Annotated in this window: 51 protein-coding genes and 1 pseudogene (1 of these 52 running past the window's edge); 33 read left to right on the forward strand and 19 right to left on the reverse strand. The window is 63.6% G+C overall.

Going from position 1 to position 55,406, the window contains the following annotated elements; genetic code table 11:
* A partial coding sequence (locus tag B9N72_RS21050; protein WP_159453011.1) for a hypothetical protein occupies positions 1–227 on the reverse strand: 227 nt, incomplete at its 3' end.
* Positions 228–374: 147 nt separating this feature from the next.
* Here B9N72_RS21050 and mutY point away from each other — a divergent pair.
* The 10 genes from mutY to B9N72_RS01895 all read left to right on the forward strand — a co-directional run bounded on the left by mutY (position 375) and on the right by B9N72_RS01895 (position 9,733).
* The gene (gene mutY / locus B9N72_RS01850) at positions 375–1,415 is read left to right on the forward strand and encodes an A/G-specific adenine glycosylase (protein ID WP_085274749.1); all 1,041 of its coding nucleotides are present in this window, start codon (positions 375–377) and stop codon (positions 1,413–1,415) included.
* 62 nt (positions 1,416–1,477) lie between these two features.
* A complete protein-coding gene (locus tag B9N72_RS01855) occupies positions 1,478–3,679 on the forward strand; it encodes a RelA/SpoT family protein (RefSeq protein ID WP_085274750.1) in 2,202 nt (733 codons plus the stop codon).
* Positions 3,680–4,033: 354 nt separating this feature from the next.
* Positions 4,034–4,462 carry a 50S ribosomal protein L13 gene (rplM, locus tag B9N72_RS01860; RefSeq protein WP_008953419.1) on the forward strand — a complete coding sequence of 143 codons (429 nt, stop codon included), beginning with the start codon at positions 4,034–4,036 and terminating at the stop codon, positions 4,460–4,462.
* Positions 4,463–4,476: 14 nt separating this feature from the next.
* The gene (gene rpsI / locus B9N72_RS01865) at positions 4,477–4,869 is read left to right on the forward strand and encodes a 30S ribosomal protein S9 (protein ID WP_014085984.1); all 393 of its coding nucleotides are present in this window, start codon (positions 4,477–4,479) and stop codon (positions 4,867–4,869) included.
* 124 nt (positions 4,870–4,993) lie between these two features.
* A complete protein-coding gene (gene argC / locus B9N72_RS01870; protein ID WP_085274751.1) occupies positions 4,994–6,037 on the forward strand; it encodes an N-acetyl-gamma-glutamyl-phosphate reductase in 1,044 nt (347 codons plus the stop codon).
* A gap of 212 nt (positions 6,038–6,249) precedes the next feature.
* Positions 6,250–6,600 (forward strand): iron-sulfur cluster insertion protein ErpA, encoded by a 351-nt coding sequence (gene erpA, locus B9N72_RS01875; RefSeq protein WP_085274752.1) that lies wholly within the window; start codon positions 6,250–6,252, stop codon positions 6,598–6,600.
* Positions 6,601–6,657: 57 nt separating this feature from the next.
* On the forward strand, positions 6,658–7,524 hold the full coding sequence (locus B9N72_RS01880) for a CheR family methyltransferase (RefSeq protein WP_085274753.1): 867 nt from the start codon (positions 6,658–6,660) through the stop codon (positions 7,522–7,524).
* Positions 7,525–7,606: 82 nt separating this feature from the next.
* Positions 7,607–8,866, forward strand: a complete 1,260-nt coding sequence (locus B9N72_RS01885) for a D-amino acid dehydrogenase (RefSeq protein WP_085274754.1) — start codon at positions 7,607–7,609, stop codon at positions 8,864–8,866.
* 73 nt (positions 8,867–8,939) lie between these two features.
* Positions 8,940–9,326, forward strand: coding sequence for a group II truncated hemoglobin (locus B9N72_RS01890; RefSeq protein ID WP_085274755.1), 387 nt, complete (start codon positions 8,940–8,942; stop codon positions 9,324–9,326).
* A gap of 98 nt (positions 9,327–9,424) precedes the next feature.
* On the forward strand, positions 9,425–9,733 hold the full coding sequence (locus B9N72_RS01895; RefSeq protein ID WP_085274756.1) for a hypothetical protein: 309 nt from the start codon (positions 9,425–9,427) through the stop codon (positions 9,731–9,733).
* 69 nt (positions 9,734–9,802) lie between these two features.
* Here the strand turns inward: B9N72_RS01895 and folB are convergent, their stop codons facing one another.
* Complete coding sequence (folB, locus tag B9N72_RS01900; protein ID WP_008953411.1) at positions 9,803–10,162, reverse strand: dihydroneopterin aldolase; 360 nt, start codon at positions 10,160–10,162, stop codon at positions 9,803–9,805.
* 71 nt (positions 10,163–10,233) lie between these two features.
* Between folB and plsY the strand changes: the two genes are divergently transcribed.
* Positions 10,234–10,878 (forward strand): glycerol-3-phosphate 1-O-acyltransferase PlsY, encoded by a 645-nt coding sequence (plsY, locus tag B9N72_RS01905; RefSeq protein ID WP_085274757.1) that lies wholly within the window; start codon positions 10,234–10,236, stop codon positions 10,876–10,878.
* A gap of 74 nt (positions 10,879–10,952) precedes the next feature.
* On the opposite strand, the gene B9N72_RS01910 is transcribed toward plsY, so the two are convergent.
* Positions 10,953–11,912: a histone deacetylase family protein gene (locus B9N72_RS01910; RefSeq protein WP_085274758.1), complete on the reverse strand. Its 960-nt coding sequence runs from the start codon at positions 11,910–11,912 to the stop codon at positions 10,953–10,955.
* A 74-nt stretch (positions 11,913–11,986) separates the two neighbouring features.
* Between B9N72_RS01910 and B9N72_RS01915 the strand changes: the two genes are divergently transcribed.
* The 3 genes from B9N72_RS01915 to B9N72_RS01925 are packed head-to-tail and all read left to right on the forward strand — an operon-like array spanning position 11,987 to position 15,781.
* Positions 11,987–12,901, forward strand: coding sequence for an AAA family ATPase (locus B9N72_RS01915; RefSeq protein ID WP_085274759.1), 915 nt, complete (start codon positions 11,987–11,989; stop codon positions 12,899–12,901).
* Positions 12,861–13,835: a DUF58 domain-containing protein gene (locus B9N72_RS01920; protein WP_085274760.1), complete on the forward strand. Its 975-nt coding sequence runs from the start codon at positions 12,861–12,863 to the stop codon at positions 13,833–13,835. The genes B9N72_RS01915 and B9N72_RS01920 overlap by 41 nt, the downstream gene beginning before the upstream one ends.
* The gene (locus tag B9N72_RS01925; RefSeq protein ID WP_085274761.1) at positions 13,832–15,781 is read left to right on the forward strand and encodes a transglutaminase TgpA family protein; all 1,950 of its coding nucleotides are present in this window, start codon (positions 13,832–13,834) and stop codon (positions 15,779–15,781) included. Before B9N72_RS01920 ends, B9N72_RS01925 begins: the two co-directional genes overlap by 4 nt.
* 53 nt (positions 15,782–15,834) lie before the next feature.
* On the opposite strand, the gene rpoS is transcribed toward B9N72_RS01925, so the two are convergent.
* The 5 genes from rpoS to nadA all read right to left on the reverse strand — a co-directional run bounded on the left by rpoS (position 15,835) and on the right by nadA (position 20,426).
* Positions 15,835–16,785, reverse strand: a complete 951-nt coding sequence (gene rpoS / locus B9N72_RS01930; RefSeq protein ID WP_085274762.1) for an RNA polymerase sigma factor RpoS — start codon at positions 16,783–16,785, stop codon at positions 15,835–15,837.
* Positions 16,786–16,826: 41 nt separating this feature from the next.
* The gene (locus tag B9N72_RS01935; protein WP_085274763.1) at positions 16,827–17,924 is read right to left on the reverse strand and encodes a peptidoglycan DD-metalloendopeptidase family protein; all 1,098 of its coding nucleotides are present in this window, start codon (positions 17,922–17,924) and stop codon (positions 16,827–16,829) included.
* A gap of 74 nt (positions 17,925–17,998) precedes the next feature.
* The gene (locus B9N72_RS01940; protein WP_085274764.1) at positions 17,999–18,667 is read right to left on the reverse strand and encodes a protein-L-isoaspartate(D-aspartate) O-methyltransferase; all 669 of its coding nucleotides are present in this window, start codon (positions 18,665–18,667) and stop codon (positions 17,999–18,001) included.
* Positions 18,652–19,395, reverse strand: a complete 744-nt coding sequence (surE, locus tag B9N72_RS01945) for a 5'/3'-nucleotidase SurE (RefSeq protein WP_085274765.1) — start codon at positions 19,393–19,395, stop codon at positions 18,652–18,654. Before surE ends, B9N72_RS01940 begins: the two co-directional genes overlap by 16 nt.
* A gap of 113 nt (positions 19,396–19,508) precedes the next feature.
* Positions 19,509–20,426 (reverse strand): quinolinate synthase NadA, encoded by a 918-nt coding sequence (gene nadA / locus B9N72_RS01950; RefSeq protein ID WP_085274766.1) that lies wholly within the window; start codon positions 20,424–20,426, stop codon positions 19,509–19,511.
* Between the two features lie 609 nt (positions 20,427–21,035).
* Here nadA and B9N72_RS01955 point away from each other — a divergent pair.
* From B9N72_RS01955 to xerD, 7 genes are all read left to right on the forward strand, one after another.
* Positions 21,036–23,717, forward strand: a complete 2,682-nt coding sequence (locus B9N72_RS01955; RefSeq protein WP_085274767.1) for a bifunctional acetate--CoA ligase family protein/GNAT family N-acetyltransferase — start codon at positions 21,036–21,038, stop codon at positions 23,715–23,717.
* Positions 23,718–23,822: 105 nt separating this feature from the next.
* Positions 23,823–24,071, forward strand: a complete 249-nt coding sequence (gene rpsP, locus B9N72_RS01960; RefSeq protein ID WP_085274768.1) for a 30S ribosomal protein S16 — start codon at positions 23,823–23,825, stop codon at positions 24,069–24,071.
* Between the two features lie 35 nt (positions 24,072–24,106).
* Positions 24,107–24,613: a ribosome maturation factor RimM gene (gene rimM, locus B9N72_RS01965; RefSeq protein WP_085274769.1), complete on the forward strand. Its 507-nt coding sequence runs from the start codon at positions 24,107–24,109 to the stop codon at positions 24,611–24,613.
* On the forward strand, positions 24,613–25,383 hold the full coding sequence (gene trmD / locus B9N72_RS01970) for a tRNA (guanosine(37)-N1)-methyltransferase TrmD (protein WP_085274770.1): 771 nt from the start codon (positions 24,613–24,615) through the stop codon (positions 25,381–25,383). The genes rimM and trmD overlap by 1 nt, the downstream gene beginning before the upstream one ends.
* Before the next feature lies 1 nt (position 25,384).
* Positions 25,385–25,753: a 50S ribosomal protein L19 gene (gene rplS / locus B9N72_RS01975; RefSeq protein ID WP_008953396.1), complete on the forward strand. Its 369-nt coding sequence runs from the start codon at positions 25,385–25,387 to the stop codon at positions 25,751–25,753.
* Positions 25,754–25,821: 68 nt separating this feature from the next.
* Positions 25,822–26,289, forward strand: a complete 468-nt coding sequence (locus B9N72_RS01980) for a methylated-DNA--[protein]-cysteine S-methyltransferase (RefSeq protein WP_085274771.1) — start codon at positions 25,822–25,824, stop codon at positions 26,287–26,289.
* On the forward strand, positions 26,273–27,163 hold the full coding sequence (gene xerD / locus B9N72_RS01985) for a site-specific tyrosine recombinase XerD (RefSeq protein WP_085274772.1): 891 nt from the start codon (positions 26,273–26,275) through the stop codon (positions 27,161–27,163). Before B9N72_RS01980 ends, xerD begins: the two co-directional genes overlap by 17 nt.
* A gap of 204 nt (positions 27,164–27,367) precedes the next feature.
* On the opposite strand, the gene clpA is transcribed toward xerD, so the two are convergent.
* Together clpA and clpS are read right to left on the reverse strand one after the other, a co-directional pair.
* Positions 27,368–29,647, reverse strand: coding sequence for an ATP-dependent Clp protease ATP-binding subunit ClpA (gene clpA / locus B9N72_RS01990; RefSeq protein WP_085274773.1), 2,280 nt, complete (start codon positions 29,645–29,647; stop codon positions 27,368–27,370).
* Entirely contained in the window at positions 29,647–29,955 is a 309-nt protein-coding gene (clpS, locus tag B9N72_RS01995; protein WP_008953392.1) for an ATP-dependent Clp protease adapter ClpS, read from the reverse strand. Before clpS ends, clpA begins: the two co-directional genes overlap by 1 nt.
* A 231-nt stretch (positions 29,956–30,186) precedes the next feature.
* Here clpS and B9N72_RS02000 point away from each other — a divergent pair, with 231 nt between their 5' ends.
* On the forward strand, positions 30,187–30,390 hold the full coding sequence (locus tag B9N72_RS02000) for a cold-shock protein (protein ID WP_008953391.1): 204 nt from the start codon (positions 30,187–30,189) through the stop codon (positions 30,388–30,390).
* Positions 30,391–30,610: 220 nt separating this feature from the next.
* Here B9N72_RS02000 and icd read toward each other — a convergent pair whose 3' ends face one another.
* Both icd and B9N72_RS02010 read right to left on the reverse strand, forming a co-directional pair.
* Complete coding sequence (gene icd, locus B9N72_RS02005; RefSeq protein ID WP_085274774.1) at positions 30,611–31,855, reverse strand: NADP-dependent isocitrate dehydrogenase; 1,245 nt, start codon at positions 31,853–31,855, stop codon at positions 30,611–30,613.
* Positions 31,856–32,139: 284 nt separating this feature from the next.
* Complete coding sequence (locus tag B9N72_RS02010; protein WP_085274775.1) at positions 32,140–34,377, reverse strand: NADP-dependent isocitrate dehydrogenase; 2,238 nt, start codon at positions 34,375–34,377, stop codon at positions 32,140–32,142.
* 522 nt (positions 34,378–34,899) lie between these two features.
* Between B9N72_RS02010 and B9N72_RS02015 the strand changes: the two are divergent.
* Positions 34,900–35,424, forward strand: a pseudogene (locus tag B9N72_RS02015) (pseudouridine synthase); the annotation flags it as partial.
* Between the two features lie 266 nt (positions 35,425–35,690).
* Complete coding sequence (aceK, locus tag B9N72_RS02020) at positions 35,691–37,493, forward strand: bifunctional isocitrate dehydrogenase kinase/phosphatase (protein WP_085274777.1); 1,803 nt, start codon at positions 35,691–35,693, stop codon at positions 37,491–37,493.
* 72 nt (positions 37,494–37,565) lie between these two features.
* Here aceK and B9N72_RS02025 read toward each other — a convergent pair whose 3' ends face one another.
* A complete protein-coding gene (locus tag B9N72_RS02025; RefSeq protein WP_008953386.1) occupies positions 37,566–38,000 on the reverse strand; it encodes a hypothetical protein in 435 nt (144 codons plus the stop codon).
* A 68-nt stretch (positions 38,001–38,068) separates the two neighbouring features.
* Positions 38,069–40,615: a DNA mismatch repair protein MutS gene (gene mutS, locus B9N72_RS02030; RefSeq protein ID WP_085274778.1), complete on the reverse strand. Its 2,547-nt coding sequence runs from the start codon at positions 40,613–40,615 to the stop codon at positions 38,069–38,071.
* Positions 40,616–40,827: 212 nt separating this feature from the next.
* Between mutS and B9N72_RS02035 the strand changes: the two genes are divergently transcribed.
* From B9N72_RS02035 to B9N72_RS02060, 6 genes are all read left to right on the forward strand, one after another.
* Positions 40,828–41,397, forward strand: coding sequence for a GbsR/MarR family transcriptional regulator (locus B9N72_RS02035; RefSeq protein ID WP_085274779.1), 570 nt, complete (start codon positions 40,828–40,830; stop codon positions 41,395–41,397).
* A gap of 3 nt (positions 41,398–41,400) precedes the next feature.
* Entirely contained in the window at positions 41,401–42,744 is a 1,344-nt protein-coding gene (locus B9N72_RS02040; RefSeq protein WP_085274780.1) for a cytochrome ubiquinol oxidase subunit I, read from the forward strand.
* Positions 42,741–43,751, forward strand: a complete 1,011-nt coding sequence (locus tag B9N72_RS02045; protein ID WP_085274781.1) for a cytochrome d ubiquinol oxidase subunit II — start codon at positions 42,741–42,743, stop codon at positions 43,749–43,751. The genes B9N72_RS02040 and B9N72_RS02045 overlap by 4 nt, the downstream gene beginning before the upstream one ends.
* A gap of 404 nt (positions 43,752–44,155) precedes the next feature.
* Positions 44,156–45,499, forward strand: a complete 1,344-nt coding sequence (locus B9N72_RS02050; RefSeq protein WP_085274782.1) for an omega-aminotransferase AptA — start codon at positions 44,156–44,158, stop codon at positions 45,497–45,499.
* 1 nt (position 45,500) lies between these two features.
* A complete protein-coding gene (locus tag B9N72_RS02055) occupies positions 45,501–45,794 on the forward strand; it encodes a cupin domain-containing protein (RefSeq protein ID WP_085274783.1) in 294 nt (97 codons plus the stop codon).
* Positions 45,795–45,918: 124 nt separating this feature from the next.
* Entirely contained in the window at positions 45,919–47,412 is a 1,494-nt protein-coding gene (locus B9N72_RS02060) for a CoA-acylating methylmalonate-semialdehyde dehydrogenase (RefSeq protein WP_085274784.1), read from the forward strand.
* Positions 47,413–47,709: 297 nt separating this feature from the next.
* Here the strand turns inward: B9N72_RS02060 and B9N72_RS21350 are convergent, their stop codons facing one another.
* Together B9N72_RS21350 and B9N72_RS02070 are read right to left on the reverse strand one after the other, a co-directional pair.
* Positions 47,710–47,868, reverse strand: a complete 159-nt coding sequence (locus B9N72_RS21350) for a hypothetical protein (RefSeq protein ID WP_234985858.1) — start codon at positions 47,866–47,868, stop codon at positions 47,710–47,712.
* Between the two features lie 611 nt (positions 47,869–48,479).
* Entirely contained in the window at positions 48,480–49,268 is a 789-nt protein-coding gene (locus B9N72_RS02070; protein WP_085274785.1) for an inositol monophosphatase family protein, read from the reverse strand.
* A gap of 140 nt (positions 49,269–49,408) precedes the next feature.
* On the opposite strand from B9N72_RS02070, the gene B9N72_RS02075 reads away from it, so the two are divergent.
* The gene (locus tag B9N72_RS02075) at positions 49,409–50,173 is read left to right on the forward strand and encodes an RNA methyltransferase (protein ID WP_085274786.1); all 765 of its coding nucleotides are present in this window, start codon (positions 49,409–49,411) and stop codon (positions 50,171–50,173) included.
* Entirely contained in the window at positions 50,151–51,101 is a 951-nt protein-coding gene (locus B9N72_RS02080; protein ID WP_085274787.1) for a DUF1853 family protein, read from the forward strand. The genes B9N72_RS02075 and B9N72_RS02080 overlap by 23 nt, the downstream gene beginning before the upstream one ends.
* A 68-nt stretch (positions 51,102–51,169) precedes the next feature.
* Here the strand turns inward: B9N72_RS02080 and fnr are convergent, their stop codons facing one another.
* Complete coding sequence (gene fnr, locus B9N72_RS02085) at positions 51,170–51,925, reverse strand: fumarate/nitrate reduction transcriptional regulator Fnr (RefSeq protein WP_085274788.1); 756 nt, start codon at positions 51,923–51,925, stop codon at positions 51,170–51,172.
* 133 nt (positions 51,926–52,058) lie between these two features.
* Between fnr and hemN the strand changes: the two genes are divergently transcribed.
* Complete coding sequence (hemN, locus tag B9N72_RS02090) at positions 52,059–53,468, forward strand: oxygen-independent coproporphyrinogen III oxidase (protein WP_085274789.1); 1,410 nt, start codon at positions 52,059–52,061, stop codon at positions 53,466–53,468.
* An 87-nt stretch (positions 53,469–53,555) separates the two neighbouring features.
* Here hemN and B9N72_RS02095 read toward each other — a convergent pair whose 3' ends face one another.
* On the reverse strand, positions 53,556–54,539 hold the full coding sequence (locus tag B9N72_RS02095; protein ID WP_085274790.1) for a patatin-like phospholipase family protein: 984 nt from the start codon (positions 54,537–54,539) through the stop codon (positions 53,556–53,558).
* A 683-nt stretch (positions 54,540–55,222) separates the two neighbouring features.
* Positions 55,223–55,406 carry the 3' portion of an RrF2 family transcriptional regulator gene (locus B9N72_RS02100; protein ID WP_008953364.1) on the reverse strand. 278 nt of this gene lie beyond the right edge of the window, so 184 of the gene's 462 nt are visible here — the last part of the coding sequence; its start codon lies beyond the right edge, outside the window; the stop codon is at positions 55,223–55,225.

Genomic DNA, 55,406 nt, shown 5'->3' on the forward strand with positions numbered 1-55,406 from the left:
TGGCGGCGCTCCTGCTGGCCGAAGCCTTCGCCCTCGCGGCGCGGCGGCTTGCCCTGGCCATGCGGCCGGCTATCCGGCTTCCGGTCGAAGTGCCGGCGCTCTTCCTGGCGCGGCGGCTTGCCGGCCGGGGCGTCATGGCCGGTGGTGGGAGCGGCTTGAGCCTGGCGGTCGCGGTGGGTCTGGTCGCGGCGCAGGTTGGCGCGCTGGCGGGAGCGGAAGCTGGACATGGAACATCTCGTGAAAATCAATCCCCTATTTTAAGCCAGATCGCCCTGCAGCGCTTGGAATTCCCATGCCCAATGCCGCGCTGCGTCTTGGTCGCGTCGGGGCTTTGCAGTACCATGTCCGGTTCGTTTCTCAGCAGGAAAAGCAGCATGGAAAGCGCCTTCGCCGAGCGCCTGATCGCCTGGCAGCAAACCCACGGACGGCACGGCCTGCCGTGGCAGGTGAGCGATCCCTACCGGGTTTGGCTGTCGGAAATCATGCTGCAGCAGACCCAGGTGAGCACGGTGCTGGGGTATTACGCACGTTTTCTCGAGCGTTTTCCCGACGTCGCCAGCTTGGCGGCGGCCCCGCTCGACGACGTGCTGGCGCTGTGGAGCGGGCTGGGGTACTACACGCGGGCACGGAATCTGCATAAGGCTGCGGGCATGGTGATGAGCGAGTTCGGCGGGCAATTCCCGCAGGAGCGCAGCCAGATCGAGCGTCTGCCCGGTATCGGCCGCTCCACCGCGGCGGCGATCGCCGCCTTCGCCTTCGGCCAGCGCGAGGCCATCCTCGACGGCAACGTCAAGCGCGTGCTGACGCGCTGCTTCGGCGTCGAGGGCTTTCCCGGGGAGAAGAAGGTCGAGCAGCAGTTGTGGGTACTGGCCGAATCGCTGCTGCCAAATCAAGGCATGACCGCCTATACCCAAGGCATGATGGATCTGGGCGCCACCGTCTGTACCCGCAGCAAGCCGGCCTGTACCGTGTGCCCGATGGTCGATCGCTGCATCGCCGCGCGCGACGGGCGCTGCGCCGAACTGCCGGCGCGCCGGCCGAAGAAAGTGGTGCCGACGCGGCGTACCGTGATGCTGCTGGCTGTGCACCAGAACCGCGTCTGGCTGGAGCGGCGTCCGCCCAGCGGCATCTGGGGCGGATTGCTGTCGCTGCCGGAGTTCGAGACTTCCGAGGCCGTCGACGTATGGCGGCGCGAGCGTGGCTCGGGCGACTTGTTGCCGGCCTGGCCCGAGCTGGAACACGTATTTTCGCATTTCCGGCTGATCATCACCCCGCAGCCGCTGCGTCTGGATATCTTGGACGGGCGCGTGGTGAAGGAAGAAAACGGCAACTGGCTGTCGCTGGCCGAGGCTCCCGACGCCGGGGTGCCGGCCCCGGTGCGCCGGCTGTTGCACAGGTTGGCCGAAGAGCGCTGAACCTTCAGCGTGCGATGTTGACGAAGAGGACGGCCAAGCGGCCGTCACGAGAATAGAGAATCATGGTTTCCGTAGTCCGTTCCGTAGCCGATACCCTGGCTGGCGCCGCCGATCCGCAGCGCTGGCTCGAGCACCTTTCCGCCTCGCAAAACGAGGCCGACCGCAGTGCGCTGGCCCGCGCCTTCAACAGCGCGCGCGAGCTGTACGCTGGCAAGCGTCTGACCCAGACCGGCGAGGACGTGTTCAGCCACGCCGTATCGGCAGCTGCCATCGTTGCCGACCTCGACCTGCTTACCGACGCCGTGGTCGCCACGCTGTTGTTCGCCGTGCCGGATTTCCGCGAAGACTGGCACGAATGGATGACGAACGAGTTCAACGCCACCGTCGCGGTGCTGGTGGATGGCGTCAACCGCGTGCGCCGGCTCACCGAGATCGCCCGCATCGACAAGCTCGATACCCCGGAGGAGCGTGCGCGCCAAGCCGAGACCATGCGCAAGATGCTGCTCGCCATGGTGGCCGATATCCGCGTGGTGCTGATCAAGCTCGCCTGGCGCACCCAGACCATGCACTACCTGACCGAGTGCCCCGAACCGGTGCGCCGCGCCATCGCCCAGGAAACCATGGACGTGTTCGCCCCGCTGGCCAACCGTCTCGGCGTGTGGCAGATCAAGTGGGAACTGGAAGATCTGGCATTCCGCCATATCGAACCGGAAAATTACAAGAAAATCGCCAAACTGCTCGATGAGCGCCGCCTCGGTCGCATCGACTACATCGCGCGCGTGCTCGACACCTTGCGCGGCGAATTGCGCGCCGCCGGCGTCAACGGCGAGGTGGCCGGCCGACCCAAGCACATCTATTCCATCTGGAAAAAGATGCGCAAGAAAAACCTCGACTTCTCCGAGCTGTACGACATCCGCGCCGTGCGCGTGCTGGTCGAATCGGTCAAGGACTGCTACACCGTGCTGGGCCTGATCCACAGCATGTGGCAACCGGTGCCGGGCGAGTTCGACGACTACATCTCTCATCCCAAGGCCAACGACTACCGCAGCCTGCACACCGCCGTCATCGGCCCGGAAGACCGCGTCATCGAAGTGCAAATCCGCACTTTCGATATGCACGAACACGCCGAATTCGGCGTGGCGGCGCACTGGCGCTACAAGGAGGGCGGCAAGGGCGATGCCGCCTACGAGGAAAAGATCTCCTGGCTCAGGCAACTGCTCGACTGGCGCGAGGAGGTCTCCGACCGCTCAGGCCTGACCGACGCCTTCAAGACCGAGCTGTTCTCCGACACCATCTACGTGCTGACCCCCAACGGCCGGGTGCTGGCGCTGCCCAGCGGCGCCACCGCGATCGACTTCGCCTACGCCATCCATACCGACCTCGGCCATCGCTGCCGCGGCGCCAAGGTGGAAGGGCAGATCGTGCCGCTGTCCACGCCGCTGCAGAACGGCCAGCGTGTCGAGATCCTGGTGGCCAAGGAAGGCGGCCCCAGCGTCAACTGGCTGCACGAAGGCTGGGTCAAGAGCCATCGCGCCATCGCCAAGATCCGCCAGCACATCCGGCTGCAGAACGCCGACGCGGTGCGCGAGAGTGGACGGCAGCTGTTCGAGAAGGAACTGGCGCGCCACCCCAACCTGCAGCCCAACCTGACCGCGCTCGCTGATAAGCTCGGCTTTGCGCGCATGGACGACCTCTACGGCGCGCTCGGCCACGGCGAGTTGTCCATCCGCTCCGTCGCCCAGGCGATCGAGAGCTTCGCCCCGCCGCCGCCGCCGGACATCGCCCCGGAAGACCTAGTCAAGCGCAGCAAGGGCGGGCACAACGCTGGCGGCATCCTGATCGAAGGCATCGACAACCTGATGACGCAGCTCGCGCGTTGCTGCAAGCCGGCACCGCCCGACGCCGTGGTCGGCTTCGTCACCAAGGGGCGCGGCATCTCCATCCACCGCGCCAATTGCCTCACGCTCAAGCGGCTGTCGGCGGATGCCCCCGAGCGTCTGATCGCGGCCGACTGGGGCGAGCAGAAGACCAGTGTGTTCCCGATCGACATCGAAGTGATCGCGCATGACCGCAACGGCCTGTTGCGCGATATTTCCGACGTCTTGTCGCGGGAAAAACTCAACGTCATTGCCGTGAACACGCTCTCCAAGGATCTCAAGGCGCGGATGCGTTTCACCGTCGAAGTGAGACAGGTCAACGACATCAATCGGGTGTTGTCGCATGTTCTTGATTTGCAAGGAATTCTCGAGGCAAGGCGCGTCTGATTCAAGCGTCTGTTGCAAATTTATACTGCACTGCACAAAAAATACTTGCGTAATCGATCACATATGCCGATAATCGGTACTGCATCAGGACGTTACATGCAACGTGTGCGTTTTGGTGTTGTCTCCTCCATCCTCCTTCTTAGGTGGAACTTGGCGCAATCTAACGGTTGCGCTTTTTTTTTGCCTGTCGCCAGGGCCCGGGAAAGGCGCTTCCCCCGTGCTTTGAGACCCCGCTTACCACACTTTCGCAAGCCCGCCCCACCTCGGCTTTTCTGTTGCCACACAAGGGTTTGACAGTCCCCAGGCACTGTAATAGAATCCGGAACTTTCAAGAATTTACGATGGAAGAGCTCCATGAAGACCTTTTCTGCCAAGCCGCATGAAGTAAAGCGCGAGTGGTACGTGGTCGATGCCTCGGACAAGGTGCTGGGTCGCCTCGCGGCCGAAGTTGCCCGCCGTCTGCGTGGCAAGCACAAGCCGGAATTCACCCCGCACGTTGATACCGGCGACTACATCGTAGTCGTTAACGTCGACAAGCTGCGCGTTACCGGTGCCAAGGCACTCGACAAGAAATACTACCGTCACACCGGCTATCCGGGCGGTATCAAAGAGCGTTCCTTCACCGAACTGCAGAACCAGTTCCCGGAACGTGTTCTGGAAAAAGCCGTCAAGGGTATGCTGCCGAAGGGTCCGCTGGGTTACGCCATGATCAAGAAGCTCAAGGTATACGCCGGTAGCGAACATCCGCACACTGCTCAGCAGCCGAAAGTGCTGGAATTCTGATTTAGAGGCAAAAGATGAACGGTAAATATTACTACGGTACCGGCCGTCGCAAGAGCTCGGTAGCGCGTGTATTCATGCAAAAGGGTTCCGGCCAGATCATCGTCAACGGCAAGCCGGTTGACGAGTACTTCGCCCGCGAAACCGGCCGCATGGTGATCCGCCAGCCGCTGGCTCTGACCGAGCACCTCGAGTCGTTCGACATCAAGGTGAACGTGGTTGGTGGCGGCGAAACCGGCCAGGCCGGCGCCATCCGTCACGGCATCACCCGTGCCCTGATCGACTTCAGCGCCGAGCTGAAGCCCGCTCTGTCCCACGCTGGCTTCGTTACCCGCGATGCCCGTGAAGTCGAGCGTAAGAAAGTCGGTCTGCGCAAAGCACGCCGCGCCAAGCAGTTCTCCAAGCGTTAATCCGCTGCTGGACTGGATCGAAAAAGCCACCGCGAGGTGGCTTTTTTGTTTTGTTGCGTTGGCTGGTTACTCTACTTAGACTGTCGTCTTTGCGACATTGTTTTACAGCTATGAGGAGTTGGGCATGATCAAGGTGGGTATTGTCGGTGGCACTGGGTACACCGGGGTGGAACTGCTGCGTCTGCTGGCCGGGCATCCGGCGGCACACGTCACCGCGGTAACCTCGCGCAAGGAAGCCGGCATGCCGGTGGCCGAGATGTTCCCCAGCCTGCGCGGTCGTGTCGACGTTGCCTTCTCCACTCCCGAGGAGGCCAAGCTGACCGAGTGCGACGTGGTGTTTTTCGCCACCCCGCACGGTGTCGCCATGGCGCAGGCGCGCGAGCTGCTGGAGGCGGGCGTCAAGGTGATCGATCTGGCCGCCGACTTCCGTCTGAAGGACCCCGCCGTATTCCAGCAGTGGTACGCCATGGAGCACAGCTGCACCGACCTCCTGGCCGAAGCCGTCTACGGCCTGCCAGAAGTCAACCGCGAGGCCATCAAAAAGGCACGCCTCATCGGCATGGCCGGCTGCTACCCGACCTCGGTACAGCTCGGCCTGCTGCCGCTCCTGGAAGGCGGCAAGCAGCTGATCGACGTCGACACCCTCATCGCTGACTGCAAGTCCGGTGTTTCCGGCGCCGGACGCAAGGCAGAGGTTGGCACACTGCTGGCCGAGGCCGGCGACAACTTCAAGGCCTACGCCGTCAAGGGGCACCGCCACTCGCCCGAGATCATGCAGGGCCTGTCGGCGATCCATGGCGCACCGGTCAAGCTGACCTTCGTGCCGCATCTGACTCCGATGATCCGCGGCATCCATTCCACCATCTACGCGCGCATCCGCCCCGAGGCCAGTACGACCGACTTCCAGGCCTTGTTCGAGCAGCGTTTCGCCGCTGAGCCGTTTGTCGACGTGCTGCCGGCCGGCAGCCATCCCGAGACGCGCTCGGTACGCGGCTCCAACACCGCGCGCATCGCACTGCATCGTCCGGGTAACGGCGACCTGCTGATCGTATTGGTGGTCGAGGACAACCTGGTCAAGGGCGCTTCCGGCCAGGCGGTGCAGGTGATGAACCTGATGTTTGGCCAGCCGGAAAACGCCGGTCTCGACATCGTCCCCTTGCTGCCGTAAGTACGGCGGACAGGGCAGAGCGGGCGCGTCAGCGGTCGGTTCCTGCGGTGCGCTGCAACGGGCTGTGGCGCGCTTTTTCGCCGCCGGGGATGTGGTGTGCGGCTTTTGCGCCCACCCGCCGTATTGAAAACTGGCCAGCCGGCCTAATATCCGACTAAAATAGTAGGATGAAAGCCGTGCTGACGGCATTTGTTTGTTTTGTGAGGTAAAAAATGACTGCTACGACCGAAATGCCGAGCCCGATCGTGTTCACCGACAGCGCCTGCTCCAAGGTGCGCGACCTGGTGGCGGAAGAAGGCAATCCGGACCTGAAACTGCGTGTCTTCGTGACCGGCGGCGGCTGTTCCGGTTTCCAGTACGGCTTCACTTTCGATGAAATCGTCAACGAAGACGATACCGCCATCGAGCGCGAAGGCGTCACCTTTCTGGTCGACCCGATGAGCTACCAGTACCTGGTCGGCGCCGAGATCGACTACCAGGAAAGCCTGGAAGGTTCGCAGTTCGTGATTCGCAATCCGAACGCCCAGACCACCTGCGGCTGTGGCTCGTCCTTCTCGGTATAAGCAATCCACGATAAGATAAGACCCGGGCTCCCGCCCGGGTTTTTTTATGTGGACTTCATGATCAAGCTGCCATCGATTGCCCTGCCCAAGGTCGAGTACACGCGTGAATTCGCCTTTCACGATGCCGATTTCGAACGCATCCGCAAACTGATCTACCGCGAAGCCGGCATTGCGCTGAATCCTTCCAAGAAGGACATGGTGTACGGGCGCCTGGTGCGGCGTATCCGCGAACTGAAGCTGCCCAGCTTTGCCGCCTACCTGGATCATCTGGAGTCGGTCACCGGGCAGCGCGAGTTCGAGCAGTTCGTCAACGCGCTGACCACCAACCTGACGTTCTTCTTCCGCGAAGAACACCATTTCCCCATCCTCTCCGAGCACCTGAAAAAGAAGGCGCAACAGGGAGGCGAGCTCGCCATCTGGTGCGCCGCCGCCTCGACCGGCGAGGAACCGTACTCGATCGCGATGACCGCGCTGGAGAGCGTGCCGGGCGCGCGCGTGTCGATCGCCGCCACCGATCTCGATACCACGGTGCTGGAAACCGGCCGCAAGGGTATCTACCCCGCTGACAAAATTGCACGTCTGCCGGCCGGCCATGCCGCGCGTTTTTTCGACAAGCAGGGCGACGGCAGCTACCAGGCCAAGGCCGCGTTGCGCAGCATGATCAGCTTCTCCCGCCTCAACCTGATCGACAGCAACTGGCCCTTGCGCAAGCAATACGACGCCATTTTCTGCCGCAACGTGATGATCTATTTCGATCGCGATACCCAACTGGCCGTACTGAAAAAGTTCGCGCCGTTGCTGAAGCCGGACGGCCTGCTGTTCGTCGGCCATTCCGAAAATTTTTATTTTGCCGCCGACCTGTTCAAGCTGCGCGGCAAGACCGTGTACGAGCTGGCTGCCAATGGCGCCGGCCGTTCGGTTTGAACATGCACCCGCGCCAGCCTTGCCCTCGAACCGTGCGCGGCGGGCATGACCCCCTCTTCGCTACCGTGAACGGAGCCGCACCATGAAGGTCGTGGTGTTGGGAGCGGGCATCATCGGCGTCTCGACAGCTTGGTTCCTGGCGCGTGACGGGCACGAGGTGGTGGTGCTGGAGCGGGCGCCGGGGCCTGCACGCGAGACCAGTTTCGCCAATGGCGGACAGATCTCGGTAAGCCACTCCGAGCCGTGGGCGCAGCCGTCCACTCCATGGAAAGTATTCAAGTGGTTGTTGCGGGAAGATGCTCCGCTGCTGTACCGGCCGCGCTTCGACAGTGCGCAGTGGGCCTTTGCGCTGCGCTTTCTGCGCGAGTGCCTGCCGCAGCGTGCGCACCGCAACATGCTGTGCATGCTGGCTCTGGGGCGCTTCAGCCGCGACACCTTCACGCTGATCCGCGAGGAAACCGGTATCGCCTTCGATCACTTGACGCGCGGTATCGTGACGCTGTTCGAGTCCCGCCGGGATCTGGAACAAGCCTTGCGCGCGGCCGAAACCATGCGTGAGTTCGGCGTCGACAAACGGGAGGTCTCGCGTACCGAGCTGCTGCGGATCGAGCCTGCCCTGGCCGCCAGCGCCGACCGCATTGCTGCGGCCTGCTACTGCGACAGCGATCAGTCCGGCGATATCCACAAATTCACGTCGGGGCTGGCTGCGGCCGCGGTGGCGCTGGGGGTTGAGTTCCGCTATTCCACCCGCATCAACGCCTTGTTGGCCGAAGGCGGCGACGTCACCGGGGTGTCGGTGACTCGGCCAGACGGTTACTTCGAGACGGTGAGCGCCGATGCCTACGTGCTGGCGCTGGGCAGTCACAGCACCCCGATTGCGCGCAGCGTCGGTCTCACCCTGCCGGTGTATCCCGCCAAGGGCTATTCGGTCACGCTGCCCATCCGCGAACCGGCGATGGCGCCCACGGTGGCTCTCACCGAAGAAAGCTACAAGGTCTTCATGTCGAGACTGGGGAACCGCCTGCGCGTGGCCGGCACCGCCGAACTCGCGGGGTACTCCTCGACGCTCAACCCGGTGCGCTGTGGCCTACTGGTGAAACGCGCGCGGGCGTTGTTTCCGGACGCTTGCGACTGGGAAGGGGAGGTCCAGTACTGGACCGGTCTGCGGCCCGCCTCGCCGGGCAATGTGCCGCTGATCGGGCGTACCCGCTACCCCAGTCTTTATCTCAACACCGGCCATGGCACGCTGGGCTGGACCGAAGGTCCAGGCTCGGGGCGGGCGCTGGCCGACATCATCGGTGGGCGCCGCCCGCCACTGGATTTTCCTTTTACCGGCTGCTGATGAAGCTCTGGCCTGGCTTGTGGCGCACAGGCGAGGTCGATTGCCAGGCAGCGCAACTTGGCAGGATAGAACGATGCAGGACATGACCCCCTTCCAACTGCTGGGCGGTGCCGGCGTGGTACGCTGGCTGACCGACCGCTTCTACGACATCATGGACAGCGACCCATCCGTGAAAGCGCTGCGCGATATGCACCCGGCCGACCTGACCGAGTCGCGCGACAAACTCTACATGTTCCTGTCGGGCTGGCTCGGCGGCCCCTCGCTGTATATCGAAAAGTATGGCCATCCGCGTCTGCGCGCCCGGCACATGCCATTTCCGGTCGACAGTGTCGCCCGTGATCAGTGGATGTCCTGCATGAGCCGTGCCATCGCCGAACTGGTGGTGGAGGAAGCACTGAAAGAGAAGCTGCTGGAAGCCTTTTTCAATACCGCCGACTTCATGCGCAATCAGCAAGAATAAACGAATAATTTAAGATGAAATAACTGCTTGAATGAATTTAGGGATGATCCATGCTGATATGAGTAGCGGCTTTCTGTCGACCTTGCTGGACGATCGCCATGAAATACTCGTTGTGCTGGATCATTGTGCTGTGCGGCTGTTTTTCCACGCCGGTACTGGCGAAATGTCCCGAGGGAGCGTGGATGTGCGCAACGCCGGGAGCGGCCTATGCCGGCAAGAGCGAAAGTCGGGTCGCTGCCGCAGAGACAGTGGTGTTGCGCTCGGGAGCGTTCGCCCTGGAGCGGATCGATTCTCCCGGAGGGCAAAGTCTCGATCTGCGGCCTAGCTGGCGTCTCGACGAGGACACCCGCCTGTCGCTCAAGGTCTCCAAGCATCAGACTGAGCTGCGTTTGAAGTGGCAGTGGTAAAGCACATTCGGCACAACACCGTGTGCCAACAAAAAACGGCCCGTGTGCGGGCCGTTGCCTTTGCCGAAATCAGTGCGGGCGGTGGCCGCGCTCTATCATGACCCCGACCTGTTTGACTCCCGGCAAAATGCCGAGCTTGGTTACCGAGACCTTGACCCACGGCGCGCCGAAATCCTCGCGGATGACCTTGGCGATGTATTCGGCCAGCGCCTCGATCAGCAGGAAATGCTGCTCGGCCAGCGCCTTGCGCAGGCGCTCGACCACCACGCCATAATGAATGGTATCGCCGATATCGTCGCTGTGGCACGGCACTTCGCTGGGAATGCCGATTTCCAGGTCGATCTCGATGACTTGCGGGGCTTGCCGCTCCCATTCGTAGACGCCGATGACGGTGTCGGCGCGCACCTCGCGCAAGAAGATGATGTCCATTGGAGCGCGGCAGTTGGGGATTGCCGCCTGATACCGTAAAATTCGAAGTCTTGCATTTTAGTGGATATACGATGACCACGACAGCTTTTGCTTTTCTCGTGGCGGCCTACCTTATCGGTTCGCTGTCTTTCGCCGTGATCGTCAGCCGCCTGATGGGCATGGCCGACCCGCGCTCCTACGGCTCCGGCAATCCGGGGGCCACCAACGTGTTGCGCAGCGGCAAGAAGCTGGCCGCCGTGCTGACCCTGCTGGGCGACGGCATCAAGGGCTGGGTGGCGGTGGCGCTGACGCAGTGGCTCGGCCCGCGTTATGGTCTGGGCGAGCAGGCGGTGGGCATGGCCGCCATCGCGGTATTGGTTGGTCACATGTGGCCGGTATTCTTCGGCTTCAAAGGCGGCAAGGGAGTTGCCACTGCGGTGGGCGTACTGTTCGGCTTTAACCTGTGGCTGGCGCTGGCCGCCGTGGCCACCTGGCTGTTCATGGCCGTCGTGGTGAAGATTTCCTCGCTGTCGGCGCTGACGGCAGCGGTATTGGCGCCGGTCTACGCTTTCTTCATCGTCGGGCCGCACAGCGTCTACTTCGGCAGTTCCATCATCATCGCCATTCTGGTGGTGCATCGTCACAAGTCCAACCTGATCAAGCTGCTGACCGGGCAGGAGGGCAAGATCGGCGAGAAGGCCGATGGCTCAGCCCGCAACGGATCCGGCGGGCAGTAATCGTCACGAATGAAAAAGCCGACGTAAGGTCGGCTTTTTCATGTCTGCAACGCGTAGAGGGGCCGGTCCGGTGCCTAGCCCTCCGACATTACCCGTAGGTGCGCCACCACGCTGCGCGCCAGTGCCGACAGGTCGTAGCCGCCTTCCAGCACCGAGACGATGCGGCCTTCGGCATGCTGCGCGGCCACTGCCATCAACTGCCGCGTCACCCACTCGTAATCCGCCTCCACCAGTCCCAGCGACCCCATGTCATCCTCGCGGTGCGCATCGAAGCCGGCCGAGATGAACAGCATCTGCGGCTGGAACTGGTGCAGCGCCGGCAGCCAGACGTTTTCCACCGCCTCGCGGAATTCGCGCCCGCCGCTCCCTGCCTTGAGCGGCACGTTGTGCATGTTGGGGCCGAGCGGCTGGTCGCCACAGTAGGGGTAGAACGGATGCTGGAACGTCGACACCATCATTACCCGCGGATCGTCGCGGAAGATCTGCTCGGTGCCGTTGCCGTGGTGTACGTCGAAGTCGATGATGGCGACCCGCTCCAGCTTGTAGTAAGACAAAGCATGGGCCACGCCGACGGCCAGGTTGTTGAAGAAGCAGAAGCCCATGGAGCGGTCGCTCTCGGCATGGTGGCCGGGCGGGCGCACGGCGCAGAAGGCGTTGGGCGCCTTGCCCTCGCATAGCAGGTCCACCGCTTTGACCACGGCGCCGGCAGCACGGAGCGCCGCCGGCAGTGTGCCCGCCGACATCGCGGTGTCGGGGTCGATGCGGAAGGTGCCGACCGCGGGCGCGCAGGATTCGATGTATTCGACGTAGCGGGGCGGATGGATGCGCGCCAGCTGCTGGTCGGTGACCAGCGGCGCCTCCACCTCCTGCAGGAAGTCGAACAGTTGCGACGCCATCAGTTGGTCGCGAATGGCGGTGAGCCTCTCCGGGCATTCCGGATGGCCGACCCCCATATTGTGCAGCAGACAGTCGGAATGGGTGATGTAGGCGGTCAGTCCGTTGTGCGGCAGGCGGTTTTTCAGCCAGTTGAACACGAGCGTTTCCTTGTTGCGTAGAATGGGACGCAATCTATGACTTTTTGATAAATAGTGCTCGGAACCTCCCGGAAATGCAATCTCTCGCCTTTGCTTATCGTCAACTAAATGCGTTGTTGCTCGGCAAGAGCGATGCCATCAAGCTGGCGCTGGCCTGCCTGGTCGCCCGCGGCCACCTGCTGATCGAGGATGTGCCGGGGGTTGGCAAGACCACGCTGGCACAGGGGCTGGCGCGTGTGCTCGGGCTCGACTACCGGCGCGTGCAGTTCACCAGCGACCTGTTGCCGGCCGATATCGTCGGCGTCAACATCTTCGAGCGCGAGGCCAGCTCCTTCCGCTTTCACCGTGGCCCGGTCTTCGCCCAGGTGCTGCTCGCCGACGAAATCAACCGGGCCTCGCCCAAGGTGCAGTCGGCCTTGCTGGAGGCGATGGAGGAGCGTCAGGTGTCGGTGGACGGCGTGACACACCCGCTGCCGCAGCCGTTTTTCGTCATCGCTACCCAGAACCCGCTCGAGCAGGTTGGCACGTTCCCCTTGCCCGAGTCGCAAATGGACCGCTTCCTGATGCGCATCGGATTGGGGTATCCGCCACCGCAGGCGGAGCGGGCCTTGCTGCTCGGTGAGGAGCGCCGCCGGGTGATGGAGGAACTGGTTCCGGCCCTGGAGCCGGTGCCGTTGCTGCAATTGCAGGCACAAGCCAGCCGGCTGACCGTGAGTCCCGCACTGGCCGATTATGTCCTGGCGCTGCTCCAGGCCACCCGGCAGGGGCGCCGTTTCGCACAGGGGCTGAGCCCGCGAGCCGGGCTGGCCTTGGTGGCTGCCGCGCGGGCCTGGGCCTTGCTGGAGGGGCGTGATTACGTTTTGCCGGATGACGTCAAGGCAGTGTTTCCTGCCGTCGCTGGCCATCGTCTGACGACCGCGCAGCCGGGGGGAGGGCCGGTGTCGGACGATGAGCTGGCCGCGTTGGTGGCGGGCGTTGCGATTCCGTAACCACCTGCAGGCCTGGCTGGTACGCCGCCTGCCGCCTTCCGCGCAGTGGACGCTGCGTCATCAGCGCATCTACCTGCTGCCGACCTCGTTCGGCTGGATGCTGCTTGGGGTGGCATTGGCAATCTGGGTCGGCGCTCTCAATTACGCGGTCAGTCTGGCCTATGCCTTGTCCTTCTGGATCATCGGCCTGTTGCTGGTGTCGGTGCTGATGGCGTATCGGCAGCTGGCGGGGCTGACGCTACAGGCGGGGACGGCCGACCCGGTGTTTGCCGGCGAGGTGACGCACTTTTCGGTACGGCTGGACAATCTCTCCAGCTGGCCACGGACCCTGCAAGGCCACCTGGTCGGGAGTACCGGACGCGCCCCGGCTTGCCCGTTGCCCCCCCACTCCAGTGTTTGGCTGTCGTTGCCACTGGCCACCACGCAGCGCGGCCTGCTTGCGATGCCGGCGTTGGCTCTTAGCAGCGACGTCCCGTTCGGACTGATCCGGGCGTTTGCCTATGTCCGTTTGCGGCAGCAGGCACTGGTCTATCCCGTGCCGCAGCGTGATGTGCTCGGTCTCCGGCAAGGAGTGAGCGGGGAGGGCGAGGCGGTGTCGACGGCGGGAGACGACGAGTTTTCCCATTTGGCGGCCTATCGTGACGGCGACACGCCGCGCCAGATCGCCTGGAAAGTTCTCGCCCGACGCGATGTCTTGACGAGCAAGCGCTTTGCCGGTGTGGCGGCGGGTGGCTGCCGCGTGCTGGACTGGCACGACTATCCGCTTGGGGACGATGTCGAGTCGCGGCTGTCGCGGTTGGCCTGGCGTGTGCTGGAGTGCGAGCGTGAACAGCACTGCTACCGGCTGCGCTTGCCGGGCACGGAGGTTGGTCCCCAGCCCCATCAACGGGAACAGGCATTGGCGTTACTGGCCCGCTACGGAGAGGCATCGTGACCGGGAGCGATGCGCTACGGCGGGTGCTGCCGGTGTTTCTCGCACTGGCGGTCACCGCCGCTCCCTTGGCGCGCTACCTGCCGGGCTGGGTGGTGGGCTTGTCGGCGGCAATGCTGCTGGCACGGGGCCTACTGCTGTGGCAGCAACGCCAATTGCCGCCGCGCTGGCTGGTGGCGCTGGCCGTGGCGGTGCCGCTGGTGCTGCTGTGGCTGACCCTGCGCACCCTGATCGGGCGTGAAGGCGGCAGCGCTCTGCTGTTGTTGCTGGTCGGCTTCAAGGCTTTCGAGACCTTCAGCCTGCGCGACTGGCGGGTGTTGCTGGCGTTGGGGTTTTTCCTGGCGGCGACGCCCTTGCTGTTCGACCAGTCGCCCCTGGCGGCCGGCTGGCTGGTGCTGAGTCTGTTTAGCCTGACTTGGGCGATGGCGGCGCTGCACGGTAAGCAGCCGATCTTCGCCAGTTTGCGGGCCACGCTGCAGGCCTTGCTGCTTTCCCTGCCGCTGATGCTGGTACTGTTCGTGGTGATGCCACGCCTGCCTGGACCGTTGTGGAGCATTCCGGCGGCGAGCGCGACGGCCAGCAGCGGGTTGGCCGAAGACATGGCTCCGGGCAGCATCAGCCAGCTGATCCCCAGCAATGAACCGGTTTTTACTGCCGTCTTTGCCGGGGCTGCGCCGCCACGGCACGATTTCTACTGGCGGGTGATGTTGTTCGACCAGTTCGATGGCCGCCGCTGGTTCAATGCCGGAGCGATAGATGAATCCGGAGGCCAGGTGCGGGGGGGATACCCCGTCAGTTACACGCTGACGGTGGTGCCGGACAAGGGGAGAGTGCCCGTCCTCGACCTACCGGGGGAGGTGGCGGAAGGGTTGCGGGAGCGCGCCGGCATGGTCTGGCAGCAGCAGCGTCCCAGCGACACCCGCATCCGCTACCGGGCCGGCAGCCGTACCGGCGCCCTGTTGCTGGAGCCCCTCGATGCCTCCCATCTTGCCTACTACCGCCATCTGCCGGCCGGCAATGAACGCACGCGCGCCCTGGCGGCTTCGATACGGGCGCGCAGTCAGGGCGATGAGGGCTATATCCGGAGCTTGCTGGAGCATTTCCGCCTGGAGAACTTCCGCTATACCCTGTCCCCGCCTCTGCTGGAGGGGGACATCGTCGACCAGTTCCTGTTCCAGACGCGGCAGGGGTTTTGCGAGCATTACGCCTCGGCGTTCGCATTCCTGGCTCGTGCTGCTGGCATTCCCAGCCGCGTGGTGGTGGGGTACCAGGGAGGAGAATACAATCCTGCGGGTGGCTACTGGCAGATTCGTTCTTCTGATGCCCATGCCTGGGTCGAGGTCTGGCTGGCCTCGCGCCAGAGCTGGTGGCGTGTCGATCCAACCGCGGCGGTGTCGCCGGACCGTATCGAGCACGGCGTAGAACAGGCGGTACCGGCGGTGCGCACCGCAGTGCCGATACTGGGTGGACAACCTCCCGCCTGGATCATGGCTCTGCGTCAGCACTGGCTGGCTGCCAACTTTGCATGGCAGCAATGGGTGGTCGGCTATGATGCCGGCCGGCAACGCTCGCTGTTCCGCTCGTTGGGCCTGGGGTCTGAGGTCGACACCGCCGCCGTACTCAAGGGATTGTTGCTTGGCGCCGTGCTGATCTTGCTGCCGCTCTGGTGGTGGTGGCGTAGCCTGCCACCACGCGAGCCCTTGCTGGCGGGGTGGCTGCTGCTGATGCAGCGCATGCGGCGGGCAGGGGTGGTGGTGACGTCGGCGGATACGCCGGCCGAGCTGCTGCAGCGCGGGACGTCATTGGGCGAAGCCGATCGCGAGCAATTGGCGGCCCTGCTGGATGCCTACGTCGGCTTGCGCTACCGTACCCGGGAAGAGGCGGCACCGCTGGCTGCTCGGAGCTGGCTCAGGGAGGTGAGGCGTTTTCATCCGTCGGCGAGGCGCTGAATGGCAAAACCCCGGTGCCCCGGGGTTTTTATCTGTTGCACTTGGTGACCCGCTTACAGCAGCAGGTCCTTGCCAATGCCCTTGCGACGCAGGATGCGGCGCAGTTGCTCCAGGCCTTCGATCTGGATCTGGCGCACCCGCTCGCGCGTCAGGCTGAGGGTGCTGGCCAGTTCCTCCAGCGTGCAGATTTCATGGCCATTCAGGCCGTAACGACGCTCGATCACCATGCGCTGCTTGTCGTTGAGCTGGGCCATCCACTCGTGGACGAAGTTTTCCAGCTGGGTATTGTGCAGCTGGATTTCCGGCTCGTCGTGCTGGTCGTCCGGGATCGACTCCCCGATCGACAGCATGGGGTCGATGTCCAGTGGAGCATCCAGCGAGGCCATCCGCTCGTTGAGGTTCATGACCCGGCGCACGTCTTCCACCGGCTTGTCGACCAGTTGAGCGATTTCCTCGACGCTGGGTTCACGCCCGATCTGGCTTTCCAGGTGGCGCGAGGCGCGCAGGTAGACGTTGAGTTCCTTGATGACGTGCACCGGCAGCCGGATGGTGCGCGACTGGTTCATGATGGCGCGTTCGATGCTCTGGCGTATCCACCACGTAGCGTAGGTGGAAAAACGGAAGCCGCGCTCGGGATCGAATTTTTCCAGCGCATGCATCAGCCCGATATTGCCTTCCTCGATCAGGTCGAGCAGGGCCAGGCCGCGGTTGATATAGCGTTTGGCAATGTTCACGACCAAGCGCAGATTGTGCTCGATCATTTTCTGGCGCGCTTCGAAATCGCCTTGCACCACCAGTCGCGCCAAGGACTGCTCCTCCTGAGGGCTGAGCAGGGCATTGTTGCCGATATCGTTCAGGTAGATCTGGGTGACGTCGGCAATGTCGTCATAGCCGGATGCGGCTTCTTGTACCTCTTCACTGTCGGCTTCCGCGACAGTGTCGTCGCTAGCCTCTTCATCCGCGGCAATGTCGTCGTCGTCGAGAATGTCCAGGTCGTTGCTCATTTCTACCCCCTTCGCTGTGATCCGACGGGGACGCGTCCCTGTCAGGATGTGCTGTCAAGATATTGCAACGGGTCGACCGGTTTACCGAAGCGGCGGATTTCAAAGTGCAGTTTCACCTGGTCCGCATCCGTATTTCCCATTTCGGCAATAGGCTGACCTTTCTTTACTGCCTGTCCTTCCTTGACCAGTAGCTGGCTGTTGTGTGCGTACGCCGAGAGGAACGTCTTATTGTGTTTGATGATGATCAGCTTGCCATAGCCCCTCAGGCCATTACCACTATATACCACCCTGCCATCCGAGGCGGCGAGAACCGGCTGGCCCATGCGCCCCGAGATATCCACTCCCTTGTTGGTGTCCGAGTAACCGCGCAACACCTTCCCTTTCACCGGCCAGCCCCAGGCGATGTCGCCATCGCCGCCTTTGTCCTGCGGCTCCGCCTTGGTGCCGTTTTCCGGCTTGGCCGTTCCTTGCGGCTCGGCCTTGGGCTCGGTCTTCGGCGTGGCCGGCACGATGGCGGGAGCCGCCGGCTTGGCCGCTGCCGGGGCACTACTGCCCTCGCTTTGCGCCGCCAGAGACTTGGCCGCCGCTTCCGAATAGGGCAACTTCAGCGCCTTGGGGTAGGCCTTGAGCGTTGTTTGCCCGTTTGTCGCCGCTGCCGGTGTAGCCGGCATCACCGGGCCTGCGCCAGCCGCCCTTGCAGGCTGTTTGGCTGGGGCGGTGTTGGTTTTGGTTGCCGGCTCACCATCTGGCGGCGTCAGGCGCAACACCTGGCCTACCTTGATCTGATTGTCGGGCAGGTTGTTCCAGGCCGCGACGTCCTGGTACTTGAGTCCGTTGTTCAGCGAGATGCGAAACAGGTTCTCGCCGGGTTGCACGATATGCGTCTTGGCCGCTTCCGTCCCGGTTTGCACGGGTTTAATGCTGCCGCCCTGCCGATACGGCGTGGTAACGGCGCCATTGCCGTTTGGAGCAGGGGGGGAGACCGCAGGAGGCTGCGCACTTGTCGCGCCGGCCGGTGTTCTCGTCGCCCCGCTTTCCACCGGGGCCGCCTCCTGGACCAGAGTGCTGCAACCGGTGAGCAGCGCGGCCGTCAGCAAGGTGATCAGGGTCGGAACTTTTCGGTCAAGCTGGATTCGCATGCTGGTGATGTTATATGTCAATAAGTTAAAGTTTGTAAATCGCCGACCGGTAGCCCTGTGGCGTTTTCACCCGGTTAGCCTCGACCGGGTAGAAGAGGGACGAATTTTACCGGGTCGAGCTTGGTTTTCTGCAGGCCCTGGGCGGTTTTCTCGATCAGCCAGAGGAATTGTTCGCCGTCTCCCATCGGCATCACCAGCTTGCCTCCCTCGGCCAGCTGGCTGACGAGGGCATCCGGGATGCTCTTGGCTGCGGCGGTCATGATGATGCCGTCAAAGGGCGCCGCCTCCGGCAGGCCAAGATGGCCGTCGCCATGTACCAGACGTGCGTGCACCAGGCGTGCGTTTCGCAGATGTTGTCTAGCTTTGTCCAATAGCGGCGCCAAGCGTTCCATCGAGAAGACCTGTGCACCGGTTTTCAGGAGCACGGCGGTCTGATAGCCGCAGCCGGTGCCGATTTCGAGAATCTTGCCGGGAGTGCGGCCGACGATCAGCAGCTCGGTCATCCGTGCTACCGTCAGCGGCTGCGAGATGGTTTGGGCATGGCCTATTGGCAGCGACACGTCGTCGTAGGCGCGGGTTGCCAGGGCCTGGTCGACAAACAGGTGGCGCGGGACCTCGTACATCGCGGCCAGCACCCGTTCATCGCGAATCCCTGCCTGGCGTAGCCGGTCGACCATGCGCATGCGGGTCCGGTCGGACAGCATGCCGTAATTCTGACGCGCCGGTGTCAGCTGTGAAGCCATGTCTTGATTCCGTCCAGTTGGCCGTAGGCGGTCAGATCGAGCATCAACGGTGTGACCGAGGCTTGGTTGTTGGCAAGTGCCCAGAAATCGGTTCCCTCGCAGGCGTCTTGGGCCGGACCGACCGGGCCGACCCAGTATACGGTATCGCCGCGGGGATTTTTTGCCTTAATGACCGGTTCGGCATAGTGGCGACGTCCCAGCCGGGTGACTGTCATACCCGCAAGCCGGTCAAGCGGAATATCGGGGACGTTGACATTGAGCAGTACCGGGGACTGAAACGGCGACGCCTGGAGGCGCTGCACCAGTTGATCGACCACCGCGGCGGCGGTGGCGAAGTGCGCCCCGCTTTTGCCTGCCAGTGACACCGCCACCGAGGGGATGCCGAGCAGAAAGCCCTCCGTTGCGGCCGCGACCGTGCCGGAGTAGATGGTGTCGTCTCCCACGTTCGGGCCGTGGTTGATGCCGGAAAACACCATGTCGGGACGAAAGTCCAACAACCCCGTGACGGCGACGTGGACACAATCGGTCGGGGTGCCGTTGACGTAGAAGAAGCCGTTAGCGGCCTTACGCACGCTCAGCGGCCGATCAAGGGTGAGGGAGTTGCTCGAGCCGCTGCGGTCGCGCTCGGGGGCCACGACCACCACCTCGCCATGCCGCGAGAGGGCTTCGGCCAAGGTGGCGATGCCGGGGGCAAAGTAACCGTCGTCGTTGCTGATGAGAAACTTCATGCCGTTTTCCTAGGGAGCCCCGGTAATTGTATCGCTGCGTGGAGCCTGCTGAAAACCTTCCTGTCATGGCACAGGGTCAAAACAAGAAACCCGCCAAAAGGCGGGTTTCTGGGTCAGGCGTAGTAGCGTTGGCTGAATTCCAGCATGCGCTCGATGGGCACCCGTGCGGCGTCCATCTGTTCTGTGCTGAGGTAATCGATGTGCGTACCGCCGCCTTGCTGGGCGCGCTTGACGGCCTCGATGGTGTTCATCTTCATGTAAGGACAGGAGTTGCACTGGCAGCCGGCATAGATCGGCGCCTGGCGGAGGTCCAGATCCGGTCGGGCCTGGCTCATGTTGTACAGGATACCGTCTTCGGTGGCGACGAAGATCACTTCCTCCGGGCTGCCCTTGAATTGCTTGACCCAATTCAGCATGCCCGAGGTAGAGCCGACGTAGTCGGCGCGCTTCAGCACAGGTAGCGGGCTTTCCGGGTGGGCGATCAGATGCGCCTTGCCGGTGACGGCGCTCAACGCTTCGTTGAGAGCGGCCTCGTTGAACTTGTCATGCACCTCACACACGGCCGACCACAGCGGCATGTCGTAGCCGTACTGGTAGTTCAGGTAGGCGCCCATGTTGCGGTCGGGCGAGAAGATGACTTTCTTACCCTGCTCGTAGAGATGCGCGATAATGTCATCGACGTTGCGGCTGGTGACGATCCAGTCCGACAGTGCCTTGTGCTCGGCACTGGAGTTGATATACGACACGTGAACGTAATCGGCGTGCTCTTCGCGCCAGGCTTTCAGCGCGGCGACGTCGGTCTGGGTGACCAGCGAACAGGTGGAACCGGCGTCCGGCAGGATCACTTCGGCCTGCGGGTTGAGGATTTTGGCCGTTTCCGCCATGAAGCGGACGCCGGCGAACACGATGATGTCAGCCTCGGCTTCACGGGCGTAGAGCGACAATTCCAGGCTGTCCCCCACCTTGTCCGCCATCTGCTGAATTTCAGGCTGGGTGTAATAGTGTGCGAGTGTGACGACGCGTTTCGTCATGATGACCTTGGCTCCGGCCGCGCTGGGGAAGCTTCGGCATCTTCCTTTGACGCGGCGCAATGAAGGTTTGTATCTAAAGGGTAAAGATTAACAATATTGAGCCCGGCTTACCAGCCGCTACGTGCGCTTGATGCCAAAGGCAAGCCAGGTTGTGGCACAGGATGGTTCTTGTCAGGCTATGTTCCGCATGATGGCGGGTTCTGGCGCGATCGTCGGTCTGAACGGCCGAGGAGAAGGATGCCGGGGTATCGTGGCTTGTTCTCCACCCGGGCTGACTGTCCGGCCCGATGCCCGATTGCGGGGGTGGCCGTGTACAGGCCCTCAATCATCTTAATGCCGGTTTTGCCGTGGTCGAAGCAGAGCAGTGACGGGTGTAGGCTCTGCGCATGTCGGGCTGGTGTGGTATATGTCGATGGGGTGCTGTGCCGTGCCGTGCGCCTCGGATTGGTATCGCCACGTTGCAGGCAAGGACGGTCCGGCTGGCCGAGTCTCAGCGCAGTTTGACGTATTGCTTTCACATCGATCACGTTACCTTGCAGGCCGAATGGTCTCTGACGCCTCCGTGGGAGGCCGGGTTCCGGTTCAGATCAGCACATCGGATGGGTTGCCATGAAACCGCACTATCTCACTTCCCTGTTTTCTCCTCGCGCCGTCGCCGTTGTCGGCGCCAGCGATACCCCCGGCTCGATTGGCCAGGCGGTGTTTGCGAGCCTGCTGGCGGGCAATTTCCAGGGCAAGCTGTTCCCTGTCAACCTCAACCACAAGGTGGTCGGGGGGATGCGGGCGGTGCCATCGGTACGGCTGATCGAGGACGAGGTGGAACTGGCCGTGGTGACCACGGCGCTGAGAAGCTTGCCTGCCATCCTGCGGGATTGCGGCAAGAAGGGCGTGAAGGCGGTGCTGCTGGCCAAGGAGTTCGCCGACAGCGAGCAGCTGGAGCGTGAAATTCTCAAGGAGTCGTTGTCGATCGCCCGGCACTTCGGCATCCGCGTGCTGGGTCCCAACGTGCTGGGGCTGATGCGTCCGGTGGCGGGCTTCAACGCTTCCAACTATTCCAGCAAGGTTCGTCCCGGCAACCTTGCGCTGGTATCGCAATCCAGCGCCCTGTGCACCGCGATGCTGGACTGGGCCGATAGTAAGGGCATCGGGTTTTCCAGCGTGATTTCGGTGGGTGAGGGGCTGGACGTCGATTTCGGTGAAATCCTCGATTACCTGGTGGCCGATACCTTCACCCAGGGCATACTGTTGCACGTCCACCACATCCACGATGCGCGCCGCTTCATCAGCGCGTTGCGTGCCGCCGCCCGTACCAAACCGGTGGTGGTGATCAAGTCCGGCCGCTATGAGGATGATGTGACCGGCCTGACCCATTCCAGCAACCTGGTCGAGAGTGCCGACGTGTTCGACGCCGTGTTGTCGCGCGCCGGTGTGCTGCGGGTAGGCTCGATCTCCCAGCTATTCACGGCCGCCAAGGTGCTGGCCGCCAGTTTCCGGGTGCAGGGGCGGCGCCTTGCCATCGTCACCAACGGCATCGGCCCGGGCGTGTTGGCGGCGGACAGCGCCTATCTCAACGGCGTGGAGCTGGCGAAGTTGTCGGAGCAGACCATGGAGCTGCTCAACGATGCGCTGCCGCGCAACTGGTCGCACGGCAACCCGGTCGACATCATCGGCGATGCCAGCCCTGTGCGTTTTCGTACGGCGGTCAAGACCTGCCTCGATGACGCCAATGTCGATGGCGTACTGGTCATCTTCACGCCGCAGGCCGGTACCGATCACCTGACCACGGCGCAGCTGATGGTGGGGCTGCAGCGCGAATCGACCAAGCCGATCCTGCTGTCCTGGTTGGGCGATGCCAAGGTCTCGGAGAGCAGGGAGCTGTTCAGCAAGGCCAAGTGTGCCCATTTCCGCGCCCCGGAGTACGCCGTGGAGGTATTCCGCAACCTGGCGTCCTACCATCACAACCAGCGCTTGCTGCTGCAGACGCCGGGGCCGCTCGAAGGCAAGCAGATTTCTCCCGACGTGACGCGCGCGCGCGCCCTGATCAATGCCGCCCTGGCGGAAGGGCGGGTCATTCTGTCGGAGCGCGAGTCGAAGGAGGTGCTGTCGGCCTTCAATATCCCGGTCAACCCGACCCGGCTGGCACGCGACCCCGACGAAGCCGTGAGGTTGGCCGAAGAAACCGGCTACCCGGTGGTGCTGAAGATCGACTCGCCGGACATCATCTACAAGTCCGACGTCGGCGGCGTCGAACTCAACATCAGTAGTGCGGCGGCTTTGCGAGAGGCGTTTGCCGCCATCGTCGAACGTTGCCGCCAGGCTCGCCCCGAGGCGGCCATCTCGGGGGTGTCGGTGCAGCCAATGCGCAGCCGACGATTCGCGCGCGAGGTGATGGTCGGCGTGACGCACGACAATGCCTTTGGCCCGGTCATCACCTTCGGCGCTGGCGGCATCGCCGTCGAGGTCATGAACGACCGTGCACTGGCCCTGCCACCGCTCAACCATTATCTGGTCGAGAGCCTGATCGGCAAGACACGCATTGGTCAGATTCTCGGCCCCTTCAAGAACCTGCCGGCTATTGATATCGACCAGCTGAAAGAGGTGCTGTTGCGGGTGTCGGAAATGGTCTGCGAATTACCCGAAATTCGCGAGATGGACATCAACCCCTTGCTGGCCGACGAGCAGGGGGTGATGGCGCTGGACGCCCGCATCATCGTGCAGAAGGGGAATGCGGGCGGCAAGCCGTACCGTCACATGGCGATCATGCCGTACCCCTCGCACATGGTGGTGTGCTCCCGCCTCAAGGATCAGACCCAGGTGACTATCCGTCCGGTGCGCCCGGAGGATGCACAGATGCAGCAGGAGTTCGTGCGCAACCTCTCCGAGGAAAGCCGCTACAACCGCTATATGTCCAGCATCAAGCAACTGTCGCAAAGCATGCTGGTGCGCTTTACCCAGCTCGACTACGACCGCGAGATGGCGCTGGCCATGACCCGCGAGACGGCGCAAGGGGAAGAGCAACTGGCCGTGGCTCGTTACGTCACCGACCCTGATAACGAGAGCTGCGAGTTCGCTCTGGAGGTAGCCGACCAGTGGCAGGGCAAAGGGATCGGTTTCATTCTGATGAGTGCGCTGTTCGACGCCGCCCGTGATCAGGGGCTGAAAGTGATGCGTGGCGAGGTGCTCTCCGGCAACAAAGGCATGCTCAAGTTGATGCACAAACTGGGCTTCGCCAGCGAGTACCATCCGGAAGACCGGGCACTGATGCTGGTCACCAAGGTGTTGCAGGCGTAACCGGGCCCGACACACGACCGGAATAAGCGCTTGCAAGATAAGGGAAAACTGCCCTAAAATCGTGGGCTTTTCTACGATACCGTTTTTATTCAAGGACAATCGACAATGGTAGTGATTCGTCTGGCCCGCGGCGGCTCCAAGAACCGTCCGTTCTACAACATCGTGGTGACCGACTCCCGCAACCGTCGCGACGGTCGCTTCATCGAGCGCCTGGGCTTCTACAACCCGGTTGCCAACGAGAAAGAAGAACGCGTTCGTCTCGCCGCAGACCGCCTGAACCACTGGATTGGCGTTGGCGCTCAGCTGACCGATGCCGTTTCCAAGCTGGTTAAAGAGCAAAAAGTAGCTGCCTGATCGCAGTCTGCTGATATACGCAGGGTCTGAGGCGCATGCGCAACGATGATCTCGTTTTGATGGGGTATGTGCGCGGCGCCTTCGGTGTTCGTGGCTGGGTGAAAATCCACGCCGACACCGAGTTTGCCGACAGCCTGTTCCAATACCCGGTCTGGTGGCTGGGGCGGGACGGGCAGTGGTCGTCGTATCGCTTCGAGGAAGGTGCGGTCCAGCCCAAGGCCCTGATGGCCAAGCTGGCCGGCGTCGATACGCGAGAGGCGGCAGAAGCCATGCGCGGCATGCAGATTGCCATTTCGCGCAGCGAATTCCCGGACACCGACGACGATGAGTACTACTGGTCCGATCTGATCGGCCTGGATGTCGTCAACAAGGACGGCCAGCGGTTCGGCCAGGTGGCGGAACTGATGGAAACCGGCGCCAACGAGGTGCTGGTGGTCCGGGAAGGGAAGAGCGAGTGGCTCATTCCTTTCGTCGGCCAGTTTGTGCTGGATGTCAGCTTGGCTGACAAGCGCATCACGGTGGACTGGAACCTCGACGACTGATGCAGATCGACGCTATCTCGCTGTTCCCCGAGATGTTTGACGCTGTTTCCCGCTTCGGCGTTAGCCGGCGCGCGCTGGAGCAGAACATCTGGGGTTTTCGTGCCTGGAATCCGCGTGATTTCACCACGGACAATTACCGTACCGTCGACGACCGCCCCTATGGCGGCGGCCCCGGCATGGTGATGCTGATCGAACCCTTGGAAGCGGCCATCGCCGCGGCTGAAGCGCGACAGCGTGAGGCTGGCGTGAAGCAGAGCCATGTGGTCTACCTGTCTCCACAGGGGCGGCCGCTGAGCCACGCCAAGGCGGTCGAGCTGTCGCAGCGACCCGGTCTCATCCTGCTGTGCGGGCGTTACGAAGGGATCGATGAGCGTCTGATCGAGCGCCGTGTTGACGAGGAAATTTCCATCGGCGACTACGTGCTGTCCGGTGGCGAACTGCCCGCGATGGTGTTGATGGACGCCGTCGTCAGGCTGTTGCCGGGGGTCCTCAACGATGCCCAGTCGGCTTACGAGGATTCCTTCGTGGACGGCCTGCTGGATTGCCCGCACTATACCCGACCCGAAGAATATCAGGGCATGCGGGTGCCGGACATCTTGATGTCCGGTAATCATGCCTTGATCGCAAAATGGCGGTTGAAACAGTCGCTGGGAAGAACGTGGAAGCGTCGTCCCGACCTGCTGCAAAACCGCCCTTTGACAAAACAGGAGTCTCGGCTGCTGGCAGAGTACCAGCAGGAACAAGATCTCCCGAAAAACCAGGAGCATTGACATGGATCTGATCCAGCAACTCGAGCAAGAAGAAATTGCCCGCATCGGCAAAACCGTTCCGGCTTTCGCCCCGGGCGACACCGTCATCGTTCAGGTGAAGGTAAAGGAAGGTAACCGCGAGCGTCTGCAGGCTTACGAAGGCGTCGTGATCGCCAAGCGTAACCGTGGCCTGAACAGCTCCTTCATCGTGCGCAAGATCTCCGCCGGCGAAGGCGTTGAGCGTACTTTCCAGACCTACTCCCCGCTGGTCGCTTCGATCGAAGTGAAGCGCCGTGGTGACGTGCGTCGCGCCAAGCTGTACTACCTGCGTGGTCGTACCGGCAAGTCGGCACGCATCAAGGAAAAGCTGCCGGCCCGCAAGCAAGGCTAATTGCCTGGCCGTTGGCTATGATGAGAGCGCAAGGCGTCGGCCTTGCGCTTTTTTTTTCGGACTTTGCCATGACCTATACCGCCGTCATCGAGGCGCCGTTCGGCCATCTTGGCATAGTGGCGCCGTTCCAGGTCGTCAGCCGCATCGAGTTTCTGGACACCTCGGTCCCGCTTGTCCCGCCCGAGCCTGGTTCCTTGGCCGAGGAAGTCGCGTGCCAGCTGCAGGAGTACTTCCAGCACTCCGATTTCCGTTTCGATCTGCCGTGCCGGCCGCAGGGCACTGCGTTTCAGCAGCGGGTATGGCAGGCGATTGCCGACATTCCTCCCGGCGCCACCGTCAGCTATGGCGCCATCGCCCAACTGCTCGACAGCTCCGCCCGCGCGGTGGGGCAGGCCTGCGGCAATAATCCTTTGCCGATCGTGATTCCTTGCCACCGGGTGCTGGCGCGTTCCGGCTTGGGAGGCTTCAATCATTCGAGTGCTGAGCAAACCTTGTTCATCAAGTTTTGGCTGTTGAGACATGAGCAGCAACGCTGAACAGATCGACCTCTTCCTCGACCAGTTGTGGTTGAGCGACGGTTTGTCGCGAAATACCCTGTCGGCGTACCGGCGCGACCTGCTCAAGCTGGCAGGCCGGCTGGATGAGTTGGGGGGCGTAACGTTGGTGGAGGCTGGGGTGGCGGATTTGCAGCAGGCACTGTTGCTGGGGGTCGAACAGGAGAAGGCCACCACCCGGGCAAGGCTGGTCAGTGCCATGCGCCGGTTCTACCAGTATCTGCACGCGAGCGGTCAACGGCAGGACGATCCCTCCGCCGCGCTCGAGCGCCCCAAGCACGGGCAGCCCTTGCCCAAGACCTTGTCGGAGAAGCACGTGGTGGCGCTGCTGGAGGCTCCGGATACGGCTACCCCGCTGGGCTTGCGCGACCGCACCATGCTGGAAGTGCTGTATGCCACGGGTCTGCGGGTATCGGAGCTGGTCGGGCTGACGTTGCAGCAGGTCGATCTGGCCAGCGGTGTGGTGATGACGCTGGGCAAGGGCGGCAAGGAGCGGCTGGTGCCGATGGGCGAGGTGGCCCAGGACTGGCTGGGGCGCTATCTGTCCACAGGACGGCCGGCAGTGCTGACGGGTGTGCCTTGCGAGCAGGTATTTGTCACCCGCCTCAAGGCAGGCATGACGCGCCAGATGGCGTGGCACCTGATTTCGGGTTACGCACGCCGTCAAGGCCTGCCGCCGGTCAGTCCGCACACGCTGCGCCACGCGTTTGCCACGCATCTGGTCAACCATGGTGCCGACTTGCGCGTGGTGCAACTGCTGCTGGGGCATTCTGATATTTCCACCACCCAAATCTACACCCATGTCGCCAGGGAGCGGCTGCGCCAGCTGCATGAACGGCATCACCCGCGTGGCTGACCGAGTAAAGAAAACGCCCGCGTCTGCGGGCGTTGTGTTGTCTGGTGTACGAGCTCAGGCTTAGAACCTGTTCACGATCTTGCTGCGCATCCCTGATCGGGGCTCATGTGCTGCTCAGAATCCTCATGTACTCCAGTACATTCCGGTTCCTGCGCTGCTCTTCACCCCGCGGAGGGCTGCTCGCGACAGATCGTGAACAGGTTCTTAGGCCGGTTCCGCCGCGAGAGGCGTCTTCTCGTCGAACTGCAACTCGACCTTGTCGTTGGCATCGATCGTCACGGTGACCTCGCCACCGTCCACCAGCCGGCCGAACAGCAGCTCGTCGGCCAGCGCCTTGCGGATGGTGTCCTGGATCAGGCGGGCCATCGGGCGGGCGCCCATCAGCGGATCGAAACCATTCTTCGCCAGGTAGCTGCGCAGCGTATCGGTGAAGTGGATGTCGACCTTCTTCTCGGCCAGCTGATGTTCCAGTTGCATCAGGAACTTGTCCACCACCTGCAGGATGATGTTCTCGTCCAGCATCCGGAACGGGATGGTGGCATCCAGCCGGTTGCGGAACTCGGGGCTGAACAGGCGCTTGATATCCGCCATCTCATCACCGGTCTGCTTGGCGTTGGTAAAGCCCATGCTCGGCTTGGACAGCGACTCCGCCCCTGCGTTGGTGGTCATGACGATGATCACGTTGCGGAAGTCAGCCTTGCGTCCGTTGTTGTCGGTCAGGGTGCCATGGTCCATCACCTGAAGCAGGATGTTATAGATGTCCGGATGCGCTTTCTCGATCTCGTCCAGCAGCAGCACCGCATAGGGATGCTTGTTGATGGCCTCGGTCAGCAGGCCGCCCTGTTCGAAGCCGACGTATCCCGGAGGGGCACCGATCAGGCGCGACACCGCGTGCCGCTCCATGTATTCCGACATGTCGAAGCGCAGCATCTCGACCCCGAGGAAGTAGGCCAACTGCTTGGCTACCTCGGTCTTGCCGACCCCTGTGGGGCCGCTGAACAGGAAGGAGCCGATCGGCTTCTGCGGGTTGCCCAGGCCGGAACGCGCCATTTTGATAGCGGTGGCCAGCGCTTCGATGGCCTTGTCCTGGCCGAACACCACGCTGCGTAGGTCCCGCTCCAGGTTCTTCAGCACGTTCTTGTCGTTGGACGACACGGTCTTGGCCGGAATGCGGGCGATCTTGGCGACGATGTCTTCGATCTCGGCCTTGTTGATGACCTTGCGCTGGCGCGACTTGGGCAGAATCTTCTGCGCCGCGCCGGCTTCGTCGATGACGTCGATGGCCTTGTCCGGCAGGTGGCGGTCGTTGATGTAGCGGGCCGCCAGTTCAGCCGCCGTCACCAGTGCGCCCTGGGTGTATTTCACGCCATGGTGCGATTCGAAGCGCGACTTGAGCCCCTTGAGGATTTCCACAGTCTGCTCCACGGTCGGCTCGTTGATGTCGATCTTCTGGAAGCGCCGCGACAGGGCGTTATCCTTCTCGAAGATGCCACGGAACTCGTTGTAGGTGGTGGCGCCGATGCAACGCAGCGAACCGTTCGACAGGGCCGGCTTGAGCAGGTTGGAGGCGTCCAGCGTGCCGCCCGAAGCCGCTCCCGCGCCGATCAGGGTGTGGATCTCGTCGATGAACAGGATCGCGTGCGGGTCTTCGGTGAGCTGCTTGATGACGGCCTTGAGGCGCTGTTCGAAATCGCCGCGGTACTTGGTGCCGGCCAGCAGCGCCCCCATGTCCAGCGAGTAGACGGTGGCGCGGTCGAGCACCTCGGGGACCTCTCCGTTGACGATACGGCGCGCCAGGCCCTCGGCGATGGCGGTTTTGCCGACACCGGCCTCACCCACCAGCAGCGGGTTGTTCTTGCGGCGCCGGCACAGGATTTGCACCGTGCGCTCCAGCTCGTGCTCACGGCCGATCAGCGGGTCGATCTTGCCTTCGCGTGCCAGCGCGTTGAGGTTCTGGGTGTAGTTCTCCAGCGCCCCGCCGACGTTGGCCGAAGCGTCCTCGGTTTCGCTCTCGCTGTTGTCGCGCTGTTCGTTGGGCGTCGGCTGCGAGCGCTGCTTGGTGATGCCGTGCGAGATGAAGTTGACCACGTCCAGCCGGGAAATACCTTGCTGATGCAGGTAATACACGGCGTGCGAGTCTTTCTCGCCGAAGATGGCGACCAGGATGTTGGCCCCGGTCACTTCCTTCTTGCCGGACGACTGCACGTGCAGGATGGCGCGCTGGATCACGCGCTGGAAGCCCAGCGTGGGCTGGGTTTCCACCTCGGTCTCGCCGGGTACGGTCGGGGTATGTTCGTCGATGAAGTCGGTCAGCTGTTTTTTCAGCTGATCGAGATTCGCTCCACACGCACGCAACACTTCTGCGGCGGACGGGTTGTCCGTCATCGCCAACAGCAGGTGCTCGACACTGATGAATTCGTGCCGTTTGCGTCGAGCGTCCATGAACGCCATGTGCAGGCTTACTTCGAGCTCTTGGGCAATCATCAGTTTTCCTCCATTACGCACTGGAGCGGATGCTGGTGAGCTTTCGCAAACTGCAACACCTGCTCAACTTTGGTCGCGGCGACATCTTTGGTATAAACACCACACACCCCGCGGCCCTGGGTGTGCACCTGCAGCATGATGCTTGTGGCCTGCTCCCGGTTCTTGTGGAAGAAGTGTTGCAGTATCTGTACCACAAAATCCATCGGCGTGTAATCGTCGTTCAATAACAAGACCTTATACATCGACGGTGGGCGTGTCTTCGCCCGCGACGCCTCCAGTTGGGCGTCGTCCTTGTACTGCGTGGACATGGCGGCTTTCAGCAATGAGGCATTTCACTTTTATTTTGGTTCCGCCGGGATTTTTTTCAAGGGGGGGAGGATTCTTTTCACCTTGGACTTGACGCTGGGGCCGCGGTTGCGTAGAAATGAGTCTGGTGCTTGGCTTAATTGAAATGAATGAGGTTTTCCCTAGGCAAAACCGAAGCGCTTTTAAGCTTTTGTTGGTCGGCCTCACCAGCCTGTTAAATGCAAGGAAGTAAAATGGCAACTGGTATTGTCAAGTGGTTCAATGATGCTAAAGGCTTCGGTTTCATCACCCCGGACGAGGGCGGTGAAGACCTGTTCGCGCATTTCTCGGCCATCAACACGCAAGGCTTCAAGTCCCTGAAAGAGGGGCAGCGCGTGAGCTTCGACGTGGTGAACGGCCCGAAGGGCAAGCAAGCATCCAATATCCAGCCGCAGTAACCGCCATGGTTATCGCCGGTCTTGGTTAATGGGGCCGGCGCTGGATGAAAAAACCCGCTATAAGCGGGTTTTTTATTTTGGTGGCAGCAAATTTAAATTAGACTAATTTACGCGTCTGTGCTTGCACTAATTGGCGGCGAATAGGCTGCTATTTTTTTGTCATCGTGCAATGAAAAAGAGCTTGCTCTTGGCAAGCCCTTTGCTCCCGCTATAGGGGGGATTACATGCGTGCGATCATCGCGTCGCCAAAGGCGGAGCAGCTTACCTCAGTGGCGCCATCCATCAGGCGGGCAAAGTCGTAGGTCACGATCTTGTCGGCGATGGCGGCTTCCATGGATTTGATGACCAGATCGGCGGCTTCTTTCCAGCCCAGGTGGCGCAGCATCATTTCAGCGGACAGGATCAGCGAGCCGGGGTTCACCTTGTCCTGGCCGGCGTATTTCGGTGCGGTGCCGTGGGTGGCTTCGAAGCAGGCATATTGGTCGGAAATATTGGCGCCCGGGGCGATGCCGATACCCCCAACCTGAGCGGCCAGCGCGTCGGAAATGTAATCGCCGTTCAGGTTGCAGCAAGCGATGACGTCGTACTCGGCCGGACGCAGCAGGATCTGCTGCAGGAAGGCGTCGGCGATGGCGTCCTTGACGATGATTTCCCGGCCGGTATTCGGGTTCTTGAACTTGCACCACGGGCCGCCGTCGATCAGCTCGGCACCGAATTCTTCCTGGGCCAGCTTGTAGGCGACGTCACGGAACAACCCTTCCGTGAACTTCATGATGTTGCCCTTGTGCACGATGGTGACCGATTGGCGGTCGTTCTCGATGGCGTACTTGATCGCAGCGCGAACCAGGCGCTGGGTGCCTTCGATGGAAACGGGCTTGATGCCGATGCCGGAGGTTTCCGGGAAGCGGATCTTCTTGACGCCCATTTCGTCCTGCAGGAACTTGATGACTTTCCTGGCACCTTCGGACTGGGCGGCCCATTCGATGCCGGCGTAGATGTCCTCGGTGTTTTCACGGAAGATCACCATGTTGACCAGTTCCGGCTGCTTCAGCGGCGAGGGTACGCCCTGGAAGTACTGCACCGGCCGCACGCACTGGTACAGATCCAGTTCCTGGCGCAGGGCCACGTTCAGCGAGCGGATGCCGCCGCCGACCGGAGTGGTCATCGGGCCCTTGATCGATACCGAGTATTCTTTCAGTGCGTCGAAGGTTTCTTTGGGCAGCCACTCATCCGGACCATACAGCCTGGTCGATTTTTCGCCGGCGTACACTTCCATCCAGTGAATCTGTTTCTGGCCGCTGTAGGCTTTGTCCACCGCCGCGTCGATGACCTTGATCATGACCGGGGTGATGTCGATACCGATGCCGTCGCCTTCGATGAACGGGATGATGGGGTTGTTCGGAATCGGCTGACCCGAAATGATCTTCTGGCCAGCGGCGGGAACCTTGATGTGGGATGCACTCATTGTTTCTCCTTCTCCTTCTGTATTGACCTGTTGTCTGCCATTTCCCGGTGCCTTCGCCGTTCTGCACTGCGGGAGCGGTGCTGGCTACTCTTGCTGGTTAGCTCAACGGAGATGCTCGCCGGGACAGCTACCCGATTTCCCGATGTATGTAGCGCTTATTGTAGCCGAGCACACGCTTGGCGGAACATGATTGTCCTCAATTGGCCGGCATGAAAAAACGCCAGGGGGTTCCTGGCGTTTGGTCTTGGCGGAAGGCTCGCGAAGCGGCCTCCGGGTCATGGTGCTCAGGCGCGCGTGGCGGCCAGGGCGGCATTGAGGGTGGCGCTTGGGCGCATCACCGCCTTGCACTTCTCGGCGTCCGCCAGGTAGTAGCCGCCGATGTCGGCGGGCTTGCCCTGCACGGCCTTGAGCTCGTCGAGGATGGTCTGCTCGTTGTCGCTCAGTGCCTTGGCGAGCGGTGCGAAGTGGGCCTGCAGTTCCTTGTCGGCGGTCTGTTCGGCCAGCGCCTGTGCCCAGTACGTGGCGAGGTAGAACTGGCTGCCACGGTTGTCGAGTTCGCCGGTGCGGCGCGACGGCGACTTGTCGTTGTCGAGCAGCTTGCCGGTGGCCTCGTCCAAGGTCTTGGCCAGGATCTTGGCCTTGTTGTTACCGGTCTTGATGCCCAGCTCTTCCAGCGACACGGCCAGGGCCAGGAATTCACCCAGCGAATCCCAGCGCAGGTGGTTTTCTTCCAGCAACTGCTGCACGTGCTTCGGCGCCGAGCCACCGGCGCCGGTTTCGTACATGCCGCCGCCGGCCATCAGCGGAACGATGGACAGCATCTTGGCCGAGGTGCCCAGTTCCATGATCGGGAACAGGTCGGTCAGGTAGTCGCGCAGGATGTTGCCGGTGACGGAGATGGTGTCGAGGCCGCGAGCAACGCGCTCGAGGGTGAAGCGCATGGCGCGCACTTGCGACATGATGTGGATTTCGAGACCGCTGGTGTCGTGATCCTTCAGGTAGGTTTCGACCTTCTTGATCAGTTGGTTCTCGTGCGGGCGGTACGGGTCGAGCCAGAACACCGCCGGCATGCCGGAGTTGCGGGCGCGGGTGACGGCGAGCTTGACCCAGTCGCGGATCGGCGCGTCCTTCACCTGACACATGCGCCAGATGTCGCCGGCTTCCACGTCCTGCGACAGCAGCACTTCGCCGGTGGCGAGGTCGACGATGTTGGCTACGCCGTCTTCCTGGATTTCGAAGGTCTTGTCGTGCGAGCCGTATTCTTCGGCTTTCTGCGCCATCAGGCCGACGTTCGGCACGGTGCCCATGGTGCGCGGGTCGAAGTTGCCGTGCCACTTGCAGAAGTTGATCATCTCCTGGTAGATACGGGCGAAGGTCGATTCCGGCATCACGGCCTTGCAGTCGTACGGCTTGCCGTCGGCCCCCCACATCTTGCCGCCGTTGCGGATCATGGCCGGCATGGAGGCGTCGACGATGATGTCGTTGGGCGAGTGGAAGTTGGTGATGCCCTTGGCTGAATCCACCATGGCCAGGCGCGGACGGTGTTCCTGGCAGGCATGCAGGTCGCGGATGATCTCTTCGCGCTTGGAGGCGGGCAGGGTCTCGATCTTCTCGTACAGGGTGGCCATGCCGTTGTTGACGTTGATGCCCAGTTCGTCGAACAGCTTGCCGTGCTTCTCGAAGGCTTCCTTGTAGTAGATCTTCACGCAGTGGCCAAACACGATGGGGTGGGACACCTTCATCATGGTGGCCTTCACGTGCAGCGAGAACAGGATGCCGGCTTCGCGGCAGTCTTCCAGTTCCTTCTCGTAGAACTCGCACAGCGCCTTCTTGCTCATGAACATCGAGTCGATGATCTCGCCGGCCTGCAGCGCGAGCTTCGGCTTGAGCACGATGTGCTGGCCGCTCTTGGTGGTGAGTTCCATCTTCACGTCACGGGCGCGGTCCAGAGTCATGGACTTTTCGCCGTGGTAGAAGTCACCGTGTTCCATGTGGGAAACATGGGTCTGGGACCACTGCGGCCATTCGCCCATCGAATGCGGGTGCTTCTTGGCGTAGTTCTTGACCGCGGCCGGGGCACGGCGGTCGGAGTTGCCTTCGCGCAACACCGGGTTCACGGCGGAGCCCAGGCACTTGGCGTAGCGGGCCTTGAGCGCCTTTTCTTCTTCGCTGGTCGGGTTTTCCGGGTAGTCGGGGATGGCGTAGCCCTTGGACTGAAGTTCCTTGATGCAGGCCATCAGCTGGGACACGGAGGCGCTGATGTTGGGCAGCTTGATGATGTTGGTGTCGGGGTCTTGCGTGAGGCGGCCCAGTTCGGCCAGCGTGTCCGGCACCTTTTGTTCGTCGGTCAGATAATCGGGGAACTCGGCCAGAACGCGCGCGGCCACCGAGATGTCAGCGGTATCGATATTGATGCCGGCCGGGTCGGTAAAGGTTTGGATGATCGGCAGGAAGGCGCTGGTTGCCAGCGCGGGCGCTTCGTCGGTGAGTGTGTAGATGATGGTCGGGCGTTCCGAAGGCATTACTCTATCTCCATGATTATTACGACGTCAGAGCGTAGCGCGGCCGGGCGGGTGAGGGTGCCGGCGCGATGAAAGGCGGCGAAAAGGCGGACGCGGTGCCGGGGTGCGGTGGTCGTCCGTAGACTCTCGGGGGCTTTTCAAAAGCGAATTATAGCGCTCTGTTCTGTTGCGTATCCGAACTTTGATGTCGCTTTCTGTGCGGGCTTGGTGTTCAAACGGTTGTTTGGGTGGAAGCTGTCCTCTATTCGGCACAAAATTGAAAATGCTGTCTTTCGAAAAATAGCGATAATTTTCATTAACTCACGGCAATTTACCGTTAAGAAGCCTGGTTTTGCGCCGTAAGCAGGGTAGGGAGCCTGGTGCGCCTCGGCTCGCCGGAATGTGAATAAACGAAAACAGGGGTGTGCCGTCAGCTCACCCATCCGGGCGCTGAGCTCCGGTTCGGGTGCGAACAGTCTCTGCCCGGCACCTGCAGGGCTTGTTATCATTCGCGCATTCCTGTGTTTTTGCCGGTGTGCCGCCATGCCCCAACTGATCCTGTTCAACAAGCCTTACGGCGTGATTTGCCAGTTCTCGCAGCACGAGTTGCATCCCACGCTGAAAGACCATCTCGACATTCACGGAGTGTACCCGGCCGGGCGGCTGGATACCGACAGCGAGGGCTTGTTGCTGCTGACGGGCGATGGCGAGCTGCAGCACCGCATCAGCGACCCGCGCTGGAAGCAGCCCAAAACGTACTGGGTGCAGGTGGAGGGGACGCCGGCCGAGGAGCAGCTCGAGGCGTTGCGCGCCGGGGTGAATCTGGGCGATTTCGTCACCCAGCCGGCCGAGGTGAGCCTGTTATCCGAGCCCCCGCAACTGTGGGAACGCAAGCCGCCGGTGCGCTTTCGCAAGACGGTGCCCGACGCCTGGCTGGAGATCATCATCAGCGAGGGCAAAAACCGGCAGGTGCGGCGCATGACCGCCAAGGTGGGGTTGCCGACGCTGCGGCTGGTGCGCGTGGCGGTCGGACCGTGGCGGCTCGATGGACTGCAACCGGGCGAGTTCCGTCGGCTGGAGGTGTCGCTTGCCGATTTGCCGCGTGCGGGGCATGCTAAACCCGTCGGCAAGGCGCCCGTGCAGCAGCCGGGGCGGCAGGCAGCCGAACCGGTGCCGGCCCGCCGTCCGGCACCGCGCTTCCGGTTTGCCAAGAAGTCATAGGGCGTGTTCTACGGTGAACACGTCCTAGTGCTCCTGTACGTTCGCCATGGCCGACAGACTGGTGATTGACGTCGGCCGCTCGAGGCGCGGCCTGGGCAGCAAAAGGCGAGCGTATGCAGATACCCGAATACTACAACCCGGTGGCGCGTGATATTGCTCAGGCGCTGATCGAGGGTTTCGACAAGCACTACCGGCTGTTCAGCGAGTGCAACCGTCAGGCCAAGGTGCTGTTCGAGGAGGGGGACTGGCAGGGGGTGCAGCAGGCCATCCGCGACCGTATCCAGTTCTACGACGAGCGCGTCAGCGAGACCGTGGCGCGGCTGCATACGGTTTTCCACGCCGAGTTGCTGGACGACGAAATCTGGCAGCAGGCCAAGCTGTACTTCATCGGGCTGTTGACCAACCACAAGCAGCCGGAGTGCGCCGAGACCTTCTTCAACTCGGTGTTCACGCGGATTCTGCATCGCGACTACTTCAACAACGATTTCATCTTCGTGCGTCCGGCGATTTCCACCGAGTACATCGAGGCCGACCCGCCGTCGTACCGCAGCTATTACCCGCTGCAGTACGGCCTGCGCCCGGTGCTGCGGCAGATCGTGCAGGATTTCGGCTGGAAGCGCCCGTTCGCCAGCCTGCGCCGCGACCTGAGCTACGTGCTGCGCATGGTGCGCGATGACCTGCAGGGACGTTGGCCGAAGCCCGAGGCCAATTTCCAGATACAGGTATTGTCGTCGGCGTTCTACCGCAACAAGACCGCCTACATCTTCGGCAAGGTGGTGAACGGCAATTCCAACTATCCGTTCGCGGTGCCGGTGCTGCACGATGCCGACGGCAAGCTCTATCTCGATACCGTGCTGCTCGAGCCGTGGCGCATCGGGGTGCTGTTCTCGTTCAGCCGGGCCTACTTCCTGGTCGACATGGCGGTGCCGTCGGGCTACGTGCAGTTTCTGCGCTCGATGCTGCCGACCAAGAGCAAGGCCGAGCTCTATACCATGCTGGGCTTGCAGAAGCAGGGCAAGAACATCTTCTACCGCGACTTCATCCAGCACCTGCAGCATTCCAACGACCAGTTCATCGTGGCGCCGGGCATTCGCGGCCTGGTGATGCTGGTGTTCACGCTGCCGTCCTACCCTTACGTGTTCAAGCTGATCAAGGACGTGTTCGGAATTACCAAGGAAGTCGATCACGATACGGTGCGCGCCAAGTACCGTCTGGTGAAGCGCCACGACCGGGTGGGGCGCATGGCGGATACCCTGGAGTTTTCCAACGTGGCGTTTCCCAAGGCGCGCTTCACCGAGGAGCTGCTGCGCGAGTTGCGCCAGCTGGCGCCATCGCAGATCGAGGAGGACGATCAGAGCATCGTCATCAAGCACGTCTACATCGAGCGCCGCATGAAGCCGCTTAATCTCTACCTGCAGAACGCCTCGCCGGAGGAGAAGGCCGAGGCGGTGCGCGACTACGGCAACGCCATCCGCGAGCTGGCTTCGGCCAACATCTTCCCCGGCGACATGCTGTTCAAGAACTTCGGCGTGACGCGCTACGGCCGGGTGATCTTCTACGATTACGACGAGATCGAGTACATGACCGACTGCCACTTCCGGCGCATCCCGGAGGCGCCCAATCCCGAGATGGAGATGTCGGGCGAGGTGTGGTACCCGGTCGCCAAGGGCGACGTGTTCCCGGAGGAGTTCGCCACCTTCCTGCTGGGCGATGCGGAGGTCCGGAAGGTGTTCCTGCAGTATCACCGGGATCTGCTCGACGCGGGCTTCTGGCAGACGCGCCAGCAGCGCATCCGTGACGGCTACATCGAGGACTTCTACCCGTATCCGCTGGAGATGCGTTTCGTCAACCGTTTTGCCGCCGGCTCCGCGCCGCGTCGCGTGCGTACCGAGCCAGTCCAGGTGGCGCCGGTGTGAGTAGCCGGGTAAGCGGAAATAGCGAAGGGGACGGCGTGCCGTCCCCTCGCTGGCTCTGGGGGGTCAAATGGCTTAGTGATTCAAGAGGGGAGCGCTGCTGTCTTCGAAGTAGGCAACCGGCCCGGCGCTGGTAAGGCCGACATGAAAGCGCGACGTTTCCGGGAATACCACCCCCGGGTGTTCTGCCGCCCGCACGATTTCAAACAGTACTTCCACTTCTTTGAACTTCTTGACGATCTCGCTATTGCCCTTGAGCCATTCCCGGATCGCCTCGGCTTGCGGGTGCTGACTTTCCAGCACCAATTCGCCGTCCTGCCCTACCAGACTGAGCGCAGGCGGGATGGTAATGGTTCGTTGGGCCAGCTGCTGCTGTGCCAGGGCGACAAATCGGGATAATTGTTTGTTGGCCCGTTCACGAATACCGGCCAGCGAAACCGCCGAGCCAGAATCCGCCTCGCCGAACAGTCTGGCCAACCCCGGGTTTGCCACAGCACTTTCCGACTGCATTATGTCGCTCTCCTTTACAAGTGGTGTATCCGGTTTTCATTGTAGGCAACGGGGCCTGATTTGCTGACCTAATTCAGCATCGTTTTCAAGGCGTAGAGCAGATCGAGCGCCTGGCGCGGGGTCAGCTCGTCGGGTTGCAGCTCGGCCAGCCGCTCCAGCGCCGGGTGCGGCTCCGGATCGACGGCAGCGGCGGGCAGCGGCGCGGCGAACAGGTCCGGCTGCTGGGCCGAGGCGGACTGGTTTTCCAGTTCGGCCAGGCGCCGTCGCGCTTCGCGGATCACTTTGCCCGGTACGCCGGCCAGCTGCGCCACCGCCAGACCGTAGCTCTGGCTCGCCGGGCCGTCTTCGACGTGGTGCAGGAATACGATCTTGTCCTTGTGCTCGATGGCGGAGAGGTGGACGTTGGCGACGCCGGGGTAGTCGCTGGCCAGCCGCGTGAGTTCGAAGTAATGGGTGGCGAACAGGGTGTAGGCGCGGTTCTTTTCGATCAGCGCCTTGGCGATGGCCCAGGCCAGCGCCAGCCCGTCGAAGGTGGAGGTGCCGCGGCCGACTTCGTCCATCAGCACCAGCGATTTGTCGCTGGCGTTGTTGAGGATGTTGGCGGTTTCTGTCATCTCTACCATGAAGGTCGAGCGGCCGCCGGCAAGGTCGTCGGAGGCGCCGATGCGGGTGAAGATGCGGTCGATCGGGCCGAGCACCGCGGAGTCGGCCGGTACGAACGAGCCGACGTGGGCCAGCAGCGTGATCAGCGCGGTCTGGCGCATGTAGGTGGATTTACCGCCCATGTTGGGGCCGGTGATCAGGAGCAGCTTGCGGCTGTCGGCGAGGCAGGTGTCGTTGGCGATGAAACGCTCGACTTCGGCCTCGACCACCGGGTGGCGGCCTTCGACGATTTCCAGCCGCACTTCGTCGACGAATTCCGGCTCGACGTAGTTGCGCGTCGCGGCGTGACGGGCGAAGGCGGCCAGCACGTCGAGCGTGGCCACCGCCTGGGCGATCAGCTGCAGCTCGGCGATGTGCGGTGCCAGTTCGTCGAGCAGCGCCTCGTACAGTTGCTTTTCCAGCGCCAGAGCGCGGTCCTGCGCCGACAGCGCCTTGTCCTCGAATTCCTTCAGTTCCGGCGTGATGTAGCGCTCGGCGTTCTTCAGCGTCTGGCGGCGGCGGTAGTCGTCCGGCACCTTGTCGCCCTGCGCCTTGCTGACCTCGATGTAGAAGCCGTGCACGCGGTTGAACTCGACCTTGAGCGAGGGAATGCCGGTGCGTTCGCGTTCGCGCGCTTCCAGCTGCAGCAGGAATTCGCCGCAGTTGGTCTGGATGGCGCGCAGTTCGTCGAGGGTGGGGGAATGGCCATGGTTGATCACGCCGCCGTCGCGCAGGAAGGTGGCGGGCTCGGGCAGGATGGTGCGGCCGAGCAGATCGGCCACCGGGCTGTCGGCCGGCAGCAGCACGGCCAATTGGCGCAGCAGTTCGCTGTCGAGTTGTTCGGCCAACCCTTTCACCGCCGTCAGCGCCTTGAGCGAGTCGCGCAGCGCGGCCAGGTCGCGCGGGCGCGCCGAGCGCAGCGCCACGCGCGCGGTGATGCGTTCGATGTCGGCCACCTCGGCAAGCTGCTCGGCGACCTCGCCGTGGCGCGCCAGCAGCGCGCGCACCGCGCCGAGGCGCTCGCGGATCTTGCCGTGGCGGCGCAGCGGGTGGTGCAGCCAGTGGCGTAGCAGGCGGCTGCCCATGCTGGTGGCGCAGCAGTCGAGCAGCGAACCCAGGGTGGGCGAGGGCTCGCCGCGGATGGTCTCGGTCAGTTCCAGGTTGCGGCGCGTGGCGGCGTCCATGCGGATCAGGTCGCTCTCGTCTTCCACCGCCAGGCTGGCGATGTGCGCCGGGTTCACGCCCTGCGTGGCCTTGACGTAGCCCAGCAAGGCGCCGGCGGCGCCGATCGCCACGGTCAGCTCTTCGGCACCGAAGCCGGCCAGGTCGCGCGTGCCGAAGTGGCGGATCAGCGTCTCCAGCCCGGACTGCTGATCGAATTGCCAGGCCGGCAGCTTTTTCTTGGGGATGGAGAGCTGCTCCAACAGTCCGACCTGGCTCTCGTCCGGCAGCAAGAGCTCGGCAGGCTTGAGGCGTTCCAGTTCGCTCGCCAGTTCGTCGACGCTGGTTTCCATCACCTTGAATTCGCCGCTCGCCAGCGACAGCCAGGCGAGCCCCAGCTTGCCGCGCACGCTGTTGAGCGCGAGCACCAGGTTGTCGCGCTTGTCGTCGAGCAGCGCCGAGTCGGTCAGCGTGCCGGGGGTGACGATGCGCACCACCTTGCGCTCCACCGGGCCCTTGGCGAGCGCCGGGTCGCCGATCTGCTCGGCGATGGCCACCGATTCGCCGAGCTTGACCAGCCGCGCCAGGTAGCCCTCGGCGGCGTGGTAGGGCACGCCCGCCATCTTGATCGGGGTGCCGGCGGTGGCGCCGCGCGTGGTCAGCGTGATGTCCAGCAGCCGTGCTGCCTTTTCGGCGTCCTCGAAGAACAGTTCGTAGAAGTCGCCCATGCGGTAGAACACCAGTTTGTCCTGGTGCTCGCGTTTGATGGCGAGGTACTGCTGCATCATCGGGGTGTGCTGGGGTGTGGTCATGCCGAGTCCGTGGAAATCAGGAGCAGACGGTCTGCGGGGCCGTCCGACGGGTAAAAGCGGGCATTCTACCGCAGTTGCCGCGGCGCTCCGAAGGGAGATGGCCAAGGCGATCGGGCGCGACATTTAGCCGCAGGCAAGGCGGCTTGCAAGAAAAATAGTGCGGGTCTATGATCTATATCAAACTTTCAGAAATTACTGAAAATTGGAGAAAGATGAACCTGCCACCCCTGACCCAATCCTTCGTGCTGCATTTCGGCGAGATGGGCAGCCATTGGGGCATCAACCGCACCGTCGGCCAGATTTATGCCCTGCTGTACGTCTCGCCCAAGCCGCTCAACGCCGACGACATCGTCGAGGCCATCGGCTGCTCCCGCTCCAATACCAGCATGGCGCTGAAGGAGCTGCAGGCCTGGCGCCTGGTCAAACTACAGCACCTGCCTGGTGACCGGCGCGAGTACTTTTCCACGCCGGACGACGTGTGGGCAATCTTCAAGACCTTGGCCGAAGAACGCCAGAAGCGTGAGGTGGAACCGACCCTGACCATGCTGCGCGGGGCGATCCTGGAGCGGCCGAGCAGTGAGGAAGAGCGCCACGCCCAGGCGCGGATGAAGGAGATGTACCAGCTCATCGAGCTGGTGACCAAATGGTTCGCCGACATCCGCGACATGGACGTCGAGACCCTGCAACGGCTGATGAAGCTGGGGGCGCAGGTGCAGAAGGTGCTGCAGTTCACCCAGAGCCTCGGCCGGCTGACCGGCCGCGACGGCGGCAAGGAGGAGTGAGTCATGGAGTTCGATCCCGTCACACTGGCCCGAATCCAGTTCGGCGCCAACATCAGTTTCCACATCCTGTTTCCGACCATCAGCATCGCCATGGGCTGGGTGCTGCTGTTCTTCAAGTGGCGCTTCAACGCCACGCGCGACGAGGCGTGGATGGAGGCCTACGGCTTCTGGGTCAAGGTATTCGCGCTGACCTTCGCGGTCGGAGTGGTGTCCGGCATCACCATGAGCTTCCAGTTCGGCACCAACTGGCCGGGCTACATGCGTACCGTCGGCAATATCGCCGGGCCGCTCTTGGCCTACGAGGTGCTCACCGCGTTCTTTCTGGAGGCGACCTTCCTCGGCATCATGCTGTTCGGCCGCTCACGCGTGTCCAACCGCGTGCACACCCTGGCCACCTTCCTGGTGGCGTTCGGCACCACGGTGTCGGCGTTCTGGATCATCGCCCTCAATTCCTGGATGCAGACCCCGACCGGCTTCTCCATGGTGAATGGCCAGGCTCACGTCACCAACTGGCTGGAGGTGATCTTCAACCCGTCGATGCCGTACCGGCTGACCCACATGCTGCTGGCCTCGGGCCTCACCGTGGCGTTCCTGGTGGCGGGGTTGTCGGCCTACCGCTGGGGGCGCGGCGATCGGGTGAGGGCGGTGCGCCACAGCCTCACGACCGGCGTCTACCTGGCGGCGCTGCTGATCCCGTTGCAGATCCTCGCCGGCGACGCCCACGGCCTGAACACCTTCCATCATCAGCCGGCCAAGCTCGCGGCGATGGAGGGGGTGTGGCATACCGAGCGCGGTGCGCCGCTGCTGCTGTTCGCACTGCCGGACGAGGCGAGCCAGTCCAACCGTTACCAGATCGGCATTCCCAAGCTGGCGAGCCTGATCATTACGCACCAGCAGGACGGCGAGATCCGCGGCCTGGGCGAATTCGCCGGCAAGCATCCGCCGGTGGGCAAGGTGTTCTGGAGCTTCCGCGTCATGGTGGCGGTGGGCGTGCTGATGCTGGCCACGGCGTGGCTGGCGGTGTGGCAGCTGCGGCGCGGCGAGCCGGCCGGCTGGACCACGCGGCTGCTCACCGCCATGACCTTCTCCGGCTGGCTGGCGACGCTGGCGGGCTGGTACGTCACCGAGATCGGCCGCCAGCCCTGGCTGGTGACCGGCGTGCTCAGCACCGCCGACGCCGCCTCGACGGTGCCGGGCGGCATGATCCTCTCCACCTTGCTGATGTACCTGGCGCTGTACCTGGTGCTGCTGACGAGCTACGTCTCGGTGGTGTTCTATTTGGCGCGCAAGGCGGGCAAGCACGATGACCTCCCGCTTTCGGCCAACCTGGCAGGAGAACAAGCATGAACGCGGAACTGTGGTTGCCGGTGGTGTTCGCCGGCCTGATGGCGATCTCGCTCCTGGCCTACGTGATCCTGGACGGCTACGACCTGGGAGTGGGCATCCTGCTGCCGCTGGGCTCGGAGGCGGAGCGCGACACCATGATCGCCAGTATCGGGCCGTTCTGGGACGCCAACGAAACCTGGCTGGTGTTGGGGGTGGGGCTGCTGCTGGTGGCCTTCCCGCTGGCGCACGGCATCATCCTGGGCGAACTCTACCTGCCGGTGGCGCTGATGCTGCTCGGGCTGATCCTGCGCGGCGTGGCGTTCGACTTCCGCGTCAAGGCGCGCGACCCGCACCGGCCGTGGTGGAACGCCGCCTTCGCCGCCGGTTCGCTGCTGGCGGCGCTGAGCCAGGGCGTGATGCTGGGGCGCTACCTCACCGGCTTCGCCCCCGGCGCAGCGGCGTGGGGCTTCGCGCTGTTGGCCGGGGCCGGCCTGGCGGCGGCCTACGCGCTGCTCGGTGCCGGCTGGCTGATCATGAAAACGCGCGGGGCGCTGCAGGCACGCGCCATCGGCTGGGCGCGCCGCGCGCTGTACGGTACCGGGCTGGCGGTGCTGGCGGTGTCCATCGCCACGCCGCTGGCGAGCGCGCACATCGCCGCCAAGTGGTTTGTGCTGCCCGATTTCCTGCTGCTGTTGCCGCTGCCGCTGGGTTCGCTGGCGCTGTTCGCGCTGCTCGCCCTGAGCCTGCCGCGGCTGGCGCGGCGCCAGGCCGCCGGCAACGACTCCCTGTGCTGGCTGCCGTTTGCCGCCACCGTCGGCATCGTGCTGCTGTCGTTCTGGGGACTGGCCTACAGCGTCTTCCCCGACATCGTCATCGGCCGTCTCACCATCTGGCAGGCGGCGTCCAGCCCCGAGGCGCTGCGCGTGATCCTGTGGGGCGCGGCGGTGGTGCTGCCTACTATCGTCGGCTACACCGTGTACGCCTACCGCGTGTTCTGGGGCAAGGCCGAGGGGTTGAGTTACTCGTGAGCGGGGCTGTGGGCGGGGGCTCAGGACGTCCCCGCCAACTCCGCGAGAAATCGCTCCAGGATCAGGTTGGGGCGGCGTCCCTGGCGTGTCACCACGGCGAGCGTGATGTCGTCGTAATAGCGGCTGCAGCAGGGCGCGGCGCGGGCCCTGTGCCACCCAGCGTTCCGCGTAGTGGTCGGGCAAAAAGCCGATGAAGCTGCCGCATTCCAGCACGGTCTTGAACAGGCGCAACAGGCGGAGGTTGAAATCGCTGACCGGGGCGAGGGAGTGTGTCTTGCCAATGGGTGAGTAAAGTCAAAACTGAACGTAAGAAGAATGTGATTTAACTCGTCTTGCAGCTTGGTGCAAGCTAGGCACCGCTTCTTCCACTTCCTGTGCCACTTTACCGTTTCGGGAGCCGTGCCATGAATTCCCCCCAGCCTGCCGTACCGCCCGTCGCCGCCGGTCTCGATCTGCGTGCGCACTGGATGCCGTTCACCGCCAACCGCAATTTCCAGCGCGACCCGCGCCTGATCGTCGCCGCCAGCGGCAACTATCTGACCGATGCCGATGGCCGCCAGATCTTCGATAGCTTGTCGAGCCTGTGGTGCTGCGGCGCCGGCCATGCCCGCAAGGAGATTGCCGAGGCGGTGTACAAGCAGCTCGGCACGCTGGACTACTCGCCGGCGTTCCAGTTCGGCCACCCGCTCTCGTTCAGGTTGGCCGAAAAAGTCGCCGCCATGACCCCGGCCGGGCTCGACCACGTGTTCTTCACCAACTCGGGCTCGGAGTGCGCCGACACCGCGGTGAAGATGGCGCGTGCCTACTGGCGCCTGAAAGGCCAGGCCAGCAAGACCAAGCTGATCGGCCGCGCCCGCGGCTACCACGGCGTCAACATCGCCGGCACCAGTCTGGGCGGCATCAACGGCAACCGCAAGGCCTACGGCCAGCTGCTCGACGTCGACCACTTGCCGCACACGCTGCTGCCGCAGAACGCCTTCAGCCGCGGCCTGCCCGAGCACGGCATCGAACTGGCCGACGACCTGCTGCGCCTGATCGAGCTGCATGACGCCTCCAACATCGCCGCCGTCATCGTCGAGCCGGTGGCGGGCTCGGCCGGGGTGATCGTGCCGCCGGCGGGGTATCTGAAGCGCCTGCGCCAGGTCTGCGACCAGCACAACATCCTGCTGATCTTCGACGAGGTGATCACCGGCTTCGGCCGCATGGGCACGCCGTTCGGGGCGGACTATTTCGGCGTGGTGCCGGACATCATGAACCTGGCCAAGCAGCTCACCAACGGCGCCGTGCCGATGGGGGCGGTGGTGGCGAGCAACGAGATCTACGACACCTTCATGAACCAGAACATCCCCGAGTACGCGGTGGAGTTCACCCAGGGCTACACCTACTCGGCGCACCCGGTGGCCTGCGCCGCCGGCTTGGCTGCACTGGACATCCTCGAGCGCGAAAACCTGGTGGCGCGCGTCGCCGAACTGGCGCCGCACTTCGAAAAGGCCATCCACGGCGTCAAGGGCAGCCGGCACGTGGTGGATATCCGCAACTGCGGCCTGGCGGGCGCGATCCAGCTCGCCCCGCGCGACGGTGACGCCATCGTGCGCCCCTTCGAGGCGGCGATGAAGTTGTGGCAAGCCGGCTTCTACGTGCGCTACGGCGGCGACTGCCTGCAGTTCGGCCCTCCGTTCACCAGCACCCCGGCCGAGCTCGACCGCCTGTTTGACGCCGTGGGCGAAGCCCTCAACGAGGTGGCCTGAGATGACGGAACGTCCCAAGGCCGTACCTACGGTGCAGATCGACAACGACCAGGTGGTGGTGACCGAGTGGCGCTTTGCCCCCGGTGCCGAAACCGGCTACCACCGCCACGGCATGGAATACGTCGTGGTGCCGATCACCAACGGCGAGTTGCTGCTGGAAACCCCCGAAGGCGAACGGCGTGCGGCGCTGGTCCTGGGGCAGAGCTATACCCGCCAGATCGGCACCGAGCACAACGTGATCAACCCCTGCGAGCACGAAGTCGCCTTCATCGAGATCGAACTCAAATCACGGTGAACGCATCGGCCGGTAACCAGGCCGGGCCCGCACGGAACAACGGCCTCTCCGGCAGGGAGAGGCCAAAGGGGGAAGGGCGCCGCAAGCCCTCCTTCAACCCTATTCAGCGAAATAGAGACGGACCATGAGCATCCTCAATCATTTGATCAACGGCGAACTGAGCGCGGGCGGCAGCCGCACCGCACCGGTATTCAATCCCTCCACCGGCCAGGCCGCGCGCGCGGTGGCACTGGCCGACGTCGCCACCGTGCAGCAGGCCATCGCCGCCGCCCAGGCCGCCTACCCGGCCTGGCGCAACACCCCGCCCGCCAGGCGCGCGCAGGTGATGTTCCGCTTCAAGCAACTACTGGAGGCCAACGAGCAACGCATCGCCCAGCTCATCAGCGAGGAGCACGGTAAGACCCTGGAGGACGCCGCCGGCGAACTGAAGCGCGGCATCGAGAACGTCGAGTACGCCTGCGGCGTGCCGGAACTGCTCAAGGGCGAATACAACCGCAACGTCGGCCCCAATATCGATGCCTGGAGCGACTTCCAGCCGCTCGGCGTGGTGGCCGGCATCACCCCGTTCAACTTCCCGGCCATGGTGCCGCTGTGGATGTACCCGCTCGCCATCGCCTGCGGCAACACCTTCATCCTCAAGCCGTCCGAGCGCGACCCGAGTTCGACGCTCTTGATCGCCCAACTGCTGCACGAAGCCGGCCTGCCCAAGGGCGTGCTGAACGTGGTGCACGGCGACAAGGAAGCGGTGGACGCGCTGATCGAATCCCCGGATGTGAAAGCCCTCAGCTTCGTCGGCTCGACCCCGATCGCCGAGTACATCTACAGCGAAGGCACCAAGCACGGCAAGCGCGTGCAGGCCCTGGGCGGCGCCAAGAACCACGCCGTGCTGATGCCGGATGCCGACCTCGACAACGCCGTCAGCGCGCTGATGGGCGCTGCCTACGGCTCCTGCGGCGAACGCTGCATGGCGATCTCGGTGGCGGTGTGCGTCGGCGACCAGGTGGCCGATGCGCTGATCGCCAAGCTCACGCCGCAGATCCAGGCGCTGAAGATCGGCGCCGGCACCTCGTGCGGCCTGGACATGGGCCCGCTGGTCACCGCCGCCGCCCGCGACAAGGTGGTCGGCTACATCGACGACGGCGTGGCGGCCGGCGCCGAGCTGGTGGTGGACGGCCGCGGCTACCGCGTTGCTGGCCATGAAGGGGGGTACTTCGTCGGCGGCACCCTGTTCGACCGCGTCACTCCAGACATGCGCATCTACCAGGAAGAAATCTTCGGCCCGGTGCTGTGCGTGGTACGCGTGAACAGCCTGGAGGAGGCGATCGCGCTGATCAACGCCCACGAATACGGCAACGGCACCTGCATCTTCACTCGCGACGGCGAGGCGGCGCGCCTGTTCGCCGACCTGATCGAAGTTGGCATGGTCGGCATCAACGTGCCGCTGCCGGTGCCGGTGGCCTACCACAGCTTCGGCGGCTGGAAGCGCTCGCTGTTCGGCGACCTGCATGCCTACGGCCCGGATGGTGTGCGCTTCTACACCCGGCGCAAGGCGATCACCCAGCGCTGGCCGCAACGCGCCAGCCACGAGGCCTCGCAGTTCGCCTTCCCCAGTTTGTAAGAATCTGCTCTCGGTCTGTCGCGAGCGGCCCTCAGCGGGACGAAGAGCAGCACAGAAACCGGAATGTACTGGAGTACATGAGGATTTCGCGCAGCGCATGAGCCCCGATCAGGGACGCGCAGCAAGACCGTGAACAGATTAAAGACCCACACGGTGTGAACTTGATAAGCCCAACCTCGGTTGGGCTTCTTTTTTGGGCGCGCGGCTAGTGGCGGCAACGCTCCGGATCGAGGCCATGCCAGTGCAGCTTGTCGTACAGCGTTTTGCGCGGCAGTTGCAGCAGCTCGGTGGCCTTGATCACCTGGCCGCCGGTGCTGCCGTTTCCGCTTCCAGCCCGTCGCCCAGGCCCAGGCAGTAGCGCTCGGCGACGTTGCGTAGCTCGCGCACATTGCCCGCGGTATTGGACAGGACACTCGGCGGCGTCCTTGCCGTACTGGATTGCAGGAGGCATATCATGCTGGGGTGTTTAGTAAGTTTTTGAATTTTGTGTGTTTGTTTTTTTTTACTGGTGTGTCGCTGTGTGCCAAAGTCCAGACAGGGGCAGGGGAGTTGTGCGGTTTTTTGCACAGGGTGGTGGGGGGCGGTTTTGTCCAGAAGGTTGGTGGAGGTGCAGGCTTTGCCGGTTCCGCTCGTCAGGCGGGTCGAGGGGCTTGTCTCGCCAAGCCCCTCGACGCTCCCAAGGCGAGCCCACCGCTGCTTGTCTCCGTCTGGCTGGAGAATGGCAGGCGCGGCGGGAACTAGCCGGGCGCTAACGTCGCCCGGCGTCGGACAGCCCGTGGCTTAAAACCTCGCCATCCCCCATCCAGCCGGCGCGGCAGAAGGGCTGATTGGAGGCGTCGGCAATGTTTTGGCACAGGTGGAGCCGGCTCCCACACCCTCGCCAGCGACACAAGAAGAAACAGCTGAATCAATGAAGCCACTGCTTCCCCACCGGGTGGAAGCGGTAATTAAGCTCCCTCGAGACAGCACGGTAGAGGAGAGGATGGTTAGGTAAGAGCCGAAAAGCCCACGAAAGAAACAACAACGCCCCGGCAAGCGGGGCGTTGGATGGCGGTGCTGGAGAACGATCAGCCGACGTGCGGGGCCAGGGTGTGCAGCAGCTGCGCCAGCACTTTCGGGCTGCCGGCCACGATGTCGCCGGATTCCAGCCAGCCATCCTCGCCCTTGAGGTCGGTCACGATGCCGCCGGCTTCCTGCACGATCAGGCTGCCCGCCGCGATGTCCCACGGCTTCAGGTTGAGTTCCCAGAAACCGTCGACGCGGCCGCAGGCCACGTTGCACAGGTCGAGCGCGGCCGAGCCTTCGCGGCGTACGCCGGCGGTCTTGGCCAGCACGTCCTTCAGCATGCCGAGATACTGGTCGATGTAGCTCTGGTCGGTCACCGGGAAGCCGGTGGCGATCACGCACTCGTTCATGGCGATGCGCTTGGAGACGCGGATGCGGCGGTCGTTGAGGAAGGCGCCGACGCCGCGCGAGGCGGTGAACAGGTCGTTGCGGTTGGGGTCATACACTACGGCCTGCTGGATCTGGCCCTTGTGCATCAAGGCGATCGAGACCGAGTATTGCGGGTGGCCGTGCAGGAAGTTGGTGGTGCCGTCGAGCGGGTCGATGATCCACTCGAATTCGGCGTTGCCCAGGCCTTTGGCGCCGGACTCTTCTGCTAGAATCCCATGCTTGGGGTAGGCGTCGAGAATGGTCGAGATGATGGCCTCTTCGGCGGCGCGGTCGACTTCGGAGACGAAATCGTTGTGCTGCTTCTTCTCGACGCGGATGGTGTCGACGTTGTGCGACGCGCGCTGGATGACGCTGGCGGCGCGACGGGCGGCTTTCACCGCGACGTTGAGCATGGGATGCATTGACGGCCTCTAGTAAAGACACAGCCTCGGCTTTCCCGGTAGGGAAAATCGCAGCTGGAAACAATCTGGGTTAAGGAACGAAAAAACCCGGCTCGTGGACGGGCTTTTGATAAGCCGTCCATTTTAATGCGAAATGGCCAATGAAGAAACCCGAAGTCCCTGATTTTTTGAAGAACATTCGTGTGGTGCTGGCGCGACCGAGCCATCCGGGCAATATCGGCTCGGCGGCGCGGGCGATGAAGACCATGGGGCTGTCGCGGCTCTACCTGGTCGAGCCCAAGACCTTCCCGAGCCCCGAGGCCGACACGCTGGCCTCCGGCGCGGTCGACCTGCTGCAGCACGCGGTGGTGGTGAACACCCTGGCCGAGGCGCTGTCCGATGTCACCGTGGCCTGCGCGCTGACCAGCCGCCGGCGCGAACTGACCACGCCGCTGTCGACGCCGCGTGAGACCACGCCGGAACTGGTGGCGCGCGCGCGCGACGGCGAGCAGGTGGCGCTGGTATTCGGCAACGAGACCTTCGGCCTGTCGATCGACGAGGTCGAGCTGTGCAATCGGCTGGTGACCATTCCCGGCAACCCCGAGTATTTCTCGCTCAACCTGGCGATGGCGGTGCAGGTGATGACCTACGAGCTGTTCAGCCACACCGGCGTCGGCGTCGACTACCTGCGGCCGGAAGGCGAGAGCGCCACGCGCGACGAGGTGGACGGTTTCTGCGGCCACCTCGACCAGACCCTGGCCGACATCGGCTACTACGAGCGTCGCAACGGCGAGCGCCTGATGCGCCGCCTGCGCACGCTGTTCAACCGCGCCAACCTGCTGCGCGAGGAGGTCGACATCCTGCGCGGCTTCCTCAAGCAGGTGCAGCGCGTGGCCCAGCGCGATGATGGACGGCACCAGCAGTAGCTCCTTCTACCTGCCCTACGCGCACCCCGCGGTGCGCGACCTGGCCTTCCTGCTGACGGCGCCGGCGCCCTGGCTCACCGGTGCCGACATTCTGCCCGAACGCCTGCTGGGCGACGCCGGCCCGCAATTGCTGGCCGAACTCGATCACGATCCTCGCCCGCTCGTTGACTGGCTCGCTGCCCGTCCCACCACCCGTCTCGGCCGCTATGCCGAAAACCTGCTGGCGTTCTGGTTCGAACTCGTGCCGCACATTGAGTGCGTGGCGGCCAACCTGCAGGTGCAGAACGGCGAGCTGCGCACCATCGGCGAGTTCGACTTTCTGCTGCGCATCGACGGCGAGCCGTGGCACCTCGAGACCGCCAGCAAGTTCTACCTGATGCTGGGCGAAGGGCGCCATACCCTGGTCGGCCCCAGCCTGCGCGACGCCTGGGCGCTGAAGGCGGCCAAGCTGCAGGATCAGCTCGCGCTGTCGCGCCACGCGGCGGCGCAGGCATTGTTGCCGCCCGGCTTCGTCGGCTGCCGCACTGCGGCAAGGCTGGCGGGCTGGCTGTTTTATCCCCATGCAGTGCTGCTGGAACCGCCGCTGGCGCCGGACCCGCTGACCGGCTGGGCGCGCCCCTTGCTGGCGCCGTGGCCGCGGCGCTCGCTGGCATCGCGCTGGGTGTGGCTGCCGCGGCTGCGCTGGCTGGCACCGGCGCGGGTGGACGAGGCCGAGACGCTGGACGAGGACGCGCTGCGCCGCCACTTGGCGGCGGCAGAGGCGCCACAGCTGGTCGCCGAGGTGTTGCCACTGGAGAACGGGAGCTGGGAAGAGGTCGCGCGCGGTTTTGTCTGCCCGCCGAACTGGCCGCCGCCGGCGCGGCTGGCCGAGTTGCTCGACACGGTGCAGGAGCTGGCCAATGGCAAGGCGGGAAACGGGGGGCGCTGAACGCCATCCATGCCGCGGCGGCCGGAGGGCCGCCCGCGGGCGCTAGGATCGCGGGGGAGCGGAAAGGCTCAGTGGTTCGGCGTCGGGTGGGCGTTGGCGCAGCCGGCGACCAACTGCTTGAGCTGCTCGGGCTGCACCAGCTGGATGTGCTTGTGGTCCACCGCGATCCAGCCCTGCTGCTGGAACTTGGACAGGGTGCGGCTTACCGTCTCCAGCTTGAGCCCCAGGAAGCTGCCGATCTCCTCGCGGCTCATGCGCAGGATGAAGTCGTTGGAGGCGAAGCCGCGCACCGTCAGGCGCTGCGACAGGTTGATGAGGAAGGCGGCCAGCCGTTCCTCCGCCTTCATATTGCCCAGCAGCATCATCACGTTGTGATCGCGCACGATCTCGCGGCTCATCAGCCGGTAGAAGTGGTGTTGCAGCGAGGGAATCTCCAGCGCCAGGTTCTGCATGCGGCTGAACGGCAGCTCGCACACCTCGCTGTCCTCCAGCGCGACGGCGTTGCAGCCGTGCACGTTGGCCGAAATCCCGTCCAGCCCCATCAGTTCGCCCGACATGTGAAAGCCGGTGACCTGCTCGCGCCCGTCCTGGCTGGAGATGCAGGTCTTGAAGAAGCCGGTGCGTACCGCGTACAGTGACTTGAAGCCCTCGCCGCTGCGAAACAGCGCTTCGCCACGCTTCAGGCGCCGGCTCTGGCGGATCACCGCATCCAGTCGTGTCATTTCCTCACGGTTCAGACCCAAGGGCAGACACAATTCGCGCAGCGTGCAGTTGGAGCAGGAGACCTTGAGGGCTTGCAGGGGAACAACAGTCGAGTCAGTCATGCGGCATGTCCGCTTCTGTTAAGTAAGCCTTGATGTTGGTCAAAGCGTTGGGCCTTGATGTCGGTCAAAGCGTTTCCGGGAGGTTTGCCGCAAATTTACCAGCCCACCACTGGTTTTTCCATCGCGAGACATCATGAATACCACCCACCCACCGTTTTCGCCCACACGTTGCGAGTTCGACCGCGCCCTGATCGCCCGTCTCGACGGCGCCGGCCCGCGTTATACCTCGTATCCGACGGCAGACCGCTTCACCGACGACTTCAGCGCCAAGGACTACCGTCACTGGCTGCAGCAGCGCAAGATCGGCGCCAACAGCCGCCCGATCTCGCTCTACGTGCACCTGCCGTTCTGCAACACCGTGTGCTATTACTGCGGCTGCAACAAGATCATCACCAAGGACAAGAGCCGCGCCGACCGCTACCTCGATTACCTGGAGAAGGAGGTCGGCCTGGTGGCCGACGTGTTGGGGCCGCGCGAAAAAGTCATCCAGCTGCACTTCGGCGGCGGCACCCCGACCTTCCTGTCGGACGAACAGCTGGAACGGCTGATGGGGATACTCCGAACCCGCTTTGAATTCTTGGCGGAGGGAGAATATTCCATTGAGATAGATCCGCGCAAGGTGACGCGCGACACCGTGCTGCATCTGGCGCGCCTGGGCTTCAACCGCATGAGCGTCGGGGTGCAGGATTTCGAGCCGCGCGTGCAGCAGGCGGTCAACCGCATCCAGAGCGAAGAGGAGACGCGCGTGGTGATCGACGCCGCGCGCGAGGCCGGTTTCCGCTCGGTCAGCGTCGACCTGATCTACGGCCTGCCGCTGCAGACCCAGGCCTCGGTTGCGGCCACGGTCGACAAGGTGATCGCCATGGGGCCGGACCGCATCGCGCTCTACAACTACGCCCACCTGCCGACCGTGTTCATGCCGCAGCGGCGCATCAACGAGGCCGACCTGCCGCTGCCGCCGGTCAAGCTCGACATCCTGCAGCACTCGGTGGAGCAGCTGTCCACCGCCGGCTACGTGTTCATCGGCATGGACCACTTCGCCAAGCCGGAGGACGACCTCACCGTGGCGCTGCGCCAAGGCCGGCTGCAGCGCAACTTCCAGGGCTATTCCACGCACGCCGACTGCGACATGATCGGGTTCGGCGTGTCGTCGATCGGCAAGGTCGGCCCCTGTTACAGCCAGAACGAGAAGGATCTCGAGAGCTACTACGCCGCACTCGACGAAAACCGCCTGCCGGTGCTGCGCGGCATGGTGCTGGACGGCGACGACATCCTGCGCCGCTCCATCATCCAGGCGCTGATGTGCCGCTTCGCGCTGTCGGTGGAAGCCATCGAGCAGGTGCACGGCATCAACTTCGCCGAGTACTTTGCCGCCGAGATGCCGGCCATCCGCGAGTTCCAGCAGCAGGGCCTGCTCACCTTCGACGGCGACTTCCTGATGGTCCAGCCCAAAGGCCGCTTCCTGATCCGCAACATCGCCATGGCCTTCGACCGCCACCTGCGCGAGCGTCAGACCAAGGCGCGCTACTCGCGCACCATCTGATCCACTCCCTCGTCGCCACGGCCGTCTTGCGGCCGTGGCGTGTGTGCGCTGTGGGTTCCCATTCCGCCGCGACGACGTCGCCCGGCGTCAGCCGATGCGCCGCCACAGCCGCATCGTGCTTTTTCTCCCGATTTCCGCGCCGTGCTCTTGCAGCCAGGCCTGCGCCCGCTCGCGCCCGGCGGCAAACAACTGCTGCACCAGGCCGTGATGCGGCGTGAGCTTGCTCAGGCTGTCGAGCGCGCCGGTGGTGGCGTCCGCATCGATATGGTGCAGGCGCAGCTGGCGCAGGTGCCGCTCCAGCCGGCCCAGGCCGAACAGGCTTTTGCCGGCTTCGCGCTTGGCGATGGCGAGTCCCTGCAACTCGGTATGCAGCGACGAGCCGAAACTGATGTCGTTGAGGCGGCGCTCGACCGCACCGGCCCCCCCAGGCGTCTCCTCCCACTGTTGCGGCACCAGCGTCACCAGCACGATATCGCGGGCGCGCCCCTGGTAGGCCAGCGGAAACAGCGGCGGGTTGGCGGTGAGGCCGCCGTCCCAGTAGGCTTCGCCGTCGATGTGCACGGTGTGGTGCAACTGCGGCAGGCAGGCGGAAGCCAGCAGGTGCTCCACGCTCAGCTCGTGGGCATGGAACAGCTTGAGGCGCCCGCTGTTGACGTGGGTCGCGGCGATGAACAGCTGGATCGGGGTGGTGCGCAGCCGGGCGAAGTCGATGCTGCTGGCGATCAGCTCGCGCAGCGGGTTGTAGTCGAACGGGTTGAGCTGGTCCGAGGTCAGGAAGTGCGACAGGTGCAGCAGCCCTTGCAGCGCGGCGGGCGGGGCGTGCTCTGCCGGCCAGGGGTAGAGCGCCGAGAGCCGTTGCCAGAACTGCCCCAGCGCCTCGCGCGCACCGTCGTAGCCGTCCTCCATCCAGCCGTGGACCAGCAGCGCCGCGTTCATGGCGCCGGCACTGGCGCCGCTCAGTGCGGCGGGGTGGTAGCGGCGTGTTTCCAGCAGCCTGTCCAGTACGCCCCAGGTGAAGGCGCCGTGCGCGCCGCCACCTTGCAGGGCCAAGGCGATCTCAGTGGTCTTCATGAATGTTCCCTTTCTCGAAGAAGCCAGCCTGCTACAGGCTAGGGCCGTTCTGTTGCGGGGATGTGTTGCCGGGGCTATCTGCAACGCTGGGTGAGAGGTGGCGGGGGCCGCTCAGGCGGAGCTGGGTGGTCGTCGCATGACGCCGACCCAGTTTAGGCAAGCAAACTACCGGCCATGTTCCATAGGGGGGGCGATGGGCGGGAGATGCCGGCAGGGCAATGCGCAGAGGCTCGGGCGGCGGCTGACGTGGTCAGGCCGTCCCGGGGAAGCGCGGTGGCCTGGTAGTCGGAGCCGCGCGGGTCAAGGGCCGCTCGATGCGGAGAAGCGGGGAGATGGTGTGCGTAGCGAGACCGATGGGATGTCGCGCGGAGCGGCGCCGTGCCGGCGTCGAACCGAGTGGGGAGGCGGGTGGCGTTAGAGCCTGTTCAAAGTCTTTTTCCGACTGCGCTGGTCTGGCAAATGGCCAGATGCTAGGCGGACGGTGCAGGCCTTAGTCATTCTAAGGTCAAGTCGTCCAACACCGCAGCTGGCCGTTTGCCGGGCCAGCCCTTCGGGGCCGGGTACTGCCGGCGCATCGCGTTGTCGTTCGTCCCTGGCAGTGAATGACACTGCGGCGGGACTCTCTTCTCGCGCTGCATCCGGCTGTACTCGGCCGCCGCCGAAAAAAGACTTTGAACAGGCTCTTAGGAGACAGTGCCCGGCTCCAGCGGACGGGGCCGGCGGTGCAGGCGGACGATGGCCTCGCCGGTCGGCGCAGCGACGGCGGAGGCCAGCGTGAAGCGGTTGAGCGCCTCGAAGAAGGCGGTGAGGCCGACGTCCAGCGCCGACTTGAGCTGGCAGCCGCTGCGCAGCGCGCAAGGAGGCTCG

It is taken from the genome of Pseudogulbenkiania subflava DSM 22618 (assembly GCF_900177275.1).
Taxonomy (GTDB): domain Bacteria; phylum Pseudomonadota; class Gammaproteobacteria; order Burkholderiales; family Chromobacteriaceae; genus Pseudogulbenkiania; species Pseudogulbenkiania subflava.

What these genes read in the sequence shown, in the direction of transcription:
- mutY (WP_085274749.1), top strand. Translation starts at nt 375, where the DNA reads ATGGAAAGCGCCTTCGCCGAGCGCCTGATCGCCTGGCAGCAAACCCAC.
- B9N72_RS01855 (WP_085274750.1), top strand. Translation starts at nt 1,478, where the DNA reads ATGGTTTCCGTAGTCCGTTCCGTAGCCGATACCCTGGCTGGCGCCGCC.
- rplM (WP_008953419.1), top strand. Translation starts at nt 4,034, where the DNA reads ATGAAGACCTTTTCTGCCAAGCCGCATGAAGTAAAGCGCGAGTGGTAC.
- rpsI (WP_014085984.1), top strand. Translation starts at nt 4,477, where the DNA reads ATGAACGGTAAATATTACTACGGTACCGGCCGTCGCAAGAGCTCGGTA.
- argC (WP_085274751.1), top strand. Translation starts at nt 4,994, where the DNA reads ATGATCAAGGTGGGTATTGTCGGTGGCACTGGGTACACCGGGGTGGAA.
- erpA (WP_085274752.1), top strand. Translation starts at nt 6,250, where the DNA reads ATGACTGCTACGACCGAAATGCCGAGCCCGATCGTGTTCACCGACAGC.
- B9N72_RS01880 (WP_085274753.1), top strand. Translation starts at nt 6,658, where the DNA reads ATGATCAAGCTGCCATCGATTGCCCTGCCCAAGGTCGAGTACACGCGT.
- B9N72_RS01885 (WP_085274754.1), top strand. Translation starts at nt 7,607, where the DNA reads ATGAAGGTCGTGGTGTTGGGAGCGGGCATCATCGGCGTCTCGACAGCT.
- B9N72_RS01890 (WP_085274755.1), top strand. Translation starts at nt 8,940, where the DNA reads ATGCAGGACATGACCCCCTTCCAACTGCTGGGCGGTGCCGGCGTGGTA.
- B9N72_RS01895 (WP_085274756.1), top strand. Translation starts at nt 9,425, where the DNA reads ATGAAATACTCGTTGTGCTGGATCATTGTGCTGTGCGGCTGTTTTTCC.
- folB (WP_008953411.1), bottom strand. Translation starts at nt 10,162, where the DNA reads ATGGACATCATCTTCTTGCGCGAGGTGCGCGCCGACACCGTCATCGGC.
- plsY (WP_085274757.1), top strand. Translation starts at nt 10,234, where the DNA reads ATGACCACGACAGCTTTTGCTTTTCTCGTGGCGGCCTACCTTATCGGT.
- B9N72_RS01915 (WP_085274759.1), top strand. Translation starts at nt 11,987, where the DNA reads ATGCAATCTCTCGCCTTTGCTTATCGTCAACTAAATGCGTTGTTGCTC.
- B9N72_RS01920 (WP_085274760.1), top strand. Translation starts at nt 12,861, where the DNA reads ATGAGCTGGCCGCGTTGGTGGCGGGCGTTGCGATTCCGTAACCACCTG.
- rpoS (WP_085274762.1), bottom strand. Translation starts at nt 16,785, where the DNA reads ATGAGCAACGACCTGGACATTCTCGACGACGACGACATTGCCGCGGAT.
- B9N72_RS01935 (WP_085274763.1), bottom strand. Translation starts at nt 17,924, where the DNA reads ATGCGAATCCAGCTTGACCGAAAAGTTCCGACCCTGATCACCTTGCTG.
- B9N72_RS01940 (WP_085274764.1), bottom strand. Translation starts at nt 18,667, where the DNA reads ATGGCTTCACAGCTGACACCGGCGCGTCAGAATTACGGCATGCTGTCC.
- surE (WP_085274765.1), bottom strand. Translation starts at nt 19,395, where the DNA reads ATGAAGTTTCTCATCAGCAACGACGACGGTTACTTTGCCCCCGGCATC.
- nadA (WP_085274766.1), bottom strand. Translation starts at nt 20,426, where the DNA reads ATGACGAAACGCGTCGTCACACTCGCACACTATTACACCCAGCCTGAA.
- B9N72_RS01955 (WP_085274767.1), top strand. Translation starts at nt 21,036, where the DNA reads ATGAAACCGCACTATCTCACTTCCCTGTTTTCTCCTCGCGCCGTCGCC.
- rpsP (WP_085274768.1), top strand. Translation starts at nt 23,823, where the DNA reads ATGGTAGTGATTCGTCTGGCCCGCGGCGGCTCCAAGAACCGTCCGTTC.
- rimM (WP_085274769.1), top strand. Translation starts at nt 24,107, where the DNA reads ATGCGCAACGATGATCTCGTTTTGATGGGGTATGTGCGCGGCGCCTTC.
- trmD (WP_085274770.1), top strand. Translation starts at nt 24,613, where the DNA reads ATGCAGATCGACGCTATCTCGCTGTTCCCCGAGATGTTTGACGCTGTT.
- rplS (WP_008953396.1), top strand. Translation starts at nt 25,385, where the DNA reads ATGGATCTGATCCAGCAACTCGAGCAAGAAGAAATTGCCCGCATCGGC.
- B9N72_RS01980 (WP_085274771.1), top strand. Translation starts at nt 25,822, where the DNA reads ATGACCTATACCGCCGTCATCGAGGCGCCGTTCGGCCATCTTGGCATA.
- xerD (WP_085274772.1), top strand. Translation starts at nt 26,273, where the DNA reads ATGAGCAGCAACGCTGAACAGATCGACCTCTTCCTCGACCAGTTGTGG.
- clpA (WP_085274773.1), bottom strand. Translation starts at nt 29,647, where the DNA reads ATGATTGCCCAAGAGCTCGAAGTAAGCCTGCACATGGCGTTCATGGAC.
- clpS (WP_008953392.1), bottom strand. Translation starts at nt 29,955, where the DNA reads ATGTCCACGCAGTACAAGGACGACGCCCAACTGGAGGCGTCGCGGGCG.
- B9N72_RS02000 (WP_008953391.1), top strand. Translation starts at nt 30,187, where the DNA reads ATGGCAACTGGTATTGTCAAGTGGTTCAATGATGCTAAAGGCTTCGGT.
- icd (WP_085274774.1), bottom strand. Translation starts at nt 31,855, where the DNA reads ATGAGTGCATCCCACATCAAGGTTCCCGCCGCTGGCCAGAAGATCATT.
- B9N72_RS02010 (WP_085274775.1), bottom strand. Translation starts at nt 34,377, where the DNA reads ATGCCTTCGGAACGCCCGACCATCATCTACACACTCACCGACGAAGCG.
- aceK (WP_085274777.1), top strand. Translation starts at nt 35,691, where the DNA reads ATGCAGATACCCGAATACTACAACCCGGTGGCGCGTGATATTGCTCAG.
- B9N72_RS02025 (WP_008953386.1), bottom strand. Translation starts at nt 38,000, where the DNA reads ATGCAGTCGGAAAGTGCTGTGGCAAACCCGGGGTTGGCCAGACTGTTC.
- mutS (WP_085274778.1), bottom strand. Translation starts at nt 40,615, where the DNA reads ATGACCACACCCCAGCACACCCCGATGATGCAGCAGTACCTCGCCATC.
- B9N72_RS02035 (WP_085274779.1), top strand. Translation starts at nt 40,828, where the DNA reads ATGAACCTGCCACCCCTGACCCAATCCTTCGTGCTGCATTTCGGCGAG.
- B9N72_RS02040 (WP_085274780.1), top strand. Translation starts at nt 41,401, where the DNA reads ATGGAGTTCGATCCCGTCACACTGGCCCGAATCCAGTTCGGCGCCAAC.
- B9N72_RS02045 (WP_085274781.1), top strand. Translation starts at nt 42,741, where the DNA reads ATGAACGCGGAACTGTGGTTGCCGGTGGTGTTCGCCGGCCTGATGGCG.
- B9N72_RS02050 (WP_085274782.1), top strand. Translation starts at nt 44,156, where the DNA reads ATGAATTCCCCCCAGCCTGCCGTACCGCCCGTCGCCGCCGGTCTCGAT.
- B9N72_RS02055 (WP_085274783.1), top strand. Translation starts at nt 45,501, where the DNA reads ATGACGGAACGTCCCAAGGCCGTACCTACGGTGCAGATCGACAACGAC.
- B9N72_RS02060 (WP_085274784.1), top strand. Translation starts at nt 45,919, where the DNA reads ATGAGCATCCTCAATCATTTGATCAACGGCGAACTGAGCGCGGGCGGC.
- B9N72_RS21350 (WP_234985858.1), bottom strand. Translation starts at nt 47,868, where the DNA reads ATGATATGCCTCCTGCAATCCAGTACGGCAAGGACGCCGCCGAGTGTC.
- B9N72_RS02070 (WP_085274785.1), bottom strand. Translation starts at nt 49,268, where the DNA reads ATGCATCCCATGCTCAACGTCGCGGTGAAAGCCGCCCGTCGCGCCGCC.
- B9N72_RS02075 (WP_085274786.1), top strand. Translation starts at nt 49,409, where the DNA reads ATGAAGAAACCCGAAGTCCCTGATTTTTTGAAGAACATTCGTGTGGTG.
- B9N72_RS02080 (WP_085274787.1), top strand. Translation starts at nt 50,151, where the DNA reads ATGATGGACGGCACCAGCAGTAGCTCCTTCTACCTGCCCTACGCGCAC.
- fnr (WP_085274788.1), bottom strand. Translation starts at nt 51,925, where the DNA reads ATGACTGACTCGACTGTTGTTCCCCTGCAAGCCCTCAAGGTCTCCTGC.
- hemN (WP_085274789.1), top strand. Translation starts at nt 52,059, where the DNA reads ATGAATACCACCCACCCACCGTTTTCGCCCACACGTTGCGAGTTCGAC.
- B9N72_RS02095 (WP_085274790.1), bottom strand. Translation starts at nt 54,539, where the DNA reads ATGAAGACCACTGAGATCGCCTTGGCCCTGCAAGGTGGCGGCGCGCAC.